Raw genomic sequence first — 57671 nt, 5'->3', positions numbered from 1 at the left:
AATGTCCGGCCGATTTTTGTTTGTGCGACACGTACGCGCGACGCGCGTAAAAAAGCCGATGCGGTTATGTCGAACCGCATCGGCAGCACGCCTTCTCGCAAAGCGCAGGAACAACCGTTTAACTCTTCAAACGACTCGCGCGGTCAGTGCGAGTCGCGCGGCACCGGCGCGCCGCTGGAGCCCACCAGGAAGTCGAGATCCGCGCCCTGATCCGCCTGCAGCACGTGTTCGACATAGAGCTTGTAGTAACCGCGCTTCGGCGACTCGGGCGCCTGCCACGCGGCGCGCCGGCGCGCGAGTTCGTCGTCGCTGACGTCGAGGTGCAGGCGCCGCGCTTCGACGTCCAGCTCGATCATGTCGCCGGTCTGCACGAACGCCAGCGGACCGCCCGCGGCTGCTTCGGGCGACACGTGCAACACCACCGCGCCGTATGCCGTGCCGCTCATGCGTCCGTCGGAAATACGCACCATGTCGGTAATGCCTTTTTGCAGCACTTTTTTCGGCAACGGCATATTGCCCACTTCGGCGAAGCCCGGATAACCCTTCGGCCCCGCGCCTTTGAGCACCATGATGCAGTTTTCGTCGATGTCGAGTGACTCGTCGTCGATCTTCGCGTGCAGCTCTTCGATGTTTTCGAACACGACCGCGCGGCCTCGGTGCTTCAGCAGTTCGGCAGTGGCCGCCGACGGCTTGATCACCGCGCCGTTCGGCGCGAGGTTGCCCTTGAGGACCGCAATGCCCGCCTTCGGCTTGAACGGCTCGGCGAACGTCGTGATGACCTTCTCGTCGTGGTTCGGCGCGTTGCGCACGTTGTCCCAGATCGTCTTGCCGTTCACGGTCAACGCCTCGCGATGCAGCAGACCTTGCTCACCCAGTTGCTTGAGCACCGCCGGCAGACCGCCCGCGTAGTAGAAGTCTTCCATCAGGTATTCGCCTGACGGTTGCAGATTCACGAGACACGGCACGTTGGAGCCAAGCTCCCAGTCTTCCAGCGAAAGCTCCACGCCAATGCGCTTCGCGAGCGCGATCAGATGCACGACGGCGTTGGTCGAGCCACCAATCGCCGCGTTCGTGCGGATCGCGTTTTCGAAGGCCTGGCGCGTGAGAATCTTGTCCATCGTCAGATCTTCGCGAACCATGTCGACGATGCGCCGGCCGGCCAGATGCGCGAGCACCTGGCGTCGTGCGTCGACTGCCGGAATGGCGGCGTTGTGCGGCAAGCCCATGCCGAGCGATTCGACCATCGAAGCCATCGTCGACGCCGTACCCATCGTCATGCAGTGGCCGCGCGAGCGGTTCATGCACGACTCCGCCTCGGTAAATTCTTCCTGCGTCATCGAACCGGCGCGCACTTCCTCGGACATCTGCCACACGCCTGTGCCCGAGCCGATATGCTTGCCGCGGAACCGGCCGTTCAGCATGGGGCCACCCGACACCGCGAGCGCGGGCAGGTTGCACGACGCCGCGCCCATCAGCAGCGCAGGCGTGGTCTTGTCGCAGCCGACGAGCAGAATCACGCCGTCCATCGGATTGCCGCGAATCGATTCCTCGACGTCCATCGAAGCCAGGTTGCGAAACAGCATGGCCGTCGGTCGCAAATTGGTCTCGCCGAGCGACATCACCGGAAACTCCAGCGGCAAGCCGCCCGCCTCATGCACGCCTTTTTTCACGTATTCCGCCAGCTCGCGAAAATGCGCGTTGCAGGGCGTCAGTTCCGACCATGTATTACAGATGCCGATTACAGGACGTCCGTCGAATTCATCGTGCGGAATGCCCTGGTTTTTCATCCACGAGCGATGCAGAAACCCGTCGCGGTCCTTGAGGCCAAACCACGCCTGGCTGCGCAGCGGCTTTTTTGTCTGGTTGGAATCAGCCATGAAATCTCCTGTTGGCAAACATGTAGGGCAGGGCGCGTGTCATTGCACGCTTAGTGCACGCGCTTGCTGCGACGGAACTGGTCGAACAGCACCGCGAGCAGCAGGATCCCGCCGCGAATCAGGTATTGATAAAAAGTCGGCACGTTCATCAGGCTCATTGCGTCCTGCACGGAACCCATGATCAGCACGCCCACCAGCACGCCGGAAATCGTCGCGACGCCGCCCGTCAGCGACACGCCGCCGAGCACGCACGCGGAGATCACGCCGAGTTCGAGACCGACCGACGTCTTCGGATCGCCGAGACTCATACGCGACGCAAGCATCACGCCCGCAAAGCCGGTGACGAGCCCTTGCAGCACGAATACGGTGATCTTGATGCGCGTGACGGGCAGACCCGCGAGCAGGGCCGCCTCGCTGTTGCCGCCGACAGCCAGCACGTTCTTGCCGAACACGGTTTTCTTCAGCAGAAAACCGAACACCACGAAGCCGATGATGTTGCTCCAGATCGGATACGAAATGCCGAGGAAAGAGCCGCCGCCCAGGTCGAAGAAGCGCTCTTCCGAGATCATCACCGCGTCGCCGCTCGACGTGATGAAGGCGAGGCCGCGCACGACTTCCATCATCGCGAGCGTGACGATCAGCGAATTGATCTTGTAGCGTGCGACGAGCACGCCGTTCACGAGTCCGACCGCGCCGCCTGCCAGCACGCCCGCGGCAACGCCGAGCAATACGCTATGCGTCACGGTGATCAACGTGGATGCCACGACCCCCGCGAACGCCACGATCGACGCGACCGACAGATCGACCTCGCCGAGCGCGAGCACGAACATCATGGTCACGGAGATCGAGCCGATCAGCGTGACGGAAAGCAGCAGGCCCTGAATGTTTCGTGAACTCAAGAAGTCGGGCACGGTGAACGACAGCACCGCAAACAGGATGATGAAGACCATCACGATGCCGGACTTGTTGATCAGATCCCAGGTCCGCGCGGCGCGCGCGCTCAAGCCCGCGGAAGCGACGGCTGGCGTGGAGGGGTCGGTCGATGGTGTGTGCATGATGTGTGTTCCGTTTCAATGCCGCGTGGTTCAATTCGACGGCGCGATTCAGTTGCGTTCGGTTCAGGTGCCTTCTTCAGGGGCCTTCATTTGTCTGGCGACCGGCCAGCATGTGTTCTAGCGAGGCAGCGCGAGCTTGATGAGCGCATCGGGTGTCGCCTGTGCTTTCGGCAGATCGCCAACCAGGCGGCCTTCCTTCATTACGATCACGCGGTCGGTTACGCCGATTACTTCGGCAAGATCGCTCGACACCACGATCACCGTACGTCCCGCGTCCGCGAGCCCATACAGCAGACCGTAAATTTCGCTGCGCGCGCCAACGTCGATGCCGCGCGTGGGTTCGTCCATCAGAAACACGTCGATGTCTTCCGCGAGCCAGCGCGACAGAATCACCTTCTGCTGATTGCCGCCCGAGAGCGTGCCGATCGGCGTCTCGCCGTTGCGCGTCTTGATCGCGAGCTTGCCGATGAACTCTTTCGCGGTCTGCGCTTCCTTGCGTCCGTTGAGCACGTTGAAGCGGCTGAAGTGCCGGCGGCAACTGATGTTGAGGTTGTCCGAAACCGAAGCGATCGAAACGATGCCTTCCTGCTTGCGATCTTCGGGGCACAGCGCGACGCCCGCGCGCACAGCGTCGCGCGGCGTGGCGAAGCGCACCTGCTTGCCTTTGAGCGTGATGTCGCCGGCCGTGGGTTTGACCGCACCGTAGATGAGCTTCATCAGTTCCGAGCGCCCGGCGCCGACAAGCCCGAAAAAGCCGACGATTTCGCCTTTGCGTGCGGAGAATGTGGCGGGCTCGCGCAGGCCCGGTCCCATCAATCCTTTGACGTCGAGTTGCACGTCGCCGACATCGCGCGTGCGATAGCCGTACACGTCGGCGATCGAACGGCCCACCATGCAGCTGATCAGACGGTCACGGTCGAGGCCTGCGCCTGCGTCGAACGTGTCGATGCGACGGCCGTCGCGAAACACGGTGACGCGATCGCACAGTTCGTAGACTTCATCCATCCGATGCGTGACGTAGATGATCGCGCGGCCTTCGGCACGCAACGCGCGAATGATCCGGAACAGCTGCGTGGTCTCGCGCGACGACAACGAACTGGTCGGTTCGTCGAATGCAATCACGCGCGCATCGCGCATCAGCGCCTTGCCGATTTCAATCATCTGACGCTGACCAATCGACAGATTTTTCACCTGCTGCGACGGATCGATCTTCTCGCCGAGGCGTTCGAGTTCGCGCACCGCACGCGCGACGAGCGCCTTTTCGTCCAGCACACCGAAGCGGTTGGGCAGCGCGCCGAGCATCAGGTTTTCGGCCACCGTCAGTTCAGGCACCAGATGCAGTTCCTGATAGATGATCGCGACACCCGCTGCGATTGCCGCCTTCGTCGTGGTGAACTGCTGCTCCACGCCATCGAGCGACAACGTGCCCGCCGCCGGCTGGTTCACGCCGGACAGAACCTTGAGCAGCGTCGATTTGCCGGCGCCGTTTTCGCCCATGAGGCCGTGCACTTCGCCGCGACGCACTTCGAGCGACACCTGGTCGAGCGCGAGCACGCCGGGAAAGCGCACGGTGATGCCGTCGAGTTGCAGATACGGCTCGGTCGAAGCGGGCACAGACGAGTGCGTCTGTAGCGGCGCGTCGGCACCGCTAAGGGATGTCGCAGTGTGTGAGGACGTCATCAAAAAACCTCAATGGTGGACAAGCTGTGCGGGCCGCTCTCGCGTCAGCAAAATGCGAGGCGCGGCCCGCCGCGTGCAATGTCGAACGCGGCTTAAATGCCGAGTTCTTTACGCACGTCCTGCCAGTTGCTGCGCACCATCAACTTGCCGGTGGTCTGCGTATCGGCGGGCGGCTGCTTGCCGTCCTTGATCCATTCCACGAGGTTCTCGGTGCTCTCCTTGCCGTGCATCGTCGAGCTGACGGCGATCGTGCCGTAGAAGCCCGTCGGCTCTTTCTTCTGGAACTCGGCGAATGCCTCGCCTGCACCGTTGATGCCGACTCCGATCACGTCCGCCGCCGGAATATGCAACTGCTCGGTAGCACGCACGCCGCCCAGCACGCTTTCCTCGTTGAGCGCGAAGATCACCCACTTCTTGATGTTCGGATGCTTCGCCAACACCGGCGACGACGCGTTGAAGCCGCCTTCGTCGTCGGTCGTCTTTTGCGGGGCGTCGAAAATGTTTTCCTTCTTGAAGCCGCCGGCGAGCAGCGTTTCAGTCGCGCCGTCGGTGCGCAATTTCGCGGTCGGCAGTTCGTAGTTCGTGATGCGCAGTGCACCGACTTCCTCGGGCTTCCAGCCGCGGCGCTTCATTTCGTCGCTGATTGCCTGGCCGACCTGGTTGCCGATCTTGAACGCGGACATGCCGAGGTGCGGCACATTGGCGAGCGGCTTGCCGCTGGAATCAACCAGTTGGTCGTCGACGGTGACGAACTTCATGTTGTAGCGCTTGGCGCGCGCCTGAATGGCCGGTCCGAGACGCACGTCAGGCGCGCAGATCACGAAACCCTTCGCGCCCTGGGCGCCGAGATTGTCGATCGCGGACAGCACTTTCTCGCCGTCCGGCGTGCCGATGTTCACCACCGAAAAGCCGTCCTTCTGACCGAGCGCGGTCGCGGCTTTCTGCTCGTTGATAAACCACGCCTGCTCCGGCATCTTCACGAGGAAGCCTACTTTGAGCGGCTGGTCCGCGTGCGCGGAAAGTTGGGCGGCGAACGGCGCGGCGATTGCGGCGGCGGCGATCGCGGTTAGCGTCAAACGGCGAAGCTTGCTGGTCATTTCTGTCTCCTGAGGTTGAAAAGCTGCATTGATTTCGTTTATGTGCAGCGAGGCGATACGCGGCGGCGCTAGCCGGGGCGTAAAAACTTGGCTATGGGATCGAGGCGGGCGGCCGCGCGCAGAAAGTTCTTCACGATCAGCTCGCGACGTAAGCCGTTTTCACGGCCGTCCAGAATGCTGCGTCGGTCGAGCCGTACGCGGACGCCTTGCGCCCGCCACCAGGCGCGTGATGCTCCACGGCCGAGGTCGGCAGATTGATCGCGACGAGGCCGCTATGCACGTGACGGCGGAAATGCCGCGCGCGGCTGAGCGAGCGCGTGCAGATGCCGGCGCATAGACCGTAAGCGGTGTCGTTCGCGAGATGCAGCGCGTGATCGTAGTCGTCGGCGCGGAGCACGACGGCGAGCGGACCGAAGATTTCCTCGCGCGCAATGCGATGTTCCGGCTCGCCGACGAACAGCGCGGGCTCGAAAAAGTAGCCGCGCGTCACGCGTTCCAGCTGACGGCCGCCGTGCAGCAATTGCGCGCCTTCCTGCTTGCCGATTTCCACGTAGTCGAGATCGCGCTCGAGTTGCGCGGCGTTCGCTACCGGGCCCATGTCCGCGCCGTGCTTGAGCGCGTGGTCCACGTTGAGCCTGGCGAGCTTCGTCTGCAATGCGTCGACGAACGGCTCGAACATCGAACGTTCGACGATCAACCGCGCCGCCGCCGTGCTGCGCTGGCCGGTCGAGCCGTACGCGCCTGTCAATGCGGCATCGACCGCGCTGTCGAGATCGGCGTCGGCCAGCACGACAAAGGGATTCTTGCCGCCCATTTCCAGTTGCACGCGCGCCTGGCGAGCGGCAGCAGCTTGCAGCACACGCGTGCCGGTTTCCGCAGAACCGCTGAAGCTGATCGCCGCAACGAGCGGATGAGCGACGATTCGCGCGCCGACCTGCCGGCCGCTGCCCATCACGAGATTGAAGACGCCCGCAGGCAAACCGGCGCGGCTCACGATCGACGCGAGCGCCGCTGCGCAAGCCGGCGTCGATTCAGCCGGCTTGTAGACCACGCAATTGCCGTGCGCCAGCGCCGCGCCGATCTTCGCCGCGGCGATCGCGAGCGGCGCGCTCCACGGCGCGATGATGCCGACCACGCCGAGCGGTTCGCGCGTCATGTCGATTTCGACGCCCGCGCGCGCCGACGCAAGCGGTTCGGCATGCGCGCGCTGTGCATCGGCGGCGAGCAGCTTGAACGTCTGACCTGCGCGCGTCGCCTCGGCCAACGCCTCGGGCAACGTCTTGCCGACTTCGCGCGCGAGCAGTCGGCCGAGTTCGTCGCGGCGCGCCAGCATTTCGCTGCCGATTGCGTCGAGCGCGTCGGCGCGACGCTGCGCCGAACCGAGCGCCCATTCGCGGAAGGCCGCGCTTGCCGCTTCAATCGCGCTATCGGTTTGGCGGACGTCCGCGCGAACATATTCGCCGACAGGTTCGTCCAGATCCGACGGATTGAGCGAGACACCCGTGGTCGCACCCGTCTCCCATCCGCCATTGATGTAATGGCGCAGCGGGCTGGCAACGAGCGGGACGAGCGGATCGCGGTTCATCGACGGAAAGGCGCCACATGAGAAGCTTAAAGTCCACGAATGGTATGAGTGCGCGCAATAACTTTCCAATCCCTTTTTGAGCTACCCCGATAACAATTTCGGTATGGCATCATTGGGGCGATTCGAAAAAAATGCTTTGGAGACAGGCGATGACGCGTAGCTACTCGAACTGGTTCGTCCGTGCGCGACTCAAGACGCGGCAGTTGCTGCTGCTCGCCGCAATGGAAGAAGAGGGCAACGTGCGGCGCGCCGCCGACGTGCTCGGCATGACGCAGCCGGCGGCTTCCCGCCTGCTGAAAGAACTCGAAGACATGCTCGGCGTGAGCCTCTTCGACCGAACGCCGCACGGCATGCATGCAACGCTGTACGGCGAGGTCATGATCCGTCACGCGCGCATGGTGCTGTCCAATCTCAGCCACGCGCACGACGAAATCTCGGCGCTGCGCGCGGGACTCGCCGGGCAGGTGCGCATCGGCGTGATCGCAGCGGCGGCTGCAACCATGGTGCCGCGTGCCATTGCGAGTGTGAAGGAGCGTTATCCGCAGTTGCAGATCTGGGCGGAAGTCGAAACGTCAGATGTGATGTTGCCGCGGCTTGCCGAAGGTGAACTCGACATCATGATCGGCCGTGTGCTGGAGCGCCAGAACCAGTTCAAAACCGAAGTTCGCTACGAACCGCTCGCCGACGAGCCGCTGTGCGTAGTGGCGCGGCCCGGCCATCCTCTGGAAAACGAAGCGGGCCTGACGCTGCGCGGCATTGTCAACGCGAGCTGGGTATTGCATCCGCCGGGCAGTGTTTTGCGGCATCGCTTTGACCTGATGTTTTCGCAGATCGGCCTGAATCCGCCGCAGAACGTGGTGAACACCAACAACTTCCTCGCGATTTCGAGCTTGCTGCTTCAAAGCGACATGTTGGCGGTATTGCCCGACGAAGTGGCGCGTCAGTACCAACAGTACGGCGTGTTGAAGCGCTTGCCGATCGATTTACCGTGCAGGATGGATACATTCGGTATCATCACGCGCCAGTCGCACCTGCTTTCTCCCGCGGCCTCAGTGGTGCTCGACGCGTTGCGCGAGGCGGCCGGCGAGGTTTACGGCGCTCCCGCAGAGCAGGCCTTGGCTCGTTAAATGCTTCTTCCCATCTATGTGGTGGCCGGCGGACGGCACGGGAGGGAGACAAAATGTACAACAAACACGGAAGACGGCAGCGCGCCGTCGACGACTCATTTTCGGTTCGCTCCGCTGGAGCGAGCGTCTGGTTTAGCAACGGCATGGCTCTCAAATCGACGATTTACAAGGCGGAATTGCAGATCGCCAACATGGACCGGCACTATTACGCCGACCATTCGCTCACCATCGCGCGTCATCCGTCGGAAACCGACGAACGGATGATGGTCCGCGTCGCTGCGTTCGCGCTCTTTGCACAGGAACGGCTCGAGTTCTGCAAGGGATTGTCGGATGTCGACGAACCCGATCTGTGGCAAAAAGATCTGACCGGCGCGATCGAAACGTGGATCGAAGTCGGCCAGCCCGACGAGCGGCGCATCGCAAAGGCGAGCGGCCGTTCGAACGACGTGATCGTGATTGCGTACGGCGGACGTACTTCGGATATCTGGTGGCAGGGCGTGCGCAACAAGGTTGAGCGCATGCGCAATGTGACGGTCTGGTCGCTTGGCGAGAACGTCGCGGCAGAGTTGGGGGCGCTTGCCGAACGCACGATGCGGCTTCAATGCACCGTACAGGACGGCGAAGCGTGGCTCGGCAGCGCCGAAGCCGACGCGGTGAAAATCGAGTGGACGGTGTTGAAGGCGCCCGCCAACACCTGAAACGTCGGCGACTCGCGGCTGACGCCGGGGCTCGCCTTTAAAGCGACGTGACCCGAGCCGCTTCCGGCGGCCCTTTCAGTTCGACCATGTTGCCCTCCGGGTCGAACAGATACAGCGACGGTCCGTAGCCGTCCGCGCCGTAGCGCAGCGCCTGCTCGCCAAGCCGTGCGCCATGCTCGCTTAGATGCGCCTTGAGCGCGTCGACGTCGAACGGTTCCACGCGCAAACACACGTGATCCATGTTTCGCCCCGCGCCGACCGCGCCGTTTTCCGGGCGATCGAGCTTCGCGCCCACCTGCAGCAGGTCGATCAGCGAGCGGCCCGCGCGCAACTGCGTGAGGCCCAGCTCGCGCTGCTCCTTCTCGAGGCTGCAACCGAGCACCTCGCAGTAGAAGCGCGCCATGACCTCGACATTCGACGCCCGAATCACCACGTGGTCGATCTCGCGAATATGGATTTTCATTTGGGACGTTTCCTCTGGCCGGCTTATGGGACGGATGAACCACCAGTTTATGAGAAAGCGGCGGCTCTGAAAGCCTTGCGGTGAGGGCCAGATGCGGAACGTATAGACGAAAAAAAGCCCGCTCTACGTGGAGCGGGCTGAATCCATATCAGGAGGAGACATGGAGGAGACAAGTACTAATATACACACGGGGTTGGTGCGACGCAATAACTTTTTAAGGGAAAACCCGATATCGTGCAAATTTGTCGCATTTTGCGGCGAACGAGCGCCTGGCGGGGTTTGCACGGCCGTCCGCCAATGAGGAACCGCAATGACACAGCAAGAACCGGAGCGTAGTGTGTCGGCATGCGGCCTACATTGGTGAGCATCGAGAGCACCTATCCGGGACCATCATGAACCGCGCTGCCAAGCCCGCTGACCTTAACCTAACCGCCGACACCGCCATCTGGAATTCCGACGACGAGCGCTGGGAAGCCGTCACTCGCCGCGATCCGCTCGCGGACGGTGCATTCTTCTACGGCGTGAAGACGACGGGTGTGTTCTGCCGTCCGTCCTGCGCTTCGCGCCAGCCGCGTCGTGAGAATGTCGCCTTCTTCGCAGACGCCGGCGGCGCCCGCGCCGCGGGCTTCCGCGATTGCAAGCGCTGCCAGCCGGGAGGATTGCCGCGCGAACTGGAGATCGTGAACCGCGCGTGCGCCGCGCTCGACGCCGATCCGCAGCAACGTCTCACGCTCGCCCAATTGAGCGACGCCGTGCACGTGAGCCCGTTTCATCTTCAGCGGCTGTTCAAACGCGTGGTGGGCGTGTCGCCGCGTCAGTACCAGGCCGCGCAGCGCGGCGCAGCGTTGCGCGACGCGCTCAAGAGCGGCGCGGACGTCACGCGTGCGACGCTCGACGCCGGCTTCAACTCGCCTTCGCGGATGTACGACAGCGCATCGGCGGAATTGGGCATGGCGCCGTCGGAATATCGCCGCAAGGGTGCGGGACTGACGGTCCGCTATACGAGCGCGCCGACATCGCTCGGCTTCGTGCTGGTGGCCGCGACCGACAAAGGCATCTGCAAAATCGGGTTCGGCGACGACGCCGCCTTCCTCGTCGACGAACTGCGCGGCGAATTTGCCAACGCGGCCCTGCTCGACGATCCCGAGCGGCTCGCACCGTTCATCGCTCAAATCGACGCGTACCTGCGCGGCACACGTCAGGACTTCGACCTGCCGCTCGATATTGCCGCGACCGCCTTCCGGCAGCGTGTCTGGGACGCGCTGCGGCGCATTCCGTATGGCCAGACGCGCAGCTACACGGAGATCGCCGAAGCGGTCGGCGCGCCCCGCGCCGTGCGCGCCGTGGCGAGCGCCTGCGCGACGAACCCCGTTGCGCTCGCCATTCCGTGTCATCGCGTCGTGCAAAAGGGCGGGGCGCTTGCGGGCTATCGCTGGGGCTTGCCGCGCAAGGCTGCTCTTCTGGACAACGAGGCGCAGCACGCGCGCAACGTTTCCGCAGATGAACCCAGCCATTCCCAGACGGGTCCTACTGAAACCGTCGCTACTAAACTGGACCACGCCGCGTGAGCACGCTTGACGAAGTTGCAACCCTGGAACTGCCGTACAAATCGCCATTCGACTGGCCACGCCTGCTGCGCTTTTTCGGCGGACGGGCGACGCCCGGCGTCGAGACAGTCGAAGACGGCGCCTATCGCCGCGCAATCGAATGGGACGGCGACAGTGGCACGCTCAGCGTGCGCCAGCATGCACGCAAGCGCTGCCTCGTCGCAACCATCGAGGGACCGGTGAGCCGTCACGCCGACGCACTTGCAACCCCCATCGCGAGGATCTTCGATCTGCACGCCGAACCGAAGAAGATCGGTGCCGCCCTGGCCGCCGACCCCTGGCTCGCGCCGCTCATCGAAGCGGCGCCGGGTCTGCGCGTGCCGGGAGCGTGGTCCGGTTTCGAACTGGTGGTGCGCGCGATCGTCGGCCAGCAGATCAGCGTGAAGGCCGCGACAACCATCATCGGACGACTGGTACAGCGAGCCGGCGAGCGTATCGAAGGGCATCCGCACGCAAGCACCGCGTGGCGTTTTCCGACGCCAGACGCCCTGGCAACAGTCGATCTCGCGCAAATCGGCATGCCGGGCAAACGCGTCGCGGCGCTGCAGGGTTTCGCGCGCGCCGTCGCGAGCGGCGACGTGCCGCTCGACAGCGCGACCGCCGACGCGCGCAGCCTGCGCACGGAATTGCTCGCCTTGCCGGGCATCGGCCCGTGGACTGTCGAGTACGTCGCGATGCGCGCGTGGCGCGATGCCGACGCGTGGCCCGCGCTCGACCTCGTGTTGATGCAGTCGATCTCCGCGCGCGACCCGTCGCTCGTGCGGGCGACCCAGCAACGCGCGCGCACCGACGCATGGCGACCGTGGCGTGCTTACGCGGCGATGCATCTGTGGAATGAAGTAGCGGACCGCGCCGGTGCCGCGCGTGGCGGCTAGCTTTGCTTGCTGGCTCGCGTGGGTCAGCCGTTTTCCCGTTTTGCCGTTTTCCCGTCGCGCCGCATCGACCGCGCGCGGCACGCGGCGTCGTCCGCTAAAAACCTTACCGCCGCAATGCCCGCAATAACCCGAATTCCCGTGGCCAGATTCGTGAATCCGGCGTGAAAACAGTCGGTCAGACCGGCCGGAACAGCCCGCCGAGGCGGCCTCAAGCAGGCGCCGTGGCGAGATGTTAAAGTGCCCGCTACTGAAAATTCCGCCGAACGTTGTCGACCGCATCACGCTGCCAGCAAGCAGCGAAGCGGCACATGGCGGCCGACAACGCCCGACTCGCATCAATGCCAAACATCACACAATCCCGCACGACCGACGCGTTCTCGCACCGCCTGTCCGTGCTGACTTCTGGCCCGCAACGCGATGCGCTGCTGCACGGCCTGCGCGGCATAGAAAGAGAAAGCCTGCGCGTGACGCACAACGGCGAACTCGCGTTGACGCCGCATCCGCGCGCGCTCGGATCGGCGCTCACGCATCCTTCGCTGACCACCGACTATTCCGAAGCGCTGCTCGAATTGATCACGCCGGCCGAGCAGGACGTCGCGCTGACGCTCGATAAGCTCGACCGGTTGCATCGCTTCGTGTACGCAGAACTCGGCGACGAGATTCTGTGGAACAACTCAATGCCCGGCCTCTTGCCCGATACCGACGACGGCATTCCAATCGCGAACTACGGCACCTCCAATATTGGCAAGCTGAAGTACGTCTATCGGATCGGCCTTGCGCTGCGTTACGGTCGCACGATGCAGTGCATTGCAGGCATCCACTACAACTATTCGATGAACGAGGAAGTGTGGCGGCTGTTGCATGCGGATCAGCAATCCACCGCGAGCGCCGTCGATTTCCAGTCGGATCGTTATCTCGCGCTGATCCGCAATTTCCGCCGCACCAACTGGCTGCTGATGTATCTGTTCGGCGCGTCGCCGGCGCTCGATCGCCGCTTCTTGCGCGGGCGCAAACATACGCTCGAAACCTTCGACGCAGACACGCTGTACCGTCCGTATGCAACCAGCCTGCGCATGAGCGATCTCGGCTACTCGAACACCACCGCGCAAGCGGCGCTTCATGCCGACTACGACACGCTGCCCGGTTATCTCGACGCACTTGCGAAGGCCGTCAGTCAACCGTATCCGGCATACGAGGCAATCGGTACGCAGCGAAACGGCGAGTGGGTGCAGATCAACACGAATGTGTTGCAGATCGAAAACGAGTTTTACTCGACGATCCGTCCGAAGCGCGTCACGTATCCGGGCGAGCGTCCTTTGCATGCGCTGGCTGCGCGCGGCGTGCAATACGTCGAAGTGCGCTGCATGGACATCGACCCATTCGAGCCGGTTGGTATTTCTCTGGAGACGTCACGCTTTCTCGACGCCTATCTGCTTGTGTGCGCGCTCGACGACAGCGCGCCATTGCCGCCGCAGCCCTACGCGGAGGCCAACCAGAACTTCGCGCGCGTAACGACCGAAGGGCGCAAGCCCGGCCTCGAACTGATCCGTGACGGCCATCCGGTCGCGATGGCCGAGTGGGCCGAAGAGCTATTCGTCAAGATCGAGGCCGCGGCAGCCACGCTCGACGCACTGCAGGGCGGTGACGCGCACGCGCGCTCGGTTGCCGTTCAGCGGGCGAAGCTTGCCGATCCGTCGCTTACGCCATCGGCGCGGGTGTTGCAAACGATGCGCGACAAGCAGCAGAGCTTCCTCGAATTCGGTCTGGAACAAAGCGAAGCGCACGCGGCCTACTTCCGCGCGCGTCCGCTGGAGCCGGGAGAGGCCAAGAAGTTTGCAGAACTGGCCGAACAATCGCTCGAGGAGCAGGCGAAGCTCGAACGCGAAGAAGTAGGCTCGTTCGATGCATTTGTCGCCGCTTATCGGGCGTATACGTTGAATCGTTTCAGCGTCTGAGCGAACCGGCTCACGTGCGCGAAGCAACGTACGAAAGCGGCTTGAGTAGCCGCTTTTTTATTGCGCGGGGCATGTGCGGTAACGGCTACGTAATTGATGCGCAAAACAGCGGGTGCGTCGGCAAAACGTTCACGACTTCGACGTTTCTTTGACGTAGAGGAAACGCCCTCCGCGCGTAACGGTCCAAACTGTTACGACACGCTAGCGAGAGGGAGGATCAACGTGATGAAGCAAAGTCTGTTGGCCGCACTGTGCATTGCGACGGCGGCGGTTGCCGCGACCGCATGTTCAACGCAAGGACAAGTCGATCCCGATGTTATGCAGATAGCAACCACGCCCCTGACGTGTTCGAACAAAGCGCAGTGCGACCTCTGGTGGCAGCGCGCGCAGACGTGGGTCACGAACAATTCAAAATACAAAGTCGAATCCGCGACCGACACGCTAATTCAAACGACCGGCCCCGATGGCGGCAAACGCGCCCTCGCGTATCAGATCACGCGCACCGCGAATCCCGACGGCACCGCGACGATCGGTTTCGCCGCACATTGCGATGGATCGCTTGGCTGCACGCCGAACCCATGGGAAGCGGGCGCCGACTTCAAGCAATACGTTCGAGGATCTGCGGTGGACACTCAGAAATCCGATGTGAAGCCGTCGCAGCCCGCACCTACCGCCACGCATCCCGACGCGTTGCAAGGGCAGTCGGTGACGCCAACGACTGGCGAAGCAGTCAGTCAATGAGCCGAGCGTTGGGCGCCGGTCAATGTCCCATGGAAGGACCAACGCCTTTGCGCGGCTTGGTGATCCACACGAGCACCGCAAGCACGAGGAACGCCGCGCACGATATGCGGAAGAAGTCGTTCGTGGCGAGCATGTAAGCCTGCGCAGTCACCACCTGCTCGAGCTGCGCGGTAATGCTGCCACCGGAAAAGCCGACGCCGGCGAGTGCATCGGTGTACGCATTCGTATTCGGCGTGTAGACGTTCACGTTGTCGATCAGCATCGCGTGATGGCGAATCGTATCGTTCTCCCAATACGTCGTACTGATCGCAGTGCCGATCGCCCCCGACAAGGTTCGGAAAAAGTTCGATAAACCCGACGCGCTTGCGAGCCGCTCGTCGGATACGCTCGACAGGGTGATGGTTGTCATCGGCACAAAGAAGCACGCCACGCCGATGCCCTGCACGATACGCGGCCAGATGACGTGGTTAAACGGCACGTCGAGCGTGAAAGTGGAGTTCCAGAACGACACGAACGCGAACACGATAAACGCGAAACTCGCCACCACGCGCAAATTCAACCGATGCATGTTCTTGCCGATCATCGGCGAGAGAAACAGGGCGAGCAAGCCGACCGGCGCGGTGGCAAGACCGGCGAGGCCCGCGGTGTAGCCCATCACGGTTTGCAGCCATAGCGGGAAAATCACCACCGAGCCGAAGAACGCCATGAAGCCGAACGAGATGATCAGCACGCCAAGCGCGAAGTTGCGGTCCTTGAACAGCGAAAGGTCGACCACGGGTTCTTTCTCAGTCATCTCCCACACGAGCATGAACGCAATCGACACGACCGCGATCACCGCAAGCGTCACGATAAATGTCGAGTTGAACCAGTCACGGTCCTTGCCGAGGTCGAGCACCATCTGCAGGCACGCCACGCCGATGACGAGCAACGTCAGACCGACCGCGTCGATACGCTGCTGGGTGGTCTTCGTTTCCCGGCCGCGCAGCAGCACGAACGCGCAGCCCGCGGAGAAAAGGCCGATCGGCACGTTGATGTAGAAGATCCAGGGCCACGTGTAGTTGTCGGTGATATAGCCGCCCATTACCGGCCCGAAAATCGGCGCGCAGATGACGGTCATCGCCCACAGGCCGAGTGCGAGCCCGCGTTTTTCCGGCGGATACGAGCGCATCAGAATGGTCTGCGAAAGCGGCACCATCGGCCCGGACACAAGGCCTTGAACCAGGCGAAACATGATCAGCGACTCGAAATTCTGCGCAAAACCGCACAGCGCCGACGCGATCGTAAAGAGCAGCACGGACAGAGTGAAGAGCCGCACTTCGCCGACGCGCCGCGCCAGCCATCCGGTGAGCGGCACAGCGATCGCCGAGGCCACCGAATACGACGAGATTACCCACGTGCCCTGGCTCGTCGCCACACCGAGACTGCCGGAGATGGTCGGCACGGCCACGTTGGCAATCGACGTGTCCAGCACCTCCATGAAGGTGCCGAGCGCGAGCCCCACCGTCAGCAGCGCGAGCGCGCCGCCCGTAAGCGGCGCCGGTTCGGCTGCGGGCGGCGTGGCGGGTCGGGCCGCCGGTCCAGTAGCGTTGGATGCCGTAGCGTCCATATGTTTTTCTCCTCAGCGCGGAAAAGATTGTTGTGCCACGTTTATCGCGTCGTTTTAGCCGTCGCGCATATATGCACGATCACACTCTGCCCAGACAGAGATATATGCGCAGTACAGCCCGTAATCCGGGCTCCAGCTACTGCTTGCCGTCTTCCGGCGATGAATCCTGAGGCGGCTCGTCGGGCAGTTCGCCCGGCGAACACAAGCCGCAACCGGCGCTCGAATCCGGATCGACGCCATTCGCAATGAAACGGGCAAGCAGATCGATCAGCGTGGCAAGGTCGGCGGCGGTGAAGCCGCGCAACTGTTCGTTCAGCACCGCAGCGCCAATGTCCGGCAACTGCCGAGCCGCGTCGTGACCTCGCGCCGTCAGTTCCAGCTTGATCATGCGTCGGTCGGCGTCACTGCGCGTGCGCAACACAAAGCCTTTGTTTTCAAGCCGATCCAGAAGACGCGTCATCGAGCCGCTGTCGTACGACATAACGCGAGACAACTCGAACGGCGTGTTCGCCCGGCCGGCGGCCAGCATCAGAATGACGCCGATCTGCTGGGCGGTCAGCCCAAGCGGCTTCACCGCGCGGTCGGTGCGTTCAACCAGCACGTTGCGAGCCTTCGACAGGTAGTAGCCGAGACTGGACTCCAGCCGGATTTCATCTGCTTTGTAGGGGCCGTCTGTCATCGTGTATCCGGAACATCGCTGGGCAAGCAAAGCTTAGCTGCCTAAGCAGGAAGATCAATGGCGATTTTCGTAGACCGCCACGGAGGAGCCGCCGAAAAAACAACAGCGCACCCACAAATCGCGCATCAGTATCTTGAAATTTACTTGCATAGTCAATATTATACGAAGCAACGAGTTACGCGATCCGCGCCACCCGAGACTATGTTCTGACCGCTTTTTTGTCCGCCGTCGAATGCGGCGTGACCCAAGGATGTTCCTCCCATGCTGTACCTCAAAAATACCCTCGGCGGTTTAGGCCGCTCATTGACCGATTCAGCGTTGCACAGCTTCCAGGGCCCGCATCGCTGGTGGAAGCTCGCGCTATTTGCCGTGCTGTTCGTACTGCCCGGCGGATCGGTAGGGGTTGCGATTCTGGCGTGGGTCGAGCATCGACGTGGGCGCAAGAGTTCGAGCAGCAGCGCATCTGTCGAAATCGCGGCCGAGCCGGTGCGGCTGGTCGGCACTGCTGTAGCGACCAGCGCGCACCACGTGGCGAGCGCTTGCCAGTTGCGCGGCGACGCGCCATGCCGGGCAGCCGCGGGCAAGCTCGCGCGCAAGCCGGCATCGGCGGAATCGCGGGTCGACTCGCGGGCGTGACCGGGGCGGTTTCGCCGCTTTCATCGAATACCAGGCCGCTCGCCAGTAACAGCACGTAACCTTCGCGACACCGTCGGTAACACACCTACATCGCTCGCCGCATTAACCTTTCTGTTTCCCGCGCCCAGCGGGCTCTTACGCTAACATGCCGGCAAACCATACCGGCCGGCGCCGTCATCGGCGGCATCGCGGCGTCCAGAAGGAATCAATGCATGCAGTCTGACCGAATCTCGTCCGCGCGGACCTTTGCGCCGCGCGTCCTGAACCTCGCGGTAGCTGTGTCCGTCGCGGGCCTCGTGGCCGCGTGCGCGGTCGGTCCAGATTACAAGCGCCCAGACGCCGAGATTCCCGCCTCGTACAAGGAAGCCGCACCCGGCTGGAAGGTCGCGCAACCCTCGGATCAGCAGGATCGCGGCGAATGGTGGACGGTCTATCAGGATCCGCAGCTCGATGCGCTCGAAGAGAAGCTGAACACCGCGAATCAGACCGTCGCCCAATTTGCGGCTGCGTACCGTCAGGCCCGCGCGCTGGTCGGTGAGGCGCGCGCGGCGTATTTTCCAACCGTCGGCTTGTCGGCGGGCGCTACGCGCTCCGGCAGCGGTGTTTCGTCGAATGCGGTTGCGGCGAGCGGCAGCAACCGCTCCGGTGTCGTCAACAGCTACAACCTGAAACTCGACGCCAGCTGGGAACCCGATCTATGGGGCTCGGTGGGTCGTTCCGTGAACGCGCAGAAAGCGGGCCAACAAAGCGCGGCCGCCGATCTGGCCAACGCGCGTCTGTCCGCGCAGGCTACGCTCGCGCAGACGTACTTCGCGCTGCGCTCGCTCGATTCCAACCAGAAGCTGCTCGACGAAACCGTCGCTGCCTATCAACGCTCACTGCAACTCACGCAGAACCAGTACGCCGCGGGCGTGGCCGCGCGCTCCGACGTCATCCAGGCGCAAACGCAGCTGCAATCGGCGCAGGCCGCCGCGATCGACAACGGCGTTCAGCGCGCGCAGGACGAACACGCGATCGCAGTCCTCGTGGGCGAACCGGCTTCCACGTTTTCAATTCCGCCGATGCCGCTCACCGCGACGCCCCCCGCGGTGCCCGCGCAAATGCCATCAGCGCTGCTGGAACGGCGGCCCGACATTGCGTCTGCGGAGCGCAAGGCCGCGGCGGCCAACGAGCAGATCGGCATTGCAATTGCCGCCTTCTTCCCGTCGCTCACGTTGTCGGCGAGCGGTGGCTTCGAGAGTTCGTTGTTCTCGCAACTGCTGACCGCGCCGTCACGCTTCTGGACCGTTGGGCCGCAACTCGCGGCGACCCTGTTCGACGCGGGGCTGCGCCGTGCGCAAACCGAAGCCGCCCGGGCCGCCTATGACCAGAACGTCGCGACCTACCGCCAAGCGGTGCTGACCGCGTTCCAGGACGTTGAGGACAACCTCGCGTCGCAGCGCATCCTTGAGCAGGAAATCGTGGTGCAGCAGCAGGCCGTGGAATCGGCGCGCCAGGCGCTTGCCATCGTGACGAACGAATACAAGGCCGGCACGGTGGGTTTCGTGAACGTCCTCACCGCACAAACCACGGCGTTCACGGCCGAACAGAAGCTGCAGACCATCGCAGGTCAGCGGATGGTGTCATCGGTCGGTCTGGTCAAGGCGCTGGGCGGCGGCTGGGACGTCACGCAGATGAACCGCGAAACCGGCGATGTGGCCGCACCAGCGCCATTGCCAGCGTCATCCACGTTACCGACGACGCCGGTTGCACAGAGCGATGCCCCGCGAACGTCAATGCCCGCTCAGGCGCAGATACAAGCGCAAAGCAAATAGAACTCGCGGGCGTGAGCAAGCGCCGCACGGCGCTGAAATACGAAAGAGGCATGAGCGGCTAACGGAGCCGGGCATACCTCTTTTTCGTTCTGTCTGAGAACTCGCGCGGCGTAACGTAAGCGCGGCCTCCCCGTTGCCGTGCCACACCGCGATCAATGAGCGAAAGACAACGTGACGGTGTCCGGTCCGCTCGGCCGCCCCAGCAAATTCAGCAGTCCCGCGAGATTGTCGCGAGCCTCGGGCGCGGACGTCGCCGTTCCGTGAAATGACGTGGACGCCGGCGACACGACACCGCGGCCGTTCAGCATCAGCGGGCCTTTGATTGTGCGCAACTCGATCGTCGACGAGACGCCCTCCGCCTGGAACACAAGCTGATAGGAGCCGAGCGGCTTCACCGGCGATACACGCGAACTCACGTCGCTCAGCGCGACCGTCAGCTGGCCAAACGCCTCGCGGTTGAAGCTGCGCCAGTCGGACCACGAAAGCCGCACGTCGCCCTGTAGATCCAGCGTGTTGAACGGCGCGCCCAAGCCGCTTAGCAGCGAAGCAGGCACGCCAATCGTGCCGGGGGTGACGTTCGCGCTGCGCGGCGTCGCGTCGATGGTAATCGGATCGGGCATTGCCTCGCTATGGCGCATGGTCATGCGCACACGGCCGGTGAAGAGCGGCCAGAACGCCGTGCGCCATTCGATCCGTCCCGGCAGCAGCGTCGCGGCGCTCATGTCCGAGCCGGCCGCCAGCATCAGCGTAGCCGAGCCGTGCCACAGCGAACCGCTCGGGTCGACAAGGTTCACATGGCCGCCGCTCTGGCGGGCAAATTGCGGTGTGATCCACGCAGCGGGTAGCAGCGCGAGCATCACGGCGGCGTTCGAGAAGACCGCGACCAGCACCCAGGGCAGCACGGCGCGCACGCGCCGCATCCAGTAAGTCATGCGAGATCCCGTGACAGCGCGGTCATTTCGCCGTGGATGGCTGCAAGGACGCGGTGACATCCACCTGGCCGTCTTCTTTTAGCGCGGTCACGTGCGCCTCGGAGACCTGCACCTTGAACTGGCGGCGAACGTCGTCGACCCAGGCCGTCCACGCGGGAAACGATGCGTTCTTCATCTGCACCTGCACCGCGTTGCCGATCACCTGCACTTGCGTGGCTGCAAGGCCATGATCGCTGAGCGACGCGGTGAGCGCGTCCTTCAACGCACCGCCGGTCGGCGCAACGCCCTGTGCCGCCGCGGAAAGCTGGCGCGCTTCGTTGGCCTGCGCGGTCATCTGCGCGAGTTGCCGCTGCAAGGTGGGCAACGATTCACGCAGACGCGCGCGGCCCTCCTGCGCCGGCGCCCACAGCACCGACCACGCGATCACCACTGCGAGCACGCCGCCGCCCCACGTCAGCAACGCTTTTTCGCGGTCGGTTCGCTGGTACCAGAAGCCTGCCCAGGTTTGCGCGAGTTCAGCTTTCATTGTCCGTTCCTGATGGTCCACTTGCCGGTGTTGCTGTCGATCGCGCCGCTCAGTCCGTTGCGCGCAAGGCGTTTGGCGAAGTCGGGGTCGAGCTTCACTTCGGGTTTGAAGGTAACGTCGAGACGCCGGTCGTGATAATCCAGCGCGGCGATGCCGTTGACCGGCACAGGCGGGAGCGACCTTGCGAGGCCATCGGCGAGCGACAGAAAATCGCCCGGCGAAAGCTCACCGGCGGCCACGCGCAGCTGCTGCAACTGACGCGACATCTGATCGGGCGCATCGAGCACGACCGTCGTCTTCGGAAAGGTGGTCAGCAGAAGCTCGGTCATCTGCGTACTGATCGCGTCGCGCTGACGCGAAAGCATCAGCCACTGCACATTTGCACCGACGATGGCGACCACCAGCGCGCCGAGCGCCAGCAGCACCGGCAGGCGCAAACGGCGCAGCGTCGCGCGGTCGAGCCGCCACGGCTGCGACGCAAATTCGAACTGGCAAAGATCGAAGCGGCATGTGAGCGCGCGGCGCGCAAGCTGCTCGAAGGGCAGGGGACTCGCGCCATGCACCAGCGCGCCGAGACGTGCCGGACTGCTAGCACCAAGACTCGGCTCGTTGCCCGGAACCTCGGTCAGCATATAGAGCGAAACCGGCGTTGCGCCGGCGAGCGCGGCAAGCGTCGCGTTCACCGCATTCGCAGGCACGGCAAGGCCTTCGCCTTGCGCGCCGCGGGCAATCGCCAGCTCCACGCGCGGCATACCGCTTTCGACGGCGCCTTCCAGCAACATCGCGGGCGCAGTCTGAACCACGGTGCCGAGCACCGCCGCCACCATCGGCACGATTTCGGGCGCGGCGCCGGCCGCAACCGGCACCGGCGCCGCGTCTGCGAGCGACGCGCCCGCCATGGCCGGCTCCGTCGCGCTCACGGTTTCGGCGACTTCGGCCGGCACGGCGGGCAGCGTTGCTTCCGGCAGACAACGCGTGACCGGCACGGCGCGCAGACTCCGGTGGCCAGCTGCGGAAAAAGCCTCGTAGATGAAGCGGAACCATCCACGGTCGATGATCGCCAGCACCTGACGACCGCCTGCGGCCGATTGCGAATCGACGGCAATATGGCAGGTTTGCGGGTCCTGGATCAGTTGATCCTCGACGATATTCGGCAATGCCTGGCGCAGCTTCGGGCCGCGCAGCGGCGGCAGCGTGGCGGGCATCATCAGCAGGTCGCGCGCGGCAACCATCAGCACCGTCGACGTGGCGCGCGGCAGCAGCGCAAGCGCCGAGCGGCCGGCGCGTTGCGTGCGTCCCGACTTGTCGAGCAGCACGAATGGCAAGTCCGGCAGTTGCCATTCCTGCGACGGCACCGCCGGATCACGCGGCGGCAATAAGACGATCAGCGTGCTCAAAGGCCACTCTCTTTGGGAAAGGCGTTATTCATAGTTGGTCTTGCACTCGCACGATACGTGTAGTGTGAGTCAAAGCATCGCGATAGACGAGCGTCGTGCGATCCACCTCGGCGCGCTCGTGCTGCACGCGCCCGTGGATCAGGAAGTAGTTCGTATTGACGTCGTACTGATTCGGATCGACGGAGACGGTCTGCACACCCGCGCCGCGCAAAGCAAGCTGGACGTCGCCGGCATTATGGAAAAACACTGTCTGCCGGCGCGCGACGAATGCCTGCGCGGACGACAGACTCATACCTGGCACAATTGCGGCGATGACCTCCGCGGAGGCCGTGTTCATGTTGACCGCGGACACCGTAGGCAGCACGGTGACGAAGGGCCGCAAGCGCGCGACCATCTCCGGCGTGTAGCCGGGAATGTCGAGCAGCGAGTCGACGCTGGTCATTTGCAATGGCGCGTGCGCCGCGCTGTCGTCGCCGTCTTCGATACCGGGCTTGTCGGTAAAGCCGCCGCTCGTTGCGCCGCCTTGAATGGGCGCTGTCGCTGTCGTGCCGGACGTCGACGTGACAGTCTGAAAACGCGTTGCCGACTGTGCGAGGCTCGCACGCACCTGCACAGCGGTGTTCTTGGCGAGCTGGCCGCTCAAGCCGAGTGACACGAGCAGACGCTGGTATGCGCCGATCTGCTCCGTGTCCAGTTGCATCACCCCGGGCGCGGGGCTCGCAACGAGGTTGCGAAGATTGAACTTGGCCTGAGCGTCTTCAATGGATCCCGACAGATAAGTGGCGGCGCCTTGCTGAGCCCGGACCTCGCCGATCTGGCCGAGGAAATCGGAGAGCCTCGTCTTTGCGATCGGCACGCCCCACACGCCGCCCAGATACGTGATGCCTGCGGAGGTATCGCCTTCGGAGCGAAGAATCAGACGCGTCCAGTCGAGCGCACCGCGCGAAACCCACTGGGCCTGCGCGAGCAGGCGCTGATTCTCGATTCGGCGAACCTGAACCTGCTGGCGCCATAGCATGCCGGAGACCAGAATGGCCGACAGCGCCACTACCAGCAACGCGCTGATAATGGCCGCGCCGCGCTGTTGTCCGTGTCTTTGGCCGCCCCGTCCGCCTCGCGTCGCCCGACGTTGAGCCACGCCACGCGACGCATCGATCGAGGCTGAACAAACGGCAGAACATCGCGCAAGAAGCGAGGAGAATCTCATGTCATTCTCCAATCAGAAAAACGCGAGTGATGGGCCGCGCGAGCGACTTCGCGGCCACGCTCACTTCAAGTCCGGTCACCGAGCGCGGCAACGGCGCATTGCCGAGCTGCGGCACCTTCAGGTTATTGTCGGCCTCCGTGATCGCACCCTGCACGTCTTTCATCTGCGTAGTCCAGCCGACTCTCGGCACGTAGAGGCGCGCGGAAATCGCGCCGACGCCGCCCATCAAAGGCAGGCCGGTCCATCCTTCGCTCTCGCCGCCGCGCAGCGCCGAGCGCAGATCGCCGACGCTCGCAAGCGGCGGGGACGCATAGCGAATCACGCGTCCTTCGGTGACGCGGTAACGGACGACCTGCAAACGCGGCGCAGAGCCGGGCAAGGTTAATTGCCGCACGATCTGCAAGCCGCCGCCCGCAAGCGACACCGCGGGTTGGCCGGATTCGTCGTCCGAGGCGGCCTGGCGTGCGTCGATACGCATCTGGTCGAACAACTGCGCGAAGACCCGCTCGTCTTCCATTGCATTCGTGATGGTCTGCCGGCCGCGAATGATCTGATCGAGTCCACGCCACGACAACACCGCGATCACCGCCATGATCGCAATCGCGACCAGCAACTCGATCAGCGTGAAGCCATGCGCGCCCGCACGGCGGCGGCGGCGCTCAGAGCGAACGGTTGTTTTCATTCGCGACCACCGTGACCATCTGAGCGAGGTTGCCGGAACGCCCAGGCATCGTCACCATGACTTCCACGCGACGAAACACCGGGTTTGGCGTCGATGTCACATGCTCGGTACAGATCAACTGCAAGTTGCCCTGCGAACAATCGAAGCTCGTCGAGCCGACGTTCGGCCATGCATGCGTAAGACGCAATTGCGCGAGCGTGTTGTCCGCGCTCCAGCCAGCCAGGAGGCGCCGATGAAGATCGGCTTCGCCGCTCGCGAGACTGCCTACTGCGCGCAGCGATGCGGCGAGCGCCACCGCGATGATCGCGAGCGCAACGAGCACCTCGATCATCGTGAAACCGCGCTGGCGGCTAGCGGCCTTGCGCGCCGCCGTGCTGCTGCAACGACGCATGTCAGTGAACCTCGTAGCGGCCGTTGCCGGTGCCGACGATCGTCGCGCGCCCCGCAGCGGAGAAGAGCGTGATGCGCACGGGCACGTCGATCGCCTCGGTGCCGAATACAACACGGCTCGCTTGCGAACTCGAACCCGGATAGTCGATCGTCACGCCGGTCACGCCGCCTTCCCACTGACGGGGCTTCAGCAGATCGTCGCGCAACGGACGCCAGCCGTCTTCGGTACGCATGTCGAAACGAAAGCCACCGTCCAGTGGTTGCCATGCGATGGGACGCGCGCGCACCTGCGCTTCGTCGCCGGCCGACTCGAACAGCAGCGCGAGACGTTGTGCTTCCTCGTTGAGATCGGTGCGCGGATTGCGCGTCATCGTCAATGCGGTCAAGGACACCAGCAAGCCCGCAATCACCAGCACCACCATCATTTCCAGCAGTGTGAAACCCGCCGCATGTCGACGGCCGGCTCTCGCACTCATTGCGCTCATTGCGCCTTTTGCGCTCCATGCAGTCGAACGGCGGCAGCCACGCGCGTGCGTAGCCGTGCCGGCCGCGGCGAGCGGCGGCTTGGTCGTCACGCGTGCTTTACTGTCGTCTATTGCCACGAGCCCACATCGGCGTCATTGCCTTCGCCGCCCGCCTTGCCGTCCGCGCCGTAGCTGAACACGTCGATCTCGCCGTGCACGCCCGGATTCAGATACTGGTAGCCATTGCCCCACGGATCGTTCGGCAGACGTTCGAGGTAGCCGCCGTCTTTCCAGTTGTTCGGTACCGGATCGGTGGCCGGCTTTTCGATCAATGCGCGCAGGCCCTGCTCCTGAGTCGGATAACGGCCGTTGTCCAAACGATAAAGCTTGAGCGCCTGCATCACGGTGCCGATGTCCTGCTTCGCGGCAACGCGCCGCGCTTCGTCCGGACGGCTCATGATTTTGGGCACGATCAACGCGGCCAGAATGCCGAGAATCGCGATCACGACCATGATTTCGATCAGCGTAAAGCCGCGTTGACGACGGCTGCGCGGACCCGCGATTGCTGTGCGGCGAGTGGTCGACAGTTGCATAGCTTGCTACCTCTTTTCAGGTGAATTTTCGACTGGGCGGGATTCGCGTCCAGCACTTTCGGTGCCATTGAACACGCCCGGCCGGTCATTTTAATGTCATGTAATCGCGGGGTTTCAACCCAACGCAATTTTCACAATAGTCCGTACAATGATGCGCATGAACGCCATCCAAATCCGCCTTCTGTCGCTTGCGCTGTTCGCCGTGTTCTGCGCGACGCTGACCTACTGGATCATCACGCTCACCACGACGTCGGGCGCACCGTTGCCCGCAGCAGCCGCGCACACGCAGGTCTCGACCGACCAGGCCGCCACGCTGTTCGGCGGCCAGCTCACGCGCACCGCGAACCAGGACGTGCACCTGTTCGGCATTCTTGCTTTGCGTGAAGGCGCCGCGGCCATCGTCAGCGTGGGCGGCGAACCTCCGCGTGCGGTATCGCTCGGCAGCACACTGATGCAAGGCGCCAAACTCTCCGAAGTCCGCGCCCGTTCGATCGTTATCGACCGCAATGGCGCGCATTCCGAAGTATTCCTGCCGGCCAACGCGGCGGGTCCCACGATCTACGTTCGCTAAACGGAGCAGAGCCGGGCGACAGGCACGCCGCTTCGCATCGACCCGCAGCACCGCACCCGCCGGATTGCTATGCGTCATTGCACCGGCTACTTCGCATAGGTCCGTCGCTTTTGCCGCCGCACAAAGGCGCCGCGGCACCGCGCTACTGCACCAGGTTGTTCAACTCGATGATCGGCAGCATCACCGCCAGCACGATCACCAGCACCACGCCGCCCATCGCCAGAATAAGCAGCGGCTCCAGCAAACTCGTCAGAAACATCGTGCGGCGCTCGAGCTCGCGCGCTTCGCCGTCGGCCGCGCGGTCGAGCATGGTCGTGACGTCGCCGGTCGCTTCGCCCGAGCGGATCAGGTGAACCAGCACCGGCGGAAACGTCTTCGTGTTGCCGAGCGCGCGCGAGAGCGACGTACCTTCACGAACACGCACGATTGCGTCGTCGATGTTGCCACGCATGGCCGTATTGCTGAGCGTTTCAGCCGCGGCCTGCAGCGCGCGCAGAATCGGCACGCCGGCCGCCGTCAGGATGCCGAGCGTGCTCGCAAAACGCACGGTGTTGTAGCCGCGCACGAGTTTGCCGAGTAGCGGGGCGGTGAGCAGCCAGCGGTCGAACGCGAGGCGCGGGCCCGCTTGTCTGAGCGTCGAACGCACTGCATAAAAAAGAATCGCCACCGCGATCAGCACGGCCCACCACCAGTTCCGCACGAAACCGGACAGCGCCATCATCATGATCGTGAGGAAGGGCAGTTGCTGCTTGGTGCTCGCGAACACGTTGACGACTTGCGGCACCACGTAGCTCAGCAGAAACGTGACGATGCCGAACGCGATGATCGTGACGATGGTCGGGTAGGTGAACGCGAGCACGATCTTCTGCTTGAGCGCGTTGCGTTGCTCGATGTAGTCGGCCAGCCGCGACAGCACGAGTCCGAGCTTGCCGGTATGTTCGCCGGCTGCAACCAGCGCGCGATAAATCTCTGGAAAGTCTTTCGGATGCTGCGTCAGCGCATTCGCGAGCGAGTGGCCGCCGAGCACTTCCGCGCGAATCGCGGCCATCAGTTCGCGAATGTAGTCGCGCTCCGATTGTTCGGTGAGCACCGAGAGCGCTTCGTCGAGCGGCAGACCGGCAATTAGCAGGCTGGCCAGCTGACGCGTGAGAATCGCCTGCTCGCGCTGTGACAACCGCCGTCCCAACGACAGACGTTGATTGCGCTCGCCGCGCGTGCGCGTGGCCGCAGGTTCGACCACAAGCGGTGTGAGTCCCTGCGAACGGAGATTGGTGCGGGCACCGCGCGCGCTGTCGGCGTCGAGCACGCCTTTTTGCGCCTTGCCCGCCGCGTCGATCGCTTCAAAACGAAATGCCGGCATGCGCTTATGCTCCGCCCGTCACGCGGATCACTTCTTCAAGCGACGTCAGCCCCGAAGCGAGCCAGCGCTCCGCGTCCTCGCGCAGCGTGAGCATGCCTTGCGCGCGGCCTGCCGCGAGGATGTCCGCGTCGGACGCATTGCGGTGAATCAGCGTACGGATTTCGTCGTCGATCAGCAGCAGTTCATACACGCCGCGACGGCCTGCATAACCGGACTGGCCGCATTTGTCGCAGCCGACCGGATGCCAATGCACGCGACCGTCTTCTTCGACGCGCTTTTCGCGGCACACCGGGCACAAACGCCGCACGAGCCGCTGCGCCAGCACACCGAGCAGCGACGACGCGAGCAGATACGGCTCGACACCCATGTCGGTCAAACGCGTGACGGCGGACGCGGCGTCGTTGGTATGCAGCGTAGCCAGCACGAGGTGGCCGGTGAGCGAAGCCTGCACCGCGATCTGCGCAGTTTCGAGGTCGCGGATTTCACCGATCATGATGATGTCCGGGTCCTGACGCAGAATCGAGCGCAGCGCACGCGCGAAGTTCATGCCGATCCGCTCGTTCACCTGGGTCTGGCCGATGCCCGCCAGGTCGTATTCGATTGGGTCTTCCACCGTCATGATGTTGGTGGTCGCCGTTTCGAGCCGCGACATCGATGCGTATAGCGTGGTTGTCTTGCCCGAGCCGGTCGGGCCCGTTACCAGCACGATGCCGTGCGGCCTGCCGATCAGCTTGTCGAACTTGCCGAGCGTGTCCGCGCCCATGCCGAGCGCTTCGAGATTCAGGCGCGTCGCATCCTTTTCGAGCAGACGAAGCACCGCGCGTTCGCCGTGGCCTGTCGGCAGAGTCGAGACGCGCACGTCGACCGGACGCCCGCCCACGCGCAGCGTGATACGGCCGTCTTGTGGCAGACGTTTCTCGGCGATATCGAGCTGCGCCATGATCTTGATCCGCGAGATCAGCGCGCCATGCAGCGCTTTCTTTGGACGCACGACGTCGCGCAACGTACCGTCGACGCGAAAACGCACCACCGACGACGTTTCGAACGGCTCGATGTGAATGTCCGACGCCTGTTCACGCGCTGCCTGCGTGAGCAGCGCGTTGATCATGCGGATGATCGGTGCGTCGTCTTCGGATTCCAGCAGGTCTTCCACCTCGGGAATGTCCTGCATGAGGCGAGACAGATCCACTTCGCCTTCCACTTCGCCGACCACCTGCGCCGCGCTGCCGTCCTGGCGCGCATACGCCTGGTTGATCGCCTGCGCGAGTTCGTCGGCGGGAATACGCACCACAGACACCGCGCCGAAATTGCGCGCCACTTCGGCGAGCGCGGCTTCACTCGTACGCTCGCTGATCCACACTTCGAGGCTGTCGGCGTGCTGATGCGCGACCAGGATCTGGCCGCTGCGCGCGAAGCCATAGGGCACGAGCCTCGCGGCGATCGCGGACGGCGCCGCGCGCTCCGCATGATCGGCGTGCTCTGTCATTGCCGCCGATGCAACTCCGGCGGCCCGCGACGATGCCGGCGACGTTGAGGCTGACGGCGGCATGGACGGCGTATTCACGGCTGAACTCCTGGCGATGCGGTGGACGGCGCAACCGGCACTGGGTTGCTCTGCACGGCGCCGTTCACCGCAGGGGCGGCGGGCGCAGTGTAGGGCGCGCCGGTATTCGGCTGCGGCGCGGACGAACCTGACTGAGGAGGCTGCATCTGCTGACGGCGCATCTGGTCGAGATCGAACAGATTCAACGGCGATCCGCCCTGACTCGGGCCGGCGGGCATCGGCGGAACCACCGGGTCGTCCTTGTCCTTCATCAGGTTGTTGTCCTGCCGGTACGCGCCCTGCACACCTTGAATATAGTCGTAACGGTTGGACGTGACAGCCTGCGCGGTGTCGCGATCGCTGATGATCACGGGGCGCAGGAACACCATCAGGTTCGTCTTGTTGCGGTTCTTCTGCTCGGAACGGAACAGCTGGCCGATCCACGGAATATCGCCAAGCAGCGGCACCTTGCTGTTGCTGACCTGATAGTTATCCTGCATGAGACCGCCGAGCACGATGATTTCGCCGTTGTCTGCGAGCACCGTCGACTGGATCGAACGCTTGGTGAACTGCGGGCCGGCCGGGTTCGTCGCCGCGTTGGTCGTGCCGTTCACGATCGCCGAGTCTTCCGTGTAGAGCTGCAGCTTGAGAATGCCGCCGTCGGTGATCTGCGGTTTGACGTGCAGCGTCAGGCCCACGTCGACGCGGTCATATGTGTTGAAAGCCGAGCTTGCACTTCCGCTCGTCAAGTTCGAATACGAACCCGTTTGGATCGGTATGTTCGTGCCGACGACGATCTTCGCTTCTTCGTTATCGAGCGTGATCAGGTTAGGCGTGGACAGCACGTTCGCGTCGGCGGTCTGCGAGAGCGCCTGCAACAAAGCGCCGAGACCCTGCACGCCGAAAATGTTGTGAAGCCAGCCGATGTTCAACCCCTGCTGCACGTTTTGCGCGGCCAGCGCCGTGGCGAGACCGCCTGTGGCTCCAGCCGCCGCGGCCCCAGCCGTCAGGTTGATGATGCTGTTGCTCGAACCGGTTGCGAGGTTGGTGCCGGCGAAAATCGAATTGTTCGCAACCTGCCACTGAATGCCGAGATTGCCACTCGTGTTCGAATTCAGTTCGACGATCAGCGCTTCGATATAAACCTGCGCGCGGCGCGCGTCGAGCTGGTCGATCACCGTGCGCAGATTGCGGTATACAGGTTCCGACGCGGTGATGATCAGCGAATTGGTCGCGGCGTCCGCCTGGATCATGCCGCCCGGCTGATTGTCTTCGTTCTTGTCCTTGTCGCCGCCGAGCAGCCCGCCCGAAGCATTGCCGCTGTTGGAACCATAGCCGCCCGCACCGGAGCCGCCCATCGGCGAGGACATGGAACTGCTGTTGAGCCCGCCCGAGGGCAGCGGCGGAGTGCCGGATGTGCCCGTCGAATTGTTGCCGCCGAGCCCACCGCCGGCGTTCTGGTTGAAGGCGTTCGCCTCGTTCGTTCCTCCCGACGAGCCGCTTTCGCCGCCTTTGCCCAGCATGCCGCGCAAGGTCTTCGCGAGCTTTGTCGCCTCGGCGTTGCGCAACGGCACGACGTGCATGTTGCCAGGCATGCTGGTTGGCGCGTCGAGTTCGCGCGCGAGCGTTCGCGCGGCGGCAAGACGCGCGCCGTTCGACGCGCGGATCAGCAGCGAGTTGGTGCGCGGGTCGGCGGTAATCGACACTTTCAGCGTAGCGTCCGTGCTGCCGATCGCGCCCGGGTCGAGCATCTTGTTCAGTTGCGCGGCAATGTCGAGGGCGTTCGCGTTTTTCAGTTGCACGACCGACACCGACTGGCCAGCCGCCGTATCGACACCGGCAATGATCTGCGCAATGCGCCGCACGTTGTCCGCGTAGTCCGTCACGACAATCGTGTTGTTGGCAGGGTAAGCGGCCACCGTGTTGTTCGGCGAAATCAGCGGGCGCAGCACCGGCAACAGATTGTTGGCCGACTCGTTTTTCAGCACGAATACCTGCGTGACGACCTGATCGCCTCGCGCAGTCGGCGCGTTGCCGACATAGGTCGGAACGCCCTGCAATTTGGCGTCGGCTTCGGGTACGACTTTCAGTACGCCGTGGTCCTGTACCAGCGCGAAGCCCTGCATGCGCAGCGCGGATTGCAATGTCTTCAGCGCCTGGTCCTCGGGCACCGCGTTTTCTGACACGAGATTCAACTGACCTTTGACGCGCGGGTCGACGATGATCGTCTTGCCGGTCGCAGCGCCTATCGCCTTGGCCACCTGGTCGATATCGGCGTTGACGAAGTTGAGGGTCACCTGTGCGTCCGCCGCCTGCGCAGTGATCAGTCCAGCCACCAGCAACGCCGTTGCGACGCGACGCAAAGCCATACGATTTCTTCTCATGGAATGTAATGTCGATGCCGGCAGCTCGAGCCGCCGGCGGTCATGCAGCGCGGACATGGGAGCAGAGCGCCGGTCTGTCGGTCTGCTGGCGGGCCAGGTAGGCGGGAACCCGCCCTAAAATGCCGGCCATCCAATGTCCGAAAAAGGTGAACAGTAACAGTTTTTCATGTCGGATTTGTCACAAATGGAAAGGCGCCGAGAGTTTCCTCCAGCATCTAGCCGGATCGTCGGGACATTGAAAGGCGGACGATGCGGACCGAAAACCGCGCCGGAACTTCGTGTTCCGCGCTCTTATGTCTGTTAGCCAACTTGACGGGTATCGGCCTGCCGGTATCATACGAGCCGTTCGAGCCGCCGGTTCGCTGTTGCCAACACGGGTTTTCCCGGATGTTGCGTCAACGCCCGAGCACAGTGCGGTTTCCGGCTTCCTGCGTCTGAACAATGGCCGACGCAATGCATTACGAAGCCTTACCCTTGCGGTTTTGCCAAGTCAGCTTGACCGATGAATCGATCCCTCGTTACCGCCCTGGCAGGAATTACCTTGTTGGCTTTAGCCGGGCAGGCGCGCGCCGATTGTTTCGACGAGGCAGCGAAGTATCAGAAGGTCAATCCGCTCATCCTGCGCGCGATCGCGTGGCAGGAGTCGCATAACCGGCCAGACGCGCAGCACAAGAACGCGAATGGTTCGACCGACTACGGCGTCATGCAGATCAACTCGATCCACTTGCCCACGCTTGCTCAATACGGCATTTCGCAGGGCACGCTGATGGAGCCGTGCAAGAACGTCTATATCGCGGCCTGGCATCTGCGCCGTCAGATGAACAAGTACGGCAATACGTGGCAAGCGATCGGTGCGTATCACTCGGAGACGCCCGCGTTGCGCGACAAGTACGCGCAACAGATTGCCGCGATTCTGCGCAAGTGGAACCTGATGCCGGCTGCTCGCTGAGCTACACGTTGATCGGCTTGTTGATTAAGCCACTGGGCGGTACGCTGATTAGCCCGTGACTGCCGGCTACTCCGCCTGCGGGAGCGGTCCGGTCCATAGTCGGCTGGCGGCCACCGTCCGCTTGCCTTCCCAGATTTGATGCACAATGCGGCTTCGTGCTGCCCCCGGCGCTCGAGCGTCGCCCCCGTTTCGACGCTCACGCAGCAATGCTGCGCCCGGCAAGCCCTCCAATTTCCAGCTTTCCCTTACTGCGATGAACCAGCCGCCATTGCCCGTCACCGTGCTCTCCGGTTTTCTGGGCGCCGGCAAGACCACGCTCCTGAACCACATTCTCGCCAATCGCGCCGGCTTGCGGGTCGCCGCAATCGTCAACGATCTGGCCGCCGTCAATATCGACGCGACGCTGGTACGAGACGCCGCCGCGCTTTCGCATAAGGAAGCGAAGCTAGTCGAATTGTCGAACGGCTGCATCTGCTGCACGCGGCGCGACGATCTGCTGGTCGAGATCAAACGCCTCGCCGCGGAAAAACGCTTCGACGCGATTCTGATCGAGTCGACCGGCGTGGCGGAACCCATGCCGATCGCCGAGACATTCACGTTCCTCGACGACGACGGCGCGTCGCTATCCGACGTCGCGCGGCTCGATACGATGGTGACGGTGGTCGACGCATTCAACTTCCTGCGCGATTACGGCTCGGCGGATGCGCTCGCCGAACGCGGCATTGCCGCCACCGAAGAGGACGACCGCACGCTCGTCGAGTTGCTGGTCGAGCAGATTGAATTCTGCGACGTGCTCGTGGTGAACAAGGCCGATCTGGTCAGCGCCGACGAACTCACGCGTCTGCAACGCATCCTCGCGCGAATCAATCCGCGGGCGGTGCAGGTGGTGAGCCGCTTCGGCGCCGTGCCGCTCGATCAGGTGTTGAACACCGGCCGCTTTGATTTCGACGAGGCGTCGAGCGCGCCTGGCTGGCTTGCGGCGCTCAACAGCCATGAAAATGGGCACGCGCACGGGCATAGCCATCAGAGTGAAGCCGACGAGTTCGGCATCGGCAACTTCGTTTATCGCGCGCGTCGTCCGTTTCATCCGGAACGCCTGTGGGCGCTGCTGCATGAAGAGTGGAAGGGCGTGTTGCGCAGCAAAGGGTTTTTCTGGCTCGCGACGCGTAACGATATTGCCGGCTCGCTGTCTCAGGCGGGCGGCGCTTGCCGGCACGGTCCCGCGGGCATGTGGTGGGCGGCCCAGGACCGCAGCGAATGGCCCGAAGCTGACGACGAACTGGCCGCCGAAATTGCCGCCGACTGGTACGGCGCGCCGGACGACCTAAGCATAGGCGACCGTCGGCAGGAGCTGGTGATGATCGGTGTGGGCATCGACCCGGCGCTGTGGTCCGCGAAATTCGACGCGTGCCTTCTTACCGACGCCGAATATGCGCTGGGACCGCAAGGCTGGCAGCAGTTCGCCGACCCGTTCCCAGCGTGGGATTTCGACGAAGACGATCACGATCACCACCACCACGGCCATGACCATGACCACGGTCACGGCGAGATTCCACATCGCCACGACTGAGCAGTCTCGGTTATCACAGTGAAAGCCGCGACCCGGGCCGCGGCACAGCACCGCGCCCGTCTCGCGCAACCTTCGCCGGCGGAGCGCAGACGAAAAAAAACCCGCCGTTGGCGGGTGTCAACTGCCTGGCAGTAATCTGCTTAGCGCTTGTTGACTGCGTCTTTGAACGCCTTGCCAGCCGTAAACTTAACGGTCTTTGCGGCCGGAATCTTGATGGTTTCGCCCGTCTTCGGATTGCGACCCGTACGCGCTGCGCGCTTGCCCGAACCAAAGCTGCCGAAGCCGATCAACTGGACCGCGTCACCCTTCGACACAGACTTCTTGATCACTTCAAGCAACGTGTCCAGCGTTTCACCGGTTTGAGCCTTGCTGGCGCCCGTCTGTCCTGCGACGGCGTCGATCAGTTCCTGTTTGTTCATTAAGGTTCCTTTCTGAGTTTAGGTTGACACGAACAGCGCGAACGCGCCGATTATACGTGCGCGCGCCACGCCGTTAAGCAGCTGCGGCTCCGGAGCCCCTCCGGATCGAAAGCGCCGGACAGCAAGTGTCCGTCGGCCGTGCTGCCGCTCCTCTCGCGGCGCTTGCTATGATAGCGCAGCGCAAACCCAATCAGGACAAGGGTTTCGAAGAATTACGCGGTTTTAGAACAGATACAGCAAGGAAACGGTACTTTTTTCGTATCTGGGCACGCCGCGAGCGCCGAAACCCAGCACGGACGGGGCTTTGACGTTGGTTTTTGCCAACGCTCAACGCGTCTTCTTCGCCGCCCGGCGAGCCGCGCGCCGGCGGTAACGTTCGACCCGCTCGTCGCGGGCGTCACTTTGCGTCACGCATGACCGATCCGCTAATCCCCGCCGTCCTCTCGTTCCGGGACAACGGCACACCGTTTTCGCCCCTCTACGACGATATCTATCACAGCGCCGTCGGCGGTCTGGAGCAGGCCGACCATGTGTTTCTGCGCGGAAATGCGCTGCCCGAACGCTGGCAAGGGCGGCGCATCTTCACCGTGCTGGAAACGGGCTTTGGCATGGGCATCAACTTCCTGATGACCTGGGCTGCATGGCGCGCAGATCCGTCGCGTTGCGAGCGACTTCATTTCGTATCCACCGAAAAACATCCTTTCACCCTCGCCGATCTGCGCCGGGCTTACGCCGCGACCATCGGCGATCCGGCGATAGCAGCGCTCGCGCAAACGCTCGCAGACGAATGGCCGATGCTCGTGCCAGGCACGCATCGGATCGAGTTCGAAGATGGACGCGTGGTCCTCACATTGGCTTTCGGCGACGCCCAGCAAAGCTTGCAGACTCTGCGCTTGCGCGCCGACGCGTTCTACCTGGACGGCTTCGCGCCAGCGAAAAACCCTGAACTGTGGACGCCCGCCGTCTTCAAGTCGCTGGCGCGGGTCGCGGGCGAGGGCGCGACTTTCTCGACGTACAGCAGCGCCGGCGACATCAAGCGCGCGCTAACCCAGTGCGGGTTCGAGTATCGCAAGGTCGAAGGGTTCGGCTGGAAGCGGGCAATGCTGGTCGGCCACTTCGCGCCGCGTTGGCGCGTTCGCCGTCATGAACCGCCGACGCCGATCGGACCATTGGCGTCCGGCGAGCGGCATGCGGTCGTGATCGGCGCCGGTCTGGCGGGATGCTCGGTGATCGAGCGGCTCGCCGCTCGCGGCTGGCGCGTGACGTCGCTGGAACGGCACGCGTCGGTTGCACAAGACGCGTCGGGCAATCCGGCCGGCGTGTTCCATCCAATGATTTCGCGCGACGACAGCGTCGCTTCGCGCGTCACACGCGCCGGCTTTATGTATGCGCTCAGGCGCTGGGCCGCGCTCGAACGGCTCGGTTACGCGCCGTCGCGCGGCGCGCCGGGTCTGCTGCAGATCGCCGAAAACGACGACGAAGCACGCTCCATGAGCGAAGCCATCGCGGCGTTGCGCTACCCGCCGGAATTCGTCACGCCGGTCTCCGCCGCGGATGCGCAAAAGCTCGCCGGCGTGCCGCTCGCGCGGGGCGGCTGGCTGTTTCCGCACGGCGGCTGGATCGACCCGGCATCTCTTTGTGCCGCGCAGTGCGCCGCGGCGGGCGATCTGCTCGAACGGCGCTTTGGCGTAGACGTAGGACGCGTCGAGCGTTTGGGTAGCCAATGGGCCGTGTTCGATACCAGCGGTAAAGAGCTAGTGCGCGCGCCGGTGGTGATCGTCGCCGGGGCGCACGATGCGGCTCGCATCGCCGGATTGAAGCATGCGCCGACCCGCAGCATACGCGGGCAACTCACTTTGCTGCCCGCGGGCTCGGCGCCTTCGCTCGGGTTGCCGGTGATCGGCGACGGCTACGCGATACCGCTACCCAACGGCGTGACGCTGACGGGCGCCACGTATGAACTCGACGACGCCGATACGTCGCTTCGGCCAAGCGGTCATCTGGAAAATATCGAGCGCGTTGCGCAGATGTTGCCCGCGTTCGCGGATATTGCCGCGAGTGCCGATCGGGCAGCGCTCACCGGCCGAGTCGCATTTCGCTGCGTGACGAGCGACCGCATGCCGATGGTCGGCAACGTCGCCGATGAAGCCCTCGCCACGCGCGACGCTGAGCGGTTGCGCGGCGCATGGCCGCTTGATTTGCCACGCACGGAAGGCCTATACAGCGCGTTCGCCTATGGCTCGCGTGGTCTCGTGTGGGCGGCGCTTGGCGCGGAACTGATCGCCTCGCAGATAGAAGGCGAGCCTTGGCCACTGGAGCGCGATCTCGCTGAAGACATCGACCCGGCACGCTTTCTGTTGCGCGCGTTGCGGCAGGGAAGCATCGCGACTTAATGGTTGTCTGAGTGGGTTATTTGGGTGCGGCCGGTTATCCACCGCGAATTGTGGATAACCGCATTGTTTACCTGCGCAACTCGTGTGGAACCGTTGTGGATGTAAACGGGGTAACTCCACCGCCGTCGAAATCCGCAAAAAGTTACCCTCGTATCCGCGCTCCCATCGCACACGCTGTGCTTGCCGTTATGAAGTTTGCAAAGCGCTGATTTACTTCGCTAAAAACCAGTTATCCACAGAATCCGGTGCAGCTTGTTAACTGTTACTACGTATACATACAGTAAACACGTAAACAGCAAGGCCCGAGCTGATTCACGCGTTGACACCCGGACCAAACCATCCCTGCGCGGTGCGCGACTCTGTCTAATCGCTGTCCTGAAAAACACATGCGGACGGCGCAAACTTCGTCGGCAGGGGTCGCAACACCGCCGGCGATGAGTCCAAAGTGAGCGGGAAAAACGGTCGCTTTTTCCACACAGCGGCAAGATAAAGTATGTTTTTACCGTTTTGCCTGCATGTTGGCGTCTTTTCGGTTAAAGCCGAAAAAGCTATGGCACAATCGCCGTTCTTTTCCGCGTGGTGCCTGCTCTCGCAGTACCCGCAGCAACGGAACGGTGCCGTTCAATCAGACTCTGATTCAACGTCGATGGCGTTCTTTCACCGTGCCGTGCTGGTTGCTACGGCCGCACCCCTGAATGCGCCGGCTCCCTGCGACTGCGGCGCGTTCGAATCATCTGCTCGTTGAAAAACTCGCAACGCGGATACGCGAATCGTTTGCGAAAGTGAGCGCCTTGTGCGCGCACCCGCTTGCCGGTGTTCGCGCCGGTTTGCGCCGGTTCGTGTCATCTGCCGTTGCTGCAAAGGAGAACCCATAACGATGAATTCGGCGTTTTCATTTTTCCCCGCCTGGCCGCTCGCACCCGACGCCATTTTCTGGGCGGGGCTCGCATTGCTTGCCGCGGGTTTATGCGGCGAACTCTGTTATCGCGCGTGGCGTTTGCCGCGTATTTCCGGCTATGCGGTCATCGGTCTGATTGCCGGCGCGGCGGGATCCGGTGTGATCGACGCCGAATCGGCCAAGGCCGCGCGGCCGTTGCTCGATGTCGCGCTCGGCTTGCTGCTGTTCGAACTGGGGAGCCGGCTCGATTTGCGCTGGATTCGCCGTAACCCGTGGCTCGTCATGTCGAGCGTCGCCGAAGCGACACTGACTTTCGCACTGGTTTTGCCGGTGCTGCTGTTCCTGAACGTGCCGCTAATGGTGGCGACTGTGCTCGCCGCAATCGCCATGGCGACGTCGCCTGCAATGGTGATCCAGCTCAAGACCGAACTGCGCGCAGAAGGTCAGGTCACGCAGCGTTTGCTGACGCTCACTGCGTTGAACAGCATGTATGCGGTGGTAATCGAAAAACTGGTATCGAGCTGGTTGCATCAGGAAGCCTACGGCAACGTCTTTGCGACAATCCTTCAGCCGCTTTATCTGCTTGCCGGCTCGCTGGTGCTCGCGTATCTGCTCGCGCGCACCTGTACGTTCTTTTATCGCCGGATGAACATGCAGGACGAGCATTCGTTCGTCGCGCTGTTCGGACTCGTGCTGCTCGCGATTGCGGTCGCGCATCTGTTCAAGCTGTCGACGATTCTCGCGCTGCTTGCCGCCGGCATTATTGTGAAAAATCTCGAGGCGCGGCCGCAATTGTGGCCTCAGCATTTCGGCACCGCAGGGTGGCTTCTCACCGTGATTCTGTTCGTGCTGACGCTCACGTCGTTCGAGTGGAAAGACATTGCGCTCGGCGGTGTTGCCGCGCTGGGCCTGATTGTTGCGCGTCTTGTCGCGAAACTTGTCGGCGTGCTCGCCTTTGCGAAGCCGAGCGGTCTGAACTGGAAGCAGGGCATGGCGCTCGGTCTGTCGTTGTCGCCGATGTCGGCACTGGCCTATTTGCTGGTCGACGACACATACAACCTTTATCCGAACTTCGATCCGCAACTCCGGGCGATTGTCATGTGTTCGATCGTCGTGCTGCAAATTCTCGGGCCGTGGCTCGTCTATCGCAGCCTCGCGCTGGTCGCCGAACGGCGCGAAGAATAAACATTTCGCGTTTTTGGCCGCGCATTAATCCTCATATTGCTCAAATAAACGGCTGGGCACCTGACAACTGCCTGGCCGACCTCACTCAGGGGACGCTATGTCACTCGAACCCTTCATCGATTCGAAGCCGTTTACTTTCGGTGTCGAACTCGAGATGCAGATCGTCAATACGCATGACTATGATCTGACCAAAGCCGGCTCGGATCTGCTGCGCCTCGTCAAGGATCAGAAGATCCCCGGCAACATCACGCCGGAAATCACCGAGAGCATGATCGAGCTGTCTACCGGCATTTGCACGTCACACGAACAGGCGCTCGCCGATCTGCGCAAGATCCGGGATACGCTCGTTTCGGCAGCCGATCATCTGAACGTCGGCCTGTGCGGCGGCGGCACGCACGCTTTCCAGCAATGGAGCGAGCGGCAGATCGTGGATACGCCGCGTTTTCAATATCTTTCGGAGCTGTACGGCTATCTGGCCAAGCAGTTCACGGTGTTCGGCCAGCACGTGCACATTGGCTGCCCCGATCCGGACAGCGCGCTGTTCCTTCTGCATTCGATGTCACGCTTCATCCCGCACTTCATTGCGTTATCGGCATCGTCGCCGTTCGTGCAGGGCGTGGACACTGGTTTTCATTCGGCACGCCTGAATTCCGTGTTCGCTTTTCCGCTCTCGGGCCGCGCGCCGTTCGTGCTGACATGGGACAGTTTCGAGGAATACTTCTCGAAGATGGTCCATACCGGCGTCGTCAACAGCATGAAAGACTTCTACTGGGACATCCGGCCGAAGCCCGGCTTCGGCACCATCGAAGTACGCGTGATGGATACGCCGCTGTCGGTGGATCGCGCGGCGGCAATTGCGTGCTACATCCAGACGCTCGCGCGCCATCTGTTGCTCGACAAACCGATCACACCGCACGAAGACGATTACCTCGTCTACACGTTCAACCGTTTCGAAGCATGCCGTTTCGGACTTGCGGGCACTTGCATCAATCCGCAAACCGGCGAACGCAAAACGATTGCCGAAGACATTCTGGAAACGCTCGATCTGATCGCGCCGCACGGAGAGGCATTGGCCTCGGGCCACGCGCTGGCCGAGATCGGCACGATTGCACGCGGCCAGGTCAACGACGCAACGTGGCTCAGAGGCGTGGTCGAAGAGGAAAAGTCGCTGCATGAGGCGGTCCGCCAGCAGTGTCTGAAGTGGCGAGCATAACGAGGCGCGGGGCCCGCTTCGTATTCAAACGTAAGAAACCCGCCGTCGGCGGGTTTTTTTTCGTAATTAAATTTTCCAGTTCGGGGCCCTTAAGGTTTTTCGAATTTGTACGTATACATACGTAGTAGTAGTTAACAAGCATTGCCACGGGCTGTGGACAACTGAATAATTCCCTGCAAAGTCAAGGCGCTGCGTAAACCATAAGTAGGCCGTTGAGCAGTGCGCGGGCGGCGGTAAGCGAGGACAACTTAAGACCGGCAAACTTGCAGCAGACGCTTATCAAGAATCGGCGCACATGTATTCCCCCATGTTGTCCCATGGTTATCCACAACTTGCATGGGATAACTTAGCTGTACGATTCGCCGCTCTCGCATAGAATGTCGTCTTAACTGCTTTGGCTTGCAAGGCGGTGAATTTTTGAGATAGTCGAATCCGTCTCGTCCTGTTTTGGGCGGGGCTACCCCACACAGGCTACGGGCGTTCCCGGCGAATAAGGCCGGCACCGCACAAAAGCTGTAAATAAACGAATCGAAGATTATGAGCGAAGGCGTATACGGAGAACAGGCAACCGGGCGAGTCACCCACAGTCTCTTGCGACTGAGCACGGCCATGCGAAGCCAGGCTTGGGAGTGGGCGGAGGGCGCGGGTCTCACACCCACGCAGGGCGAAATCCTGGTTCTGTTGATGCAGCGAAAGGGCCCGATGCGGCTCGGAGAAATCGCGCGTGAAACGGCGTTGACCGCCGCTACCACGAGCGACGCGGTCAGCACGCTTGAAACCAAGGGGCTTGTTGAAAAGCGCCGCGCACTCGACGACGGCCGCGCGCTCGCCGTCCGCCTGACCGCTCGTGGCCGCACGGCCGCCAAGCGCGCTGCGCAATGGCCGGACTTCCTGGCCAAAGCAGTCGGCACCTTGCGCGACGACGAGCAAGCCATGTTCTACCGCACGCTGCTCAAGACGGTTCATCAACTGGAAGCGCAGGGCCACATTCCGCCCCACCGCATGTGTCTGAGCTGTACGCATTTCGAGCCCAGCAAGAATCCGAAGAAGACGCCGCATCACTGCGCGCTTCTCGATCTGAACATGGCGGACACGGACCTGCGTCTCGATTGCGCGGTGCATGAAACTGCTGACGCCGCTACGCAGAAGAAGACCTGGAAGATCTTCGCCCAATAAGGCGGCTGCTTTCCTGACAATCCGCTACACTGCAAAGCCGGCTCCGGCGGGCGGCCTTCGCCGCCCGCCCAGCCGTTGGCGCCGCGTAGCGGCAGGTCTCCAGTCAACCGCGAAGTGAGAGGCTGATGAATCAGGAAGTTCTGGCCATTCGCCACGTGTACTTCGAAGATCTGGGCAGTCTCGAACTGGTGCTCGGCGAGCGTGGGCGTCCGGTCCGTTATCTCGACGTCGGCTTTGCGCGCATTGAAGCGCCGAATCCCGTCTCGCCATCGTTGATGGTGGTGCTCGGTGGCCCGATCAGCGCCACCGACGACGCGCTTTATCCCACCCTCGTGCCGCTGCTCTCGATGATCGAAAGACGCATCGAGGCGGGGCTGCCTACACTCGGCATCTGTCTCGGCGCCCAGTTGATCGCGCGTGCGCTTGGGGCGCGGGTTTATCCCGCGGGACATGTCGAACTGGGCTGGGAGCCGCTTACGCTTACCGACGCTGGGCGCGCATCGCCGGTGCGTCATCTCGATGGCGCGCAGACATCCATGCTGCATTGGCATGGCGACACCTTCGATCTGCCCGCCAACGCCACGCGTCTTGCATCCACGAGCGCGTGCGAAAACCAGGCGTTCGCATGGGGCGATCATGTGCTCGCGTTGCAATGTCATCCCGAGATTCGCGCTGACCGCTTCGAGCCCTGGCTGATCGGCAACGCCGGTGAGCTCGTCGGCCATGGAATCGACGCACGCCAGTTGCGCGCGGAGACTGCGCAATTCGGTCCGGCTCTGGAAGCCGCCGCTTGCCGCATGTTCGGCGAATGGCTGGATCAGGTGGAACGTAAGCCCTGAGCGGGAGGAGATCTCGGGACTGAAGCTGGCGCCGCGTTGCCATGCCCAAGCGGCGGCTCGAGCGTCCCGTCCGTCCGACCGCCTGAACGCGATCGGCAGTCGCAACGCCGGCTGTTATCGACACCTCGCTGCCTGCAGCAAACGACCTGCGGTGCTATGCTCGTTCGCTCTCGGGTTTTAACTGGGCGGTGATCCATGAGCGCGCTATTTTCTCCACTCACGCTGCGTAGCGTGACGCTTCCGAATCGCATCGTCGTGTCGCCGATGTGCCAGTATTCCGCCGAACGCGGCGAGGCTACCGCGTGGCACATGATCCACCTTGGCAGTCTTGCGTTATCCGGTGCCGGCATGTTGTGCATCGAAGCGACAGCCGTCGAGCCGGACGGCCGCATTACGCCGGCGGATCTCGGTTTGTGGGACGACGCCACTGAAGCCGCGCTCACACCGGTGCTCGCCGCGATTCGCAAGCATTCGCATATCAACGTGACGATGCAGCTCTCGCATGCGGGTCGCAAGGCCTCGAGCCAGGCGCCGTGGGAAGGTGGTCAGTTGATTCCCGTATCGCAAGGCGGATGGTTGCCACATGCGCCTTCGGCATTGCCGCACAAGGCGGGCGAAGAGCCGCCGCTGGCACTCGACACGCCGGGGCTCAACCGCATTCGCGAAGCCTTCGCCGCATCGGCCCGCCGCGCGGCGCGCCTCGGTATCGATGCATTGGAAGTGCATGCCGCTCACGGCTACCTGTTGCATCAGTTTCTGTCTCCACTCGCGAACCAGCGCGACGACGACTACGGCGGTTCGCTCGAAAACCGCATGCGCTTTCCGCTTGAAATCTTCGACATCGTGCGCGCATCGTTTCCCGCCGACAAACCAGTTGGCGTGCGCGTGTCCGCGACGGATTGGGTCGAAGGCGGCTGGTCGCTCGAAGACACGATCGCGTTTGCGCAGGAGTTGAAAAAGCGCGGTTGCGACTGGATCGACGTATCGTCCGGAGGCGTGTCGCCGTTGCAGAAGATCCCGCTTGAACCCGGCTATCAGATTCCGTTCGCGAAGGCGGTCAAAAAAGCGACCGGCCTCACGACCATTGGCGTCGGGCTCATCACAGATCCGCTTCATGCCGAGCAACTGATCGAAGAGGGCGACGCCGATCTTATCGCGCTGGCCCGTGCGCTGCTGTATAACCCGCGCTGGCCGTGGCACGCCGCGGCACAACTTGGCGCGACGGTTGAAGCGCCTCCGCAGTACTGGCGCTCACAACCGCGCGAGCAAAAGGCGCTGTTCGGCGAGATTTCGTTCGGACAAAGATGAAGCCGCACATCGCCATGACGCGGACATAACGCCGGCATCACGAGGGCACGATGCGGCCACACGTTTTTGACGGTTGAACGAAGCCGTCTTCAGCGTGTAGGATGCCGGATGTGGCGCATGAGCGTCGCAAGTCGACGCGGCGCTCGCAGGGCGCCGCGTTTGCTATCTGCGCCAGAAAAAACAGCGCGTCGGACGCGGGCGTTTTCCGACGGCTGCCGGACTTCATCCCCAGTTCTTCACAAGGATTCATTCAATGAGTTCACGCAGGATCGCCGTGCGTCGTTCAGGTGTGCACGGCAAAGGCGTGTTTGCGCTCGAACCGATTGCGGCCGGTGAGCGGCTAATCGAATACAAGGGCGAGCGGATTTCCTGGAAAGAAGCGTTGCGCCGGCATCCGCATAATCCTGACGAACCGAACCACACGTTCTACTTCGCGCTCGACAGCGGCAAGGTGATCGACGGCAAGGTGAACGGCAACAGCGCGCGCTGGATCAACCACTCGTGTGCGCCGAACTGCGAAGCCGAAGAGATCGACGGTCACGTGTATGTGCACGCACTGCGCGACATCGCCGAGGGCGAGGAGATTTTCTACGACTACGGCCTCGTGATCGACGCGCGTCAGACCAAGAAGCTCAAGAAGGAATACGAATGCCGTTGCGGCTCGCGCAAATGCCGCGGCACGATGCTCGCGCCGCCCGAGAAAGAGAAGGGCGCGGCCAAAACCGCCAAGTCTGCTAAATCGGCGAAGTCAACGAAGGTGGCGAAGAAGGCCAAGAAGAAGTAGCGCCTGAGTTGCCCCGTTCGTCATGTGAATGACGGCAAGGCAACCCGTTCGCGAGACACACTGCTACAGATCGACCGGCGCTGAATGCGCCGGTTTTTTTTCGTGGCGCTCCATGTCATCTTTCTTGCCGGCCGGAACGGCGGCATGCACGAGCGGAATACGCACGATGAAACGCGCTCCGCCTTCCAATGCGTCTTCGTAATGCACGCTGCCGTGATGTAACGCCATGATGTCGTGAACGATCGCGAGGCCGAGACCGGCGCCGCCGTCCACACCGTTATCGCTCTGGCCGTCGCCGCGAAAGAACCGCTTGAACAGATCCGCTTGCTGCGTGTGAGGCACGCCCGCTCCATTGTCTTCGACGACGATTTCGGCCATGCGGACGTCGCCAATCACAGTTTGCGAGACAGTGACCGTGATGCGCCCGCCATCGAAGCGCGACGGCGGCACATACTTCAGCGCGTTATCCAGCAGGTTCGCGATCACTTCGTGAAGCAGAACCGGATTACCGCGCGCGATCAACGGATGGTCGTTGGTCGGGTCGTCGAGCCGCTGAAAACCTAGGTCGATGTGCGAGGTCAATGCGCGCGGCACCCATTCCGCGCCGGTATCGAACGCGAGCGCGGCCATATCCACGTTCACAAAGCGTGCAGCCTGCTCGGCCGGTTCCGCGCGCGCAAGAGACAGCAACTGATTCGACAGACGCACCGCGCGGTCGGCCGCGGCACGCAATTCGCGCACCGCTGCGAGCGTTTGCCGAGGATCACGGGCGGTAGCCGCCTGCTCCGCATGCAACTTCACGGCAGTGAGCGGCGTGCGCAACTGATGCGCGGCATCGGCGATAAATTTGCGTTGACCGTCGAGCGCGGTTTTCAGCCGGTCAAGCAGCGCGTTTACAGCGCCAGTCAGCGGCCGGATTTCGACGGGCACGTAGGTTTCGTCCACCGGTTCTAGCGACGTGTGAGTTTGCCGGTTCAGCGAGTCTGCGAGATCAGTTAGCGGATTGAGCTGCTGATTGACCACTCGCCATACGATCACCCAGCCGGCAAGCAGCAGCAACAGCAGCGGCATCATGATGGCGACGAGGAATTCGGCCGCAATACGAAAACGGTGGTGCACCGGCTGCCCGACCTCGACGACGATCGGATTGCCGACCGGCTGATCGACCCGTACTTGCGCGACGCGCACGGTGACGCCCTGGTGCTGGGTTTCGAACACATACGCGTAATGCATGCGCCGAACGCTCGCACCTTGCAGCGGAAGACTCTTATCGCCCGCGATTTCGGTTTCGCCATTGCTGATCCGGTAGACGAGATGCTCGACCGGATCTGAGAACATGGCCTGCGCAAGCGGCGGCACGGTGATCGGCGCTTCGGGGCCCGCAATCTGGATCTGCTTGGAGATGGCGGTCGCGAGGTCGGCGAGCGAGCGGTCGACCACGTGCTGCGTGTACTGCCACGCGAGCCAGTAGGCGATCAGGCCGCTCATGAGCGCGAGCAGCGAAAGAGGAGCAGCTAGGCGCCGCAGCAGCGTGCGGCGCAGACTATTGGCGGCCGGCTGGGGCATGATCGAACGCGCGGGAAGAGTGCAGGCGCAACGCGCCGTGAAGTTTCGCCGGATGCCGGCGAATCGCGCAAGCACTGCGCTGCGCCGGCCCGGCGCCGTCGGGCCGCAATCGAATTGCGGCCTTCACGACGATTATGCGGCCTGGCGGATTTCCTGCAACAGATAACCGAAGCCGCGCACCGTGACGATTTCGACACGGCAGTTCTCGAGCTTTTTGCGCACACGGTGCACATAGACCTCGATTGCGGTGTCGCCGAGATCGCCGCCGAAATGCGTGAGGTGGTCTTGCAGTTGCGCCTTGCTGACCACGCGGCCGTGGCGCAGCAGCAGCATTTCGAGCACGGCGAATTCGCGCGGCGACAGCTCGAGCGGCTTGTCGTCGTTGAAAATGCGGCGATCGACGCCCGACAAACGCACGCCGCCCAATGACACTTCCGGACGCGGCATGTCGCCGTGCGGGCCGCTACGGCGCATTACCGCGCGAATACGCGCTTCCAGCTCGGTGGGCTCGAACGGCTTCAACATGTAGTCGTCGGCACCGGAATTCAGGCCTTGCACACGGTCGTTCAGCTCGTCACGCGCGGTGAGAATGATCACCGGAGTGTGGCGATTGCTCTGACGGAAGCGCGAAAGCAGCGTCATACCGTCGATGCCCGGCAAGCCGAGGTCGAGAATCACCAGTTCGTGCCGGTTTTGCGTGAGGGCCTGTTCGGCGAAAATGCCGTCGTGGACCATGTCGACGGTGAAGCCGGCTTGTTCGAGACTGCTTTGGATGCCGCGCGCGATGGGACGGTCATCTTCGATCAGAAGGAGTCGCATGGATTTCGCTCAAGTACAATGGGTTTAGGCGTTTGGGCAAGCGGTTCGCCGGGGCGCCTGCTGCACAGATCTGCTACACGGACCGCGCGTAGTGTGGCTGTGCCCAACTGGCGTAACCGGCCACGAAGCAGTCGTCGAGCAGCCTGCTGGCGCACACCGGTAATCGAAGCCATGTCCGAGATAAGCATTCACGAACTGGAAGCCGCGATCAACTTCTGGCGCGCCCGCTCACCTTCGAGCGGAGACGAACTCGTTCTGTGCAAGGAGGCAAGCGCGCTCTCCAAGCCGTATGCGCTCCTGATTGTACAGCGTCAGAACACGCTCACGCGTGATGGTTTGGACGCGTTTGCGCAGCAAGCGTGGGATTCTTACGTGCGCCTTAAGAATGGCCTGTAGAACTGAAGGTTTGAGCCCCGCGTCGCCTGCAAAGCCCTTTCAATACGACGAATTCTTTAACACGCGGTAATACAGTCGATGAAATTCCCTACATGCTAGAACTCGATCACTTCGATCTTGCACTCCTCGACGTACTGCAGCGCTTCGGGCGCGCAACGCATCAGCAACTGGCGGAACAGGTGCCGCTGTCGCCGTCGCAAATAGGCCGGCGATTGCAGCGGTTGGAACAGATCGGCGTGGTGGACGGTTATCGGGTGGTGTTGCGGCCCGAGAAGCTGGGCCTCGGCGTGACGGCTTTTACGAGCCTGAAGCTCAAGCATCATGGCGATTCGATCATCGAGCAATTCCAGCAGCAGATCGACACCTTGCCCGAAGTGCTCGAATGCCATGCGGTGGTAGGCGACGCCGACTATCTGCTGCGCATCGTCGCGCCAGACCTGAACTACCTGTCCAGTTTCGTGATGAAGAAGCTGATGCGCGTGCCGGGCGTCGACAGCGTGCGCTCGAACATCGTACTCACTACGTTCAAGCGCAACGGGCCATTGCCGCTTGGGCATCTGTCGCCGGGAACGGCCGCCGCCTGACGCACGCATGGCGGCCGCGCGCGCGGCTATGCGACTTGCTTCGGCGCGCTGTCCGGGCTCAGCAAATCGACGTAGGCGACCGCAACCAGATCCGATTCCGGAACGCCGAGGCTCGCGAACATTGCGTGCGCTTCTGCCTGACCGTCTTCTTCATTGTCGTCTTGCGCGAGCACCACTTCGAGTTCCACGAAATCGCCAAGACCGTCGACGCGATCCAGATGAATGCGCGTGCGCCCCGCAAGATACACATGCCGCTCCTTGGTCACGATGCCGCGCGTTGTCAGCGCAGTGGCAAGCAGCGCGTGCATGGCTTCGGGGTTCGTCACAGGACTGCGGGTGTAATAGGACGCCTTCGGCCCGTCGCGGTCGTCACGCTGATAGAAGATCAGTTCTGCGGGCGTGCCGTCGTCGAACTGGCGCAGCTTGAGGCGCCCGCGCGGCACGTCGTAGAAAAAATCCTGCTGGCGGAAGATTAAAGGTGTGTCCGGCGCGAGCTGCGCCGCGCGTTCGCGCAGTTGCTCGAAATGCTGCGCGCGGGCTTTTATTTCGATGTTGCGTGCCATGTCAGGCTCCTGTCGAAGAATTGAGTGGTCGGCGGTTTGCGCTGTGACCGGCGCCAAGCTGCCGGGAAGGACAGAGTCGGTTGGAACGGAAGCGGTGAGGGCGGCTGCCGACGGCGTGCGCGCGTGAGAGAACCGTCAATCTAACAAAAACTTGGTGACGCCGCGGTTTAAGCCCGCCGTGGTCCGGTGGAATTCACGCGAACGCTGTCATGAGGACCGCTCATATCGCAGCCGCAAAGCGTTCAGCCGGTCCATTGCTGTTCGATGAGCTTGAGCGCGGCGGCTATCGCCGGCTCGTCCTTGCGTTCGTCGAGCGTGATGAAGCTCAGTTGCGTCGGCACGGTAATGCCTTCGACGATGGTCAACGCGTGCGCGTGAGCCTCGGCGATCGCAATCGCATCGCGCGCGAGCGTCAGGCCCACGCCGGATTTGACGAGATCCAGCATCGACGGCTCCTGATCCACTTCCGCGACCTTCACCGGTTTCACGCCGGCCTCCCCAAAAGCGCGGGACAGCAAGCGGTTGTGCGCGGAAGCGGGCGGCGTCCAGATCCAGGGAAAGGCGGCGAGCGAGCGCCAGTCGCGCGCGCCTTTCACGCGGTCTTTCCAGCCGGCGGGCGCGAGCACGCGATACTGGAACTGCGTGAGCGTCAGTGTGTGGAAGGCGGGCCCATCGCGCGCGTCGTCTTCGGAGGGCACGCCAATGTAGTAGCCGACATCCAGTTCGCCTGCGCGGACCTGATCGAGCACCCAGCCCGACATGCCGTGCCGCAAAGCAGTTTCGATGTGCGGCCACGTCTCCACCAGTTGCTTGAGGAATCCCCCGAGCCGGAGAAACTCGGGGTCGAGAATCGTGCCGATGCGCAGGCGTCCGCGCACTTCCTGGCGCAGCGATTGCGCCGCTCGTCGCACGTCGCCCGCCGCGGCCAGCGCACGTTCGGCGTGCGGCAGAAGCGCCTGGCCGTCGCGGGTCAGCGAGAGTCCATGCGAGGTCCGCGTGAACAGCGTCACGCCCAGCGTCTCCTGCAAATGCTTGATTTGCAGACTAACGGCCGGCTGGGTCAAATGCAGTTGCACCGCAGCACGCGTGAGGTTGCCCTCGCGTGCAACGGTGACGAACGCGCGTAACAGAGTGAGATCCATCCACTGATATTAACGCCGCTTATGGTCCAGTTGAGCATTACTCATTGGATTTCGCGAGGCGAAGCGCCTTACGCTGGCGTTTGAGCACGCCAGCATCTTGGCGGAAGAGTCTCAGCAGCCATCTCTGAATGGCCTACCACCGAGAGGACAGAACATGAGCGAGACATATCAGGAAGAAGGCGTGCGCGCGCACGCCGGCACACGCGCGCTAACCCATTTCATCAACGGCAAGGCTATTGACGGAACGAGCGGCCGTTTCGGCGACGTCTTCAATCCCGCACTGGGCGACGTCGCCGCGCGTGTGCCGCTGGCAAGCGTCGCCGAAGTGGATGCCGCGGTGGCCGCCGCTTACGCCGCGTTTCCCGCCTGGAGCGAGACCGCTCCGATCAAGCGGGCGCGGGTGCTGTTCAAGTTCAAGGAATTGCTGGACCGCCATCACGACGAACTCGCGGAACTGATCACGCGCGAACACGGCAAGGTGTTCTCCGACGCAAAGGGCGAGGTGATGCGCGGCATTGAAGTGGTCGAGTTCGCATGCGGCATTCCGAATCTGTTGAAGACGGACTTTACGGACCAGATCGGCGGTGGCATCGACAACTGGAACCTGCGTCAACCGCTCGGTGTGGTCGCCGGCATTACGCCATTCAATTTTCCGATGATGGTGCCGTGCTGGATGTTCCCGGTCGCGATAGCTTGCGGCAACACGTTCGTGCTGAAGCCTTCGGAGCGCGATCCGTCGGCGTCGAACCGTCTCGCGGAATTACTGAAGGAAGCCGGCTTGCCGGACGGCGTGTTCAACGTCGTGCACGGCGATAAGGTCGCGGTCGATGCGCTGCTCGTGCATCCCGACGTAAGTGCTGTTTCGTTTGTCGGCTCCACGCCGATCGCCGAGTACATTCACACCGAAGGCACGAAGCACGGCAAGCGCGTGCAGGCATTGGGCGGCGCCAAGAATCACCTCGTCGTCATGCCGGATGCCGATCTCGATCAGGCCGTCGACGCTTTGATCGGTGCCGCATATGGATCGGCGGGCGAGCGCTGCATGGCGATCTCCGTCGCCGTTGCGGTGGGTCATATCGCCGACGAACTGATCGAGCGGCTTACGCCTCGCGTAAAGAGCCTGAAGATTATGAACGGCATGGAATCGGCTGCCGAAATGGGACCGCTGGTGACCGCCGTGCATCGTGAGAAAGTGGTCGGCTATATCGAAGCCGGCGTCGCAGCTGGCGCGAAGTTGGTGGTCGATGGCCGCGGTCATCGAGTGGACGGTCATGAGAAAGGCTTCTTTCTTGGCGGTACGCTGTTCGACGATGTATCGACTGATATGAAGATCTATCGCGAGGAGATCTTCGGACCAGTGTTATGCGTGGTACGCGTGCCGGACTTTGCGTCCGCGGTGGAATTGATCAACGCCAATGAGTTTGCCAACGGCGTGTCGCTCTTTACGTCGGATGGTGGCATTGCGCGCGCCTTCTCACGGCAGATTCAGATCGGCATGGTCGGCATCAATGTGCCGATTCCCGTGCCGATGGCGTGGCATTCGTTCGGCGGATGGAAGAAGTCGCTATTCGGCGATCACCACGCATACGGCGAGGAAGGCGTGCGGTTCTACACACGCTACAAGAGCATCATGCAGCGCTGGCCTGACAGTATCGCGAAGGGTGCTGAGTTCACCATGCCGGTTGCAAAATAATTAAAGATGTTCGCCTTCGGCGGCGACGATCCTGTCACGCCGAAGGCATCGATAAAAACCGGACCTACATAGGCCAGGAAAAATGATTAGGAGACGGAACAATGAGCAACGCGCAAGCCGCGTCTTCCGGGCGGCGTCTCGAAGGCGAATTCGACTACATCATCGTCGGCGCTGGGACAGCGGGCTGTGTGCTCGCCAATCGCCTGACCGAAGATCCGGATGTGCAGGTGTTGTTGCTCGAAGCGGGCGGCAAAGACGACTATCACTGGATTCACGTGCCGGTCGGCTATCTGTACTGCATCGGCAATCCGCGTACTGACTGGCTTTATAAAACTCAGGCGGAACCGGGCCTGAACGGTCGCGCGCTTTCGTATCCGCGCGGCCGCGTCCTGGGCGGCTGTTCGTCGATCAACGGCATGATCTACATGCGCGGTCAGCGCGAAGATTATGACGAGTGGGCGCGCGTCACGAACGACGCGTCATGGTCATGGAACTCCGTGCTGCCGGTTTTCAAACGCAGCGAAGATCACTACTCGGGCGAGAGCGAATCACACGGCGCCGGGGGACCGTGGCGCGTTGAGAAGCAACGCCTCAAATGGAAGATTCTCGAAGAGTTTTCGAAGGCCGCGCAAGAGACCGGCATTCCTGCCACCGACGACTTTAACCGCGGCGACAACACGGGCGTTGGCTACTTCGACGTCAATCAGAAGCGAGGTATTCGCTGGAATGCTTCTAAAGCGTTTTTGCGCCCCGCGATGAAGCGCCAGAACCTCACCATCATCACCGGCGCGCAAACCCAGCGCGTGGTATTCGACGGACGCCGCTGCATGGGCGTGGAATACCGTGGTAACGAAACGGAGTACGTTGCCAAAGCCCGTTGCGAAGTGATCCTGAGCTCAGGCGCAGTTAACTCGCCACAGTTGCTGGAGCTCTCCGGCATTGGTAACGGTGCGCGTTTGCAGAACCTTGGTATCGACGTAGTCAACGACCTGCGCGGCGTCGGCGAAAATCTTCAGGATCATTTGCAATTGCGCATGGCTTATCAGGTCGACGGTGTCCGCACACTCAATACCGCATCCGCGCATTGGTGGGGCAAGCTGATGATCGGCGTGCAGTACGCGCTTTTTCAAAGCGGCCCGATGTCGATGTCGCCGTCGCAACTCGGTGCATTCGCGAAGTCGGACCCCGACGATCGCTCGCTGACGCGCCCGGACCTCGAATATCACGTACAGCCTCTTTCGCTGGATCGCTTTGGCGAACCGCTGCATCGGTTCAATGCATTTACGGCGTCGGTGTGCCAGTTGCGGCCCACTTCGCGCGGGAGCATTCATATTGAATCAACAGACGCTGCTGCGCCGCCGCTGATCGCGCCGAATTATCTATCCACCGACTACGACCGCCATGTCGCCTCAAACGCGTTGCGCCTCACGCGTCGCATTGCTGCGGCACCGGCATTGGCCCGTTATCAGCCGCGGGAAATATTGCCGGGTATCGAATATCAAACCGAGGAAGAACTGCAGCGCGCAGCAGGACTGGTCGGCACGACGATCTTCCATCCGGTCGGCACATGCAGGATGGGCACGACCGACGACCCAGGCGCGGTCGTGGACAACAGGCTACGAGTTATCGGTGTCGACGGATTGCGCGTGGTCGACGCATCGGTCATGCCTACCATCACATCGGGCAACACAAACTCGCCCACCTTGATGATCGCCGAGCGCGCGAGCGACATGATCCGCGAGGATCGGCGTGCGCGGGTGGCGGGCAGCCTTGCTGCGCATGCGGGTCAGGCCGTGTCGATGTCGGCTGTGTGACACGCGTGGTGACGAGCGCGGCACGCTTTGCGTGTCTCGTTCCGTGCTTGCATCGCAGGTTTGTCTGCGCGCGCCTGTCTCCAGTTGGAGACTACGGTGCGCAATCGCTCACACGCGTCATCCACTAAGTGCAAATCCCAATGAATGCGCTGCATCATTGGCGCGACAATGGCAGCCATGCTGCGTGTTGCCCCATGGATTACCGTCCGGATTGGTGCACCACGCCAACGAGCGAGCACGGGGTGCCGCCGTCCAAAAAAGTCGCGCAGAGTTTCGCGCGTAAGATCGTAGTGCTTCGCCTTACTCCGTATGGAAGGGAACATGATTCTCGGCGATACGATTCTCGAAACGCGCGGCCTCACTCGTGAGTTCAAGGGCTTCATTGCCGTGAACGGCGTGAACCTGCGCGTGCGCCGTGGCTCGATCCATGCGCTGATTGGTCCAAACGGAGCGGGCAAGACCACCTGCTTCAATCTGCTCACCAAGTTCCTCGAGCCGACAGCGGGCCAGATTGTCTTCAACGGCGAGGACATCACGAATGAGCGGCCGGCGCAGATCGCGCGGCGCGGCATCATCCGCTCCTTTCAGATTTCCGCTGTGTTTCCGCATCTGACGGCATTGCAGAATGTGCGCATCGGTTTGCAGCGTTCGCTCGGCACCGCGTTCCATTTCTGGAAGAGCGAGCGCACGCTGCGCCAGCTCGACGACCGCGCAATGGACCTGCTTACGCAGGTCGGCCTGACCGATTTCGCCGATGTGTTGACCGTCGAGCTCTCGTACGGTCGCAAGCGCGCGCTGGAAATTGCCACGACGCTCGCGATGGAGCCCGAGCTGATGCTGCTCGACGAACCGACGCAAGGCATGGGTCACGAAGACGTCGACCGTGTCACTGCGTTGATCAAAAAAGTGTCGAGCGGTCGCACCATTTTGATGGTCGAACACAACATGAATGTGATCGCAGGCATCTCCGACACCATCACTGTTCTGCAACGCGGCGAGGTGCTCGCAGAAGGCAGCTATGCAGAAGTGTCGAAGAATCCGCTCGTGATGCAAGCCTATATGGGCAGTGCTGACGCGGCGCTCGCCGGAGCCCACGCATGAATACAATTGCCGAGCGCGAAAGCCTCGAAGTGAGCGGCACCGCGGCGGGTGCGCCCGCGCTGGAGATCGCGGGTCTGCAGGCGTGGTACGGGGAGTCCCATATTCTCCACGGCGTCGATCTGACAGTGGACCGCGGCGAGGTGGTCACGCTGCTTGGCCGCAATGGCGCGGGCCGCACCACGACATTGCGCGCGATCATGGGTCTCACCGGACGGCGCACGGGTTCGATCCGCATCGGCGGACGTGAAACGATCAACCTGCCCACGCATCGCATCGCGCATTGCGGCATCGGCTATTGCCCTGAAGAGCGCGGGATTTTTTCGAGCCTCTCGTGCGAAGAAAATCTGCTGCTGCCGCCGCCCGTTGGCGACAAGGCGCACATGATGTCGCTCGAAGAAATCTATTCGATGTTCCCGAACTTGCAGGAGCGTCGCATGAGCCAGGGCACGCGGCTCTCCGGCGGAGAACAGCAGATGCTCGCGGTAGCGCGTATCTTGCGGACCGGCGCGAGCCTGCTTCTGCTCGACGAAATCTCGGAAGGACTGGCGCCTGTCATCGTGCAGGCGCTTGCGCGCATGATCGTGACGCTCAAGGCGCGCGGCTACACGATCGTTATGGTCGAACAGAATTTCCGCTTTGCCGCGCCGCTTGCCGACCGCTTCTATGTGATGGAGCACGGTGCGATCGTCGAGCACTTCGGGGCAAGTGAACTCGAAAGCAAGATGCCGACACTGCACGATCTACTGGGCGTATAGACAGCGCGCGCCCGATTGCCTCTGATAACCACAAGCGATGAACCAGGAGACAGGAATGAAAAAGAACCCACTCGCGCGGCTTGCTTCAGTTTGTTTTGCGGTCGCCGCCGGCGCCGCCATCACGATGAGCAGCGCGCAAGCGGCTGACGATGCGGTAAAGATCGGCTTCATCACGGATATGTCGGGGTTGTATGCGGATATCGACGGTCAGGGGGGCCTTGAAGCCATTCGCATGGCCGTTGCGGATTTCGGCGGCAAGGTGAACGGCAAGCCGATCACGGTGCTGTATGCCGATCACCAGAACAAGGCGGATATCGCCGCTTCGCGTGCGCGCGAATGGTTCGATCGTGAAGGTCTCGATCTGCTGGTCGGCGGCACGAACTCGGCAACGGGTCTTTCGATGAACACCGTCGCCGGCGAGAAGCACAAGGTGTACATCAGCATCGGGGCGGGCGCCGACACGTTGACCAACGAGCAATGCACGCCGTACACGATTCACTATGCGTACGACACCACGGCGCTCGCGAAGGGCACGGGCTCCGCGGTAGTGAAGCAGGGCGGCAAGACGTGGTACTTCCTGACCGCCGACTACGCATTCGGCAAGGCGCTCGAAAAGAACACGTCGGACGTCGTGAAAGCGAGCGGCGGCCAGGTGCTGGGCACGGTGCGCCACCCGCTGTCGGCGTCGGACTTTTCGTCGTTCCTGCTGCAGGCACAGTCGTCGAAGGCGCAGGTTCTCGGCCTCGCCAATGCGGGCGGCGACACGATCAACTCGATCAAGGCCGCGAAAGAATTCGGCATTACGAAGAGCATGAAGCTCGCTGCGTTGCTGATGTTCATCAACGACGTGCATAGCCTCGGTCTCGAAACCACGCAAGGCCTCGTGCTGACGGACAGCTGGTACTGGAACAAGGACGCGAACACGCGCAAGTGGGCACAGCGTTACTTCGACAAAATGCGCAAGATGCCGTCCAGTCTGCAAGCCGCTGACTACTCGGCGACGATGAATTATCTGAAGGCCGTGCAGGCAGTCGGTTCGACGGACGCCGACAAGGTCATGGCGCAATTGAAAAAGACCAAGATCGACGACTTCTACGCGAAGGGCTACATCCGTCAGGACGGCAGCATGATCCACGACATGTACCTGATGCAGGTCAAGACGCCGGCAGAGTCGAAAGAGCCGTGGGACTACTACAAGATCACCGCGACGATTCCCGGCGAGCAGGCGTTCACGACGAAGTCGGAAACCCGCTGCGCGCTGTGGAAATAAACGCGGTCTGAAGAGCTGACTGACGGCTGGCTGTCCGCGCGCGGGCGGGCAGCCGTCCGTTTCGGTTCTTTTCATATGCCGTGCGCGGCCGGCGTCACGAGCGCTTGTCGCGCGCCGGCCGGATCGTGCACAACCGATCTCACCCTGACGATGGGTTAAGGCTTCAATGGACATCTTTGGCATTCCGCTTCCCGCGATGTTGAGCCAGTTGCTGCTCGGGCTCGTGAACGGCTCGTTCTACGCAATTCTGAGTCTTGGTCTTGCGGTGATCTTCGGCTTGCTGAACGTGATCAACTTCGCGCACGGCGCGTTGTTCATGCTCGGCGCGATGCTCGCGTGGATGGGCTTCTCATACTTCGGCGTGCCGTATTGGGCGATGCTCGTGCTCGCACCGCTGATCGTCGGCCTGTTCGGCGTGGCGATCGAACGTTCGATGCTGCGTTGGCTTTACAAGCTCGACCATCTGTATGGACTGTTGCTGACGTTCGGGCTCACGCTCGTCGTCGAGGGCGTGTTCCGTTCTATCTATGGTTCGTCGGGCCAGCCGTACGACGTGCCGTCCGCGCTGTCGGGCGCGACCAACCTCGGCTTCATGTTCCTGCCGAACTATCGCGCGTGGGTGGTGGTAGCGTCGCTGATCGTTTGCTTCGCGACGTGGTTCGTGATCGAGAAGACCCGGCTGGGCGCCTATCTGCGCGCCGGGACTGAGAACCCCAAGCTCGTCGAGGCGTTCGGCATCAACGTCCCGCTGATGATCACGCTCACTTACGGCTTCGGCGTGGCGCTCGCCGCGTTCGCGGGCGTACTGGCCGCGCCGGTTATCCAGGTTTCGCCGCTGATGGGCCAACCGATGATCATTACCGTGTTCGCGGTAGTCGTGATCGGCGGAATGGGTTCGATCATGGGTTCCATTCTCACCGGACTGATGCTCGGCGTAATCGAAGGACTGACTCGCGTGTTCTATCCGGAAGCGTCGGCGACCGTCGTGTTCGTCATTATGGCGCTCGTGTTGCTCGTGCGTCCGGCGGGTCTCTTCGGCAAGGAAAAATGATGCAGAGAAAAGTACTCTACGGTTTGCTGCTGGTGGTGCTGCTCGCGGTGCCCGTGCTCGGCATCTATCCGCTCTTCATAATGAAGGTGATGTGCTTTGCGCTTTTTGCGGCCGCGTTCAATCTGTTGATTGGCTACACCGGCTTGCTCTCGTTCGGGCACGCCATGTTCCTAGCCTCGGCCGGCTACATCACCGGCTATGCGATGCAGACGCTCGGCTTGTCGCCTGAGCTCGGTGTGCTTGCCGGCACGGCGTCGGCGACGCTGCTCGGCTTCATCGTCGGCATTTTCGCGATCCGGCGTCAAGGCATCTACTTCGCGATGGTGACGCTCGCACTCGCGCAGATGGTCTACTTCGTGTTCCTGCAAGCGCCGTTCACGCATGGCGAAGACGGCCTGCAAGGCGTGCCGCGCGGCAAGCTCTTCGGCGTGCTGGATCTTTCGTCGGACGTGGCGTTGTACTTTGTTGTGCTGGCGGTGATGGTGCTCGCCTTCCTGCTGATCGTGCGGATCGTGCATTCGCCGTTCGGTCAGGTGCTGGTCGCGATCAAGGAAAACGAGCCGCGCGCGGTATCGCTGGGCTACGATACAGATCGCTTCAAGTTGCTAGCGTTCATTCTGTCCGCCGGACTCGCGGGAC

The 57671-nt window shown here is 62.6% G+C and carries 51 protein-coding genes (1 of these 51 only partly in view); 27 read left to right on the top strand and 24 right to left on the bottom strand.

The genetic code is table 11. The annotated features are described in order from the left end of the window. Positions 1–143: 143 nt before the first annotated feature. The 5 genes from OH764_RS17180 to OH764_RS17160 all read right to left on the bottom strand — a co-directional run bounded on the left by OH764_RS17180 (position 144) and on the right by OH764_RS17160 (position 7294). Positions 144–1877, bottom strand: a complete 1734-nt coding sequence (locus tag OH764_RS17180; protein WP_020067362.1) for an IlvD/Edd family dehydratase — start codon at positions 1875–1877, stop codon at positions 144–146. Positions 1878–1927: 50 nt separating this feature from the next. Next, positions 1928–2932, bottom strand: a complete 1005-nt coding sequence (araH, locus tag OH764_RS17175; RefSeq protein ID WP_020067363.1) for an L-arabinose ABC transporter permease AraH — start codon at positions 2930–2932, stop codon at positions 1928–1930. A 117-nt stretch (positions 2933–3049) separates the two neighbouring features. Next, complete coding sequence (araG, locus tag OH764_RS17170) at positions 3050–4612, bottom strand: L-arabinose ABC transporter ATP-binding protein AraG (RefSeq protein ID WP_498847562.1); 1563 nt, start codon at positions 4610–4612, stop codon at positions 3050–3052. A gap of 92 nt (positions 4613–4704) precedes the next feature. Beyond that, complete coding sequence (locus OH764_RS17165) at positions 4705–5709, bottom strand: arabinose ABC transporter substrate-binding protein (RefSeq protein ID WP_204522603.1); 1005 nt, start codon at positions 5707–5709, stop codon at positions 4705–4707. Positions 5710–5845: 136 nt separating this feature from the next. Then, entirely contained in the window at positions 5846–7294 is a 1449-nt protein-coding gene (locus OH764_RS17160) for an aldehyde dehydrogenase family protein (protein ID WP_498847561.1), read from the bottom strand. Positions 7295–7443: 149 nt separating this feature from the next. Between OH764_RS17160 and OH764_RS17155 the strand changes: the two genes are divergently transcribed. Further along, positions 7444–8421: a LysR family transcriptional regulator gene (locus OH764_RS17155; protein WP_020067367.1), complete on the top strand. Its 978-nt coding sequence runs from the start codon at positions 7444–7446 to the stop codon at positions 8419–8421. A 143-nt stretch (positions 8422–8564) separates the two neighbouring features. Next, positions 8565–9119, top strand: a complete 555-nt coding sequence (locus OH764_RS17150) for a YaeQ family protein (protein ID WP_498847560.1) — start codon at positions 8565–8567, stop codon at positions 9117–9119. Positions 9120–9156: 37 nt separating this feature from the next. On the opposite strand, the gene OH764_RS17145 is transcribed toward OH764_RS17150, so the two are convergent. Then, positions 9157–9582, bottom strand: coding sequence for a VOC family protein (locus OH764_RS17145; protein ID WP_020067369.1), 426 nt, complete (start codon positions 9580–9582; stop codon positions 9157–9159). 392 nt (positions 9583–9974) lie between these two features. On the opposite strand from OH764_RS17145, the gene ada reads away from it, so the two are divergent. From ada to OH764_RS17125, 4 genes are all read left to right on the top strand, one after another. Further along, positions 9975–11150, top strand: coding sequence for a bifunctional transcriptional activator/DNA repair enzyme AdaA (gene ada, locus OH764_RS17140; RefSeq protein WP_498847559.1), 1176 nt, complete (start codon positions 9975–9977; stop codon positions 11148–11150). Then, the gene (locus tag OH764_RS17135; RefSeq protein ID WP_498847558.1) at positions 11147–12064 is read left to right on the top strand and encodes a DNA-3-methyladenine glycosylase family protein; all 918 of its coding nucleotides are present in this window, start codon (positions 11147–11149) and stop codon (positions 12062–12064) included. Before ada ends, OH764_RS17135 begins: the two co-directional genes overlap by 4 nt. Positions 12065–12402: 338 nt before the next feature. Continuing rightward, positions 12403–14019 (top strand): glutamate--cysteine ligase, encoded by a 1617-nt coding sequence (gene gshA, locus OH764_RS17130; protein WP_498847557.1) that lies wholly within the window; start codon positions 12403–12405, stop codon positions 14017–14019. A gap of 225 nt (positions 14020–14244) precedes the next feature. Next, the gene (locus OH764_RS17125; protein ID WP_498847556.1) at positions 14245–14760 is read left to right on the top strand and encodes a hypothetical protein; all 516 of its coding nucleotides are present in this window, start codon (positions 14245–14247) and stop codon (positions 14758–14760) included. Between the two features lie 19 nt (positions 14761–14779). Here the strand turns inward: OH764_RS17125 and OH764_RS17120 are convergent, their stop codons facing one another. Together OH764_RS17120 and OH764_RS17115 are read right to left on the bottom strand one after the other, a co-directional pair. Next, on the bottom strand, positions 14780–16366 hold the full coding sequence (locus OH764_RS17120) for an efflux MFS transporter permease (RefSeq protein ID WP_498847555.1): 1587 nt from the start codon (positions 16364–16366) through the stop codon (positions 14780–14782). 136 nt (positions 16367–16502) lie between these two features. After that, positions 16503–17045 (bottom strand): MarR family winged helix-turn-helix transcriptional regulator, encoded by a 543-nt coding sequence (locus OH764_RS17115; protein WP_498847554.1) that lies wholly within the window; start codon positions 17043–17045, stop codon positions 16503–16505. Between the two features lie 261 nt (positions 17046–17306). Here OH764_RS17115 and OH764_RS17110 point away from each other — a divergent pair, with 261 nt between their 5' ends. Continuing rightward, positions 17307–17681, top strand: coding sequence for a hypothetical protein (locus OH764_RS17110; RefSeq protein ID WP_498847553.1), 375 nt, complete (start codon positions 17307–17309; stop codon positions 17679–17681). Between the two features lie 212 nt (positions 17682–17893). Continuing rightward, the gene (locus OH764_RS17105; protein WP_498847552.1) at positions 17894–19495 is read left to right on the top strand and encodes an outer membrane factor lipoprotein domain-containing protein; all 1602 of its coding nucleotides are present in this window, start codon (positions 17894–17896) and stop codon (positions 19493–19495) included. A gap of 152 nt (positions 19496–19647) precedes the next feature. On the opposite strand, the gene OH764_RS17100 is transcribed toward OH764_RS17105, so the two are convergent. The 8 genes from OH764_RS17100 to gspG form a co-directional block, all read right to left on the bottom strand. Next, positions 19648–20427 carry a type II secretion system protein N gene (locus tag OH764_RS17100; RefSeq protein ID WP_498847551.1) on the bottom strand — a complete coding sequence of 260 codons (780 nt, stop codon included), beginning with the start codon at positions 20425–20427 and terminating at the stop codon, positions 19648–19650. A gap of 22 nt (positions 20428–20449) precedes the next feature. Beyond that, the gene (locus OH764_RS17095; protein ID WP_020067379.1) at positions 20450–20953 is read right to left on the bottom strand and encodes a type II secretion system protein M; all 504 of its coding nucleotides are present in this window, start codon (positions 20951–20953) and stop codon (positions 20450–20452) included. Further along, entirely contained in the window at positions 20950–22350 is a 1401-nt protein-coding gene (gene gspL, locus OH764_RS17090; protein WP_498847550.1) for a type II secretion system protein GspL, read from the bottom strand. Before gspL ends, OH764_RS17095 begins: the two co-directional genes overlap by 4 nt. A gap of 28 nt (positions 22351–22378) precedes the next feature. Then, a complete protein-coding gene (gspK, locus tag OH764_RS17085) occupies positions 22379–23557 on the bottom strand; it encodes a type II secretion system minor pseudopilin GspK (RefSeq protein ID WP_498847549.1) in 1179 nt (392 codons plus the stop codon). A 1-nt stretch (position 23558) separates the two neighbouring features. Further along, positions 23559–24239, bottom strand: a complete 681-nt coding sequence (locus tag OH764_RS17080) for a prepilin-type N-terminal cleavage/methylation domain-containing protein (RefSeq protein ID WP_498847548.1) — start codon at positions 24237–24239, stop codon at positions 23559–23561. Continuing rightward, on the bottom strand, positions 24217–24630 hold the full coding sequence (gene gspI / locus OH764_RS17075) for a type II secretion system protein GspI (RefSeq protein ID WP_498847547.1): 414 nt from the start codon (positions 24628–24630) through the stop codon (positions 24217–24219). The genes OH764_RS17080 and gspI overlap by 23 nt, the downstream gene beginning before the upstream one ends. 1 nt (position 24631) lies before the next feature. Further along, positions 24632–25114, bottom strand: coding sequence for a GspH/FimT family pseudopilin (locus tag OH764_RS17070; RefSeq protein ID WP_408170787.1), 483 nt, complete (start codon positions 25112–25114; stop codon positions 24632–24634). A gap of 107 nt (positions 25115–25221) precedes the next feature. Continuing rightward, entirely contained in the window at positions 25222–25686 is a 465-nt protein-coding gene (gspG, locus tag OH764_RS17065; protein ID WP_020067385.1) for a type II secretion system major pseudopilin GspG, read from the bottom strand. 157 nt (positions 25687–25843) lie between these two features. On the opposite strand from gspG, the gene OH764_RS17060 reads away from it, so the two are divergent. Continuing rightward, positions 25844–26257 carry a type II secretion system protein N gene (locus OH764_RS17060; protein WP_498847546.1) on the top strand — a complete coding sequence of 138 codons (414 nt, stop codon included), beginning with the start codon at positions 25844–25846 and terminating at the stop codon, positions 26255–26257. 142 nt (positions 26258–26399) lie between these two features. Here the strand turns inward: OH764_RS17060 and gspF are convergent, their stop codons facing one another. Genes gspF through gspD form a run of 3 tightly spaced genes read right to left on the bottom strand, consistent with a single transcriptional unit; the run spans position 26400 to position 31529 of the window. Continuing rightward, positions 26400–27617: a type II secretion system inner membrane protein GspF gene (gspF, locus tag OH764_RS17055; protein ID WP_027776886.1), complete on the bottom strand. Its 1218-nt coding sequence runs from the start codon at positions 27615–27617 to the stop codon at positions 26400–26402. A gap of 4 nt (positions 27618–27621) precedes the next feature. After that, complete coding sequence (gene gspE / locus OH764_RS17050) at positions 27622–29181, bottom strand: type II secretion system ATPase GspE (RefSeq protein WP_020067388.1); 1560 nt, start codon at positions 29179–29181, stop codon at positions 27622–27624. After that, on the bottom strand, positions 29178–31529 hold the full coding sequence (gene gspD / locus OH764_RS17045; protein ID WP_498847545.1) for a type II secretion system protein D: 2352 nt from the start codon (positions 31527–31529) through the stop codon (positions 29178–29180). The genes gspE and gspD overlap by 4 nt, the downstream gene beginning before the upstream one ends. A gap of 517 nt (positions 31530–32046) precedes the next feature. On the opposite strand from gspD, the gene OH764_RS17040 reads away from it, so the two are divergent. Beyond that, complete coding sequence (locus tag OH764_RS17040; protein ID WP_498847544.1) at positions 32047–32493, top strand: lytic transglycosylase domain-containing protein; 447 nt, start codon at positions 32047–32049, stop codon at positions 32491–32493. A 253-nt stretch (positions 32494–32746) separates the two neighbouring features. Then, a complete protein-coding gene (locus tag OH764_RS17035) occupies positions 32747–34063 on the top strand; it encodes a zinc metallochaperone GTPase (RefSeq protein ID WP_498847543.1) in 1317 nt (438 codons plus the stop codon). A gap of 140 nt (positions 34064–34203) precedes the next feature. On the opposite strand, the gene OH764_RS17030 is transcribed toward OH764_RS17035, so the two are convergent. Continuing rightward, the gene (locus OH764_RS17030; RefSeq protein WP_006050811.1) at positions 34204–34482 is read right to left on the bottom strand and encodes an HU family DNA-binding protein; all 279 of its coding nucleotides are present in this window, start codon (positions 34480–34482) and stop codon (positions 34204–34206) included. Between the two features lie 413 nt (positions 34483–34895). Here OH764_RS17030 and mnmC point away from each other — a divergent pair, with 413 nt between their 5' ends. The 7 genes from mnmC to OH764_RS16995 all read left to right on the top strand — a co-directional run bounded on the left by mnmC (position 34896) and on the right by OH764_RS16995 (position 44278). Continuing rightward, the gene (gene mnmC / locus OH764_RS17025; RefSeq protein WP_498847542.1) at positions 34896–36875 is read left to right on the top strand and encodes a bifunctional tRNA (5-methylaminomethyl-2-thiouridine)(34)-methyltransferase MnmD/FAD-dependent 5-carboxymethylaminomethyl-2-thiouridine(34) oxidoreductase MnmC; all 1980 of its coding nucleotides are present in this window, start codon (positions 34896–34898) and stop codon (positions 36873–36875) included. Positions 36876–37752: 877 nt separating this feature from the next. Then, positions 37753–38958 carry a cation:proton antiporter gene (locus tag OH764_RS17020; RefSeq protein ID WP_020067394.1) on the top strand — a complete coding sequence of 402 codons (1206 nt, stop codon included), beginning with the start codon at positions 37753–37755 and terminating at the stop codon, positions 38956–38958. 97 nt (positions 38959–39055) lie between these two features. After that, complete coding sequence (locus tag OH764_RS17015) at positions 39056–40171, top strand: glutamate--cysteine ligase 2 (RefSeq protein WP_498847541.1); 1116 nt, start codon at positions 39056–39058, stop codon at positions 40169–40171. 537 nt (positions 40172–40708) lie between these two features. After that, on the top strand, positions 40709–41347 hold the full coding sequence (locus OH764_RS17010) for a MarR family winged helix-turn-helix transcriptional regulator (RefSeq protein WP_027776893.1): 639 nt from the start codon (positions 40709–40711) through the stop codon (positions 41345–41347). Positions 41348–41472: 125 nt separating this feature from the next. Further along, positions 41473–42186, top strand: a complete 714-nt coding sequence (locus OH764_RS17005; protein WP_498847540.1) for a type 1 glutamine amidotransferase — start codon at positions 41473–41475, stop codon at positions 42184–42186. 195 nt (positions 42187–42381) lie between these two features. Further along, the gene (locus OH764_RS17000) at positions 42382–43494 is read left to right on the top strand and encodes an NADH:flavin oxidoreductase/NADH oxidase (protein ID WP_027776895.1); all 1113 of its coding nucleotides are present in this window, start codon (positions 42382–42384) and stop codon (positions 43492–43494) included. Between the two features lie 253 nt (positions 43495–43747). Continuing rightward, positions 43748–44278: an SET domain-containing protein gene (locus OH764_RS16995; RefSeq protein WP_027804522.1), complete on the top strand. Its 531-nt coding sequence runs from the start codon at positions 43748–43750 to the stop codon at positions 44276–44278. Between the two features lie 63 nt (positions 44279–44341). On the opposite strand, the gene OH764_RS16990 is transcribed toward OH764_RS16995, so the two are convergent. Next, positions 44342–45844, bottom strand: coding sequence for an ATP-binding protein (locus OH764_RS16990; protein ID WP_498847539.1), 1503 nt, complete (start codon positions 45842–45844; stop codon positions 44342–44344). 132 nt (positions 45845–45976) lie between these two features. Further along, the gene (locus OH764_RS16985; protein ID WP_013590077.1) at positions 45977–46663 is read right to left on the bottom strand and encodes a response regulator; all 687 of its coding nucleotides are present in this window, start codon (positions 46661–46663) and stop codon (positions 45977–45979) included. A gap of 171 nt (positions 46664–46834) precedes the next feature. Here OH764_RS16985 and OH764_RS16980 point away from each other — a divergent pair, with 171 nt between their 5' ends. Both OH764_RS16980 and OH764_RS16975 read left to right on the top strand, forming a co-directional pair. Beyond that, on the top strand, positions 46835–47059 hold the full coding sequence (locus OH764_RS16980; protein WP_498847538.1) for a DUF3717 domain-containing protein: 225 nt from the start codon (positions 46835–46837) through the stop codon (positions 47057–47059). A 92-nt stretch (positions 47060–47151) separates the two neighbouring features. Beyond that, the gene (locus tag OH764_RS16975) at positions 47152–47643 is read left to right on the top strand and encodes an Lrp/AsnC family transcriptional regulator (RefSeq protein WP_498847537.1); all 492 of its coding nucleotides are present in this window, start codon (positions 47152–47154) and stop codon (positions 47641–47643) included. Between the two features lie 26 nt (positions 47644–47669). On the opposite strand, the gene OH764_RS16970 is transcribed toward OH764_RS16975, so the two are convergent. Next, entirely contained in the window at positions 47670–48206 is a 537-nt protein-coding gene (locus tag OH764_RS16970) for a class IV adenylate cyclase (protein ID WP_027776899.1), read from the bottom strand. Positions 48207–48448: 242 nt separating this feature from the next. Then, complete coding sequence (locus tag OH764_RS16965; protein ID WP_498847536.1) at positions 48449–49348, bottom strand: LysR family transcriptional regulator; 900 nt, start codon at positions 49346–49348, stop codon at positions 48449–48451. Between the two features lie 154 nt (positions 49349–49502). Between OH764_RS16965 and OH764_RS16960 the strand changes: the two genes are divergently transcribed. The 7 genes from OH764_RS16960 to OH764_RS16930 form a co-directional block, all read left to right on the top strand. Then, positions 49503–51041, top strand: coding sequence for a CoA-acylating methylmalonate-semialdehyde dehydrogenase (locus OH764_RS16960; RefSeq protein ID WP_498847535.1), 1539 nt, complete (start codon positions 49503–49505; stop codon positions 51039–51041). A gap of 101 nt (positions 51042–51142) precedes the next feature. Then, a complete protein-coding gene (locus tag OH764_RS16955) occupies positions 51143–52855 on the top strand; it encodes a GMC family oxidoreductase (protein ID WP_498847534.1) in 1713 nt (570 codons plus the stop codon). A 321-nt stretch (positions 52856–53176) separates the two neighbouring features. Then, positions 53177–53956 (top strand): ABC transporter ATP-binding protein, encoded by a 780-nt coding sequence (locus tag OH764_RS16950; RefSeq protein WP_020067407.1) that lies wholly within the window; start codon positions 53177–53179, stop codon positions 53954–53956. Further along, a complete protein-coding gene (locus tag OH764_RS16945) occupies positions 53953–54711 on the top strand; it encodes an ABC transporter ATP-binding protein (RefSeq protein WP_087752410.1) in 759 nt (252 codons plus the stop codon). Before OH764_RS16950 ends, OH764_RS16945 begins: the two co-directional genes overlap by 4 nt. 55 nt (positions 54712–54766) lie before the next feature. Next, positions 54767–55981: an ABC transporter substrate-binding protein gene (locus OH764_RS16940; RefSeq protein WP_214878014.1), complete on the top strand. Its 1215-nt coding sequence runs from the start codon at positions 54767–54769 to the stop codon at positions 55979–55981. A 166-nt stretch (positions 55982–56147) separates the two neighbouring features. Continuing rightward, the gene (locus tag OH764_RS16935; RefSeq protein ID WP_020067410.1) at positions 56148–57032 is read left to right on the top strand and encodes a branched-chain amino acid ABC transporter permease; all 885 of its coding nucleotides are present in this window, start codon (positions 56148–56150) and stop codon (positions 57030–57032) included. After that, positions 57032–57671, top strand: the 5' portion of a protein-coding gene (locus OH764_RS16930) for a branched-chain amino acid ABC transporter permease (RefSeq protein WP_498848844.1). The gene runs 332 nt beyond the window's last position; 640 of the gene's 972 nt are visible here — the first part of the coding sequence; the start codon lies at positions 57032–57034; its stop codon lies beyond the right edge, outside the window. The genes OH764_RS16935 and OH764_RS16930 overlap by 1 nt, the downstream gene beginning before the upstream one ends.

It is taken from the genome of Burkholderia sp. M6-3 (assembly GCF_050858985.1).
Lineage (GTDB): Bacteria > Pseudomonadota > Gammaproteobacteria > Burkholderiales > Burkholderiaceae > Paraburkholderia > Paraburkholderia caledonica.
This window is presented reverse-complemented; position numbering and strand designations above follow the sequence as displayed.

Excerpts from the sequence above, each read along its gene's own strand:
- OH764_RS17155 (WP_020067367.1), top strand. The coding sequence starts at position 7,444 with ATGACGCGTAGCTACTCGAACTGGTTCGTCCGTGCGCGACTCAAGACG.
- gspG (WP_020067385.1), bottom strand. The coding sequence starts at position 25,686 with ATGCAACTGTCGACCACTCGCCGCACAGCAATCGCGGGTCCGCGCAGC.
- OH764_RS17035 (WP_498847543.1), top strand. The coding sequence starts at position 32,747 with ATGAACCAGCCGCCATTGCCCGTCACCGTGCTCTCCGGTTTTCTGGGC.
- OH764_RS17120 (WP_498847555.1), bottom strand. The coding sequence starts at position 16,366 with ATGGACGCTACGGCATCCAACGCTACTGGACCGGCGGCCCGACCCGCC.
- OH764_RS16935 (WP_020067410.1), top strand. The coding sequence starts at position 56,148 with ATGGACATCTTTGGCATTCCGCTTCCCGCGATGTTGAGCCAGTTGCTG.
- OH764_RS17115 (WP_498847554.1), bottom strand. The coding sequence starts at position 17,045 with ATGACAGACGGCCCCTACAAAGCAGATGAAATCCGGCTGGAGTCCAGT.
- OH764_RS17100 (WP_498847551.1), bottom strand. The coding sequence starts at position 20,427 with ATGACTTACTGGATGCGGCGCGTGCGCGCCGTGCTGCCCTGGGTGCTG.
- OH764_RS17095 (WP_020067379.1), bottom strand. The coding sequence starts at position 20,953 with ATGAAAGCTGAACTCGCGCAAACCTGGGCAGGCTTCTGGTACCAGCGA.
- araG (WP_498847562.1), bottom strand. The coding sequence starts at position 4,612 with ATGACGTCCTCACACACTGCGACATCCCTTAGCGGTGCCGACGCGCCG.
- OH764_RS17030 (WP_006050811.1), bottom strand. The coding sequence starts at position 34,482 with ATGAACAAACAGGAACTGATCGACGCCGTCGCAGGACAGACGGGCGCC.
- OH764_RS16945 (WP_087752410.1), top strand. The coding sequence starts at position 53,953 with ATGAATACAATTGCCGAGCGCGAAAGCCTCGAAGTGAGCGGCACCGCG.
- OH764_RS17145 (WP_020067369.1), bottom strand. The coding sequence starts at position 9,582 with ATGAAAATCCATATTCGCGAGATCGACCACGTGGTGATTCGGGCGTCG.
- OH764_RS16950 (WP_020067407.1), top strand. The coding sequence starts at position 53,177 with ATGATTCTCGGCGATACGATTCTCGAAACGCGCGGCCTCACTCGTGAG.
- gspF (WP_027776886.1), bottom strand. The coding sequence starts at position 27,617 with ATGCCGGCATTTCGTTTTGAAGCGATCGACGCGGCGGGCAAGGCGCAA.
- OH764_RS16990 (WP_498847539.1), bottom strand. The coding sequence starts at position 45,844 with ATGCCCCAGCCGGCCGCCAATAGTCTGCGCCGCACGCTGCTGCGGCGC.
- OH764_RS17000 (WP_027776895.1), top strand. The coding sequence starts at position 42,382 with ATGAGCGCGCTATTTTCTCCACTCACGCTGCGTAGCGTGACGCTTCCG.
- OH764_RS17080 (WP_498847548.1), bottom strand. The coding sequence starts at position 24,239 with ATGAAAACAACCGTTCGCTCTGAGCGCCGCCGCCGCCGTGCGGGCGCG.
- OH764_RS17110 (WP_498847553.1), top strand. The coding sequence starts at position 17,307 with ATGCTGTACCTCAAAAATACCCTCGGCGGTTTAGGCCGCTCATTGACC.
- OH764_RS17125 (WP_498847556.1), top strand. The coding sequence starts at position 14,245 with ATGAAGCAAAGTCTGTTGGCCGCACTGTGCATTGCGACGGCGGCGGTT.
- OH764_RS17165 (WP_204522603.1), bottom strand. The coding sequence starts at position 5,709 with ATGACCAGCAAGCTTCGCCGTTTGACGCTAACCGCGATCGCCGCCGCC.
- OH764_RS16985 (WP_013590077.1), bottom strand. The coding sequence starts at position 46,663 with ATGCGACTCCTTCTGATCGAAGATGACCGTCCCATCGCGCGCGGCATC.
- OH764_RS17160 (WP_498847561.1), bottom strand. The coding sequence starts at position 7,294 with ATGAACCGCGATCCGCTCGTCCCGCTCGTTGCCAGCCCGCTGCGCCAT.
- OH764_RS16940 (WP_214878014.1), top strand. The coding sequence starts at position 54,767 with ATGAAAAAGAACCCACTCGCGCGGCTTGCTTCAGTTTGTTTTGCGGTC.
- OH764_RS16975 (WP_498847537.1), top strand. The coding sequence starts at position 47,152 with ATGCTAGAACTCGATCACTTCGATCTTGCACTCCTCGACGTACTGCAG.
- OH764_RS17040 (WP_498847544.1), top strand. The coding sequence starts at position 32,047 with ATGAATCGATCCCTCGTTACCGCCCTGGCAGGAATTACCTTGTTGGCT.
- OH764_RS17070 (WP_408170787.1), bottom strand. The coding sequence starts at position 25,114 with ATGAGCGCAATGAGTGCGAGAGCCGGCCGTCGACATGCGGCGGGTTTC.
- OH764_RS16995 (WP_027804522.1), top strand. The coding sequence starts at position 43,748 with ATGAGTTCACGCAGGATCGCCGTGCGTCGTTCAGGTGTGCACGGCAAA.
- OH764_RS17020 (WP_020067394.1), top strand. The coding sequence starts at position 37,753 with ATGAATTCGGCGTTTTCATTTTTCCCCGCCTGGCCGCTCGCACCCGAC.
- OH764_RS16965 (WP_498847536.1), bottom strand. The coding sequence starts at position 49,348 with ATGGATCTCACTCTGTTACGCGCGTTCGTCACCGTTGCACGCGAGGGC.
- gspD (WP_498847545.1), bottom strand. The coding sequence starts at position 31,529 with ATGGCTTTGCGTCGCGTCGCAACGGCGTTGCTGGTGGCTGGACTGATC.
- OH764_RS17180 (WP_020067362.1), bottom strand. The coding sequence starts at position 1,877 with ATGGCTGATTCCAACCAGACAAAAAAGCCGCTGCGCAGCCAGGCGTGG.
- ada (WP_498847559.1), top strand. The coding sequence starts at position 9,975 with ATGAACCGCGCTGCCAAGCCCGCTGACCTTAACCTAACCGCCGACACC.
- OH764_RS17060 (WP_498847546.1), top strand. The coding sequence starts at position 25,844 with ATGAACGCCATCCAAATCCGCCTTCTGTCGCTTGCGCTGTTCGCCGTG.
- OH764_RS17015 (WP_498847541.1), top strand. The coding sequence starts at position 39,056 with ATGTCACTCGAACCCTTCATCGATTCGAAGCCGTTTACTTTCGGTGTC.
- OH764_RS16970 (WP_027776899.1), bottom strand. The coding sequence starts at position 48,206 with ATGGCACGCAACATCGAAATAAAAGCCCGCGCGCAGCATTTCGAGCAA.
- araH (WP_020067363.1), bottom strand. The coding sequence starts at position 2,932 with ATGCACACACCATCGACCGACCCCTCCACGCCAGCCGTCGCTTCCGCG.
- OH764_RS17150 (WP_498847560.1), top strand. The coding sequence starts at position 8,565 with ATGGCTCTCAAATCGACGATTTACAAGGCGGAATTGCAGATCGCCAAC.
- gspK (WP_498847549.1), bottom strand. The coding sequence starts at position 23,557 with ATGAGATTCTCCTCGCTTCTTGCGCGATGTTCTGCCGTTTGTTCAGCC.
- OH764_RS17105 (WP_498847552.1), top strand. The coding sequence starts at position 17,894 with ATGCAGTCTGACCGAATCTCGTCCGCGCGGACCTTTGCGCCGCGCGTC.
- gshA (WP_498847557.1), top strand. The coding sequence starts at position 12,403 with ATGCCAAACATCACACAATCCCGCACGACCGACGCGTTCTCGCACCGC.
- OH764_RS17010 (WP_027776893.1), top strand. The coding sequence starts at position 40,709 with ATGAGCGAAGGCGTATACGGAGAACAGGCAACCGGGCGAGTCACCCAC.
- OH764_RS16980 (WP_498847538.1), top strand. The coding sequence starts at position 46,835 with ATGTCCGAGATAAGCATTCACGAACTGGAAGCCGCGATCAACTTCTGG.
- gspI (WP_498847547.1), bottom strand. The coding sequence starts at position 24,630 with ATGCGTCGTTGCAGCAGCACGGCGGCGCGCAAGGCCGCTAGCCGCCAG.
- OH764_RS16955 (WP_498847534.1), top strand. The coding sequence starts at position 51,143 with ATGAGCAACGCGCAAGCCGCGTCTTCCGGGCGGCGTCTCGAAGGCGAA.
- OH764_RS16960 (WP_498847535.1), top strand. The coding sequence starts at position 49,503 with ATGAGCGAGACATATCAGGAAGAAGGCGTGCGCGCGCACGCCGGCACA.
- OH764_RS17005 (WP_498847540.1), top strand. The coding sequence starts at position 41,473 with ATGAATCAGGAAGTTCTGGCCATTCGCCACGTGTACTTCGAAGATCTG.
- mnmC (WP_498847542.1), top strand. The coding sequence starts at position 34,896 with ATGACCGATCCGCTAATCCCCGCCGTCCTCTCGTTCCGGGACAACGGC.